Source organism: Microbispora catharanthi (assembly GCF_006334915.2).
In the GTDB taxonomy this organism is placed as follows: Bacteria; Actinomycetota; Actinomycetes; order Streptosporangiales; family Streptosporangiaceae; genus Microbispora; species Microbispora catharanthi.
The window spans coordinates 1-57,671 of the sequence record NZ_VDMA02000005.1 but is presented as its reverse complement, the minus strand read 5'-3'; the positions used below and the strand labels follow the sequence as shown (position 1 = coordinate 57,671).

General features: G+C 69.8%; 50 protein-coding genes and 1 pseudogene. 35 read left to right on the top strand and 16 right to left on the bottom strand.

Annotation, left to right across the window (positions count from 1 at the left end):
• Positions 1-879: 879 nt before the first annotated feature.
• From FH610_RS10805 to FH610_RS10790, 4 genes are all read left to right on the top strand, one after another.
• Positions 880-2,079, top strand: a complete 1,200-nt coding sequence (locus tag FH610_RS10805; RefSeq protein ID WP_205825689.1) for an RNA ligase RtcB family protein — start codon at positions 880-882, stop codon at positions 2,077-2,079.
• The gene (gene prfH, locus FH610_RS10800) at positions 2,076-2,798 is read left to right on the top strand and encodes a peptide chain release factor H (RefSeq protein ID WP_139574192.1); all 723 of its coding nucleotides are present in this window, start codon (positions 2,076-2,078) and stop codon (positions 2,796-2,798) included. Before FH610_RS10805 ends, prfH begins: the two co-directional genes overlap by 4 nt.
• Before the next feature lie 75 nt (positions 2,799-2,873).
• On the top strand, positions 2,874-3,053 hold the full coding sequence (locus FH610_RS10795) for a hypothetical protein (protein ID WP_139574191.1): 180 nt from the start codon (positions 2,874-2,876) through the stop codon (positions 3,051-3,053).
• A gap of 111 nt (positions 3,054-3,164) precedes the next feature.
• Positions 3,165-3,374: a hypothetical protein gene (locus FH610_RS10790; protein ID WP_139574190.1), complete on the top strand. Its 210-nt coding sequence runs from the start codon at positions 3,165-3,167 to the stop codon at positions 3,372-3,374.
• A 273-nt stretch (positions 3,375-3,647) separates the two neighbouring features.
• Here FH610_RS10790 and FH610_RS10785 read toward each other — a convergent pair whose 3' ends face one another.
• Entirely contained in the window at positions 3,648-4,247 is a 600-nt protein-coding gene (locus tag FH610_RS10785; RefSeq protein WP_139574189.1) for a TetR/AcrR family transcriptional regulator, read from the bottom strand.
• Between the two features lie 127 nt (positions 4,248-4,374).
• On the opposite strand from FH610_RS10785, the gene FH610_RS10780 reads away from it, so the two are divergent.
• Both FH610_RS10780 and FH610_RS10775 read left to right on the top strand, forming a co-directional pair.
• On the top strand, positions 4,375-5,124 hold the full coding sequence (locus FH610_RS10780; RefSeq protein WP_139574188.1) for an SDR family NAD(P)-dependent oxidoreductase: 750 nt from the start codon (positions 4,375-4,377) through the stop codon (positions 5,122-5,124).
• A 327-nt stretch (positions 5,125-5,451) separates the two neighbouring features.
• The gene (locus FH610_RS10775; RefSeq protein ID WP_139574187.1) at positions 5,452-6,201 is read left to right on the top strand and encodes an SDR family oxidoreductase; all 750 of its coding nucleotides are present in this window, start codon (positions 5,452-5,454) and stop codon (positions 6,199-6,201) included.
• A gap of 197 nt (positions 6,202-6,398) precedes the next feature.
• Here FH610_RS10775 and FH610_RS10770 read toward each other — a convergent pair whose 3' ends face one another.
• Entirely contained in the window at positions 6,399-7,184 is a 786-nt protein-coding gene (locus FH610_RS10770) for a DUF1963 domain-containing protein (protein WP_139574186.1), read from the bottom strand.
• Between the two features lie 269 nt (positions 7,185-7,453).
• Positions 7,454-7,654: pseudogene (locus FH610_RS10765) on the bottom strand (transposase); the annotation flags it as partial.
• A 222-nt stretch (positions 7,655-7,876) separates the two neighbouring features.
• Here FH610_RS10765 and FH610_RS10760 point away from each other — a divergent pair.
• The 3 genes from FH610_RS10760 to FH610_RS10750 all read left to right on the top strand — a co-directional run bounded on the left by FH610_RS10760 (position 7,877) and on the right by FH610_RS10750 (position 12,938).
• The gene (locus tag FH610_RS10760) at positions 7,877-8,188 is read left to right on the top strand and encodes a site-specific DNA-methyltransferase (protein WP_167538707.1); all 312 of its coding nucleotides are present in this window, start codon (positions 7,877-7,879) and stop codon (positions 8,186-8,188) included.
• Positions 8,189-8,291: 103 nt separating this feature from the next.
• The gene (locus FH610_RS10755) at positions 8,292-11,156 is read left to right on the top strand and encodes a helix-turn-helix transcriptional regulator (protein ID WP_139574184.1); all 2,865 of its coding nucleotides are present in this window, start codon (positions 8,292-8,294) and stop codon (positions 11,154-11,156) included.
• A gap of 105 nt (positions 11,157-11,261) precedes the next feature.
• Positions 11,262-12,938 carry an SGNH/GDSL hydrolase family protein gene (locus FH610_RS10750; protein ID WP_139574183.1) on the top strand — a complete coding sequence of 559 codons (1,677 nt, stop codon included), beginning with the start codon at positions 11,262-11,264 and terminating at the stop codon, positions 12,936-12,938.
• Between the two features lie 326 nt (positions 12,939-13,264).
• On the opposite strand, the gene FH610_RS45145 is transcribed toward FH610_RS10750, so the two are convergent.
• The gene (locus FH610_RS45145; protein WP_161627973.1) at positions 13,265-13,714 is read right to left on the bottom strand and encodes a transposase; all 450 of its coding nucleotides are present in this window, start codon (positions 13,712-13,714) and stop codon (positions 13,265-13,267) included.
• A 517-nt stretch (positions 13,715-14,231) separates the two neighbouring features.
• Between FH610_RS45145 and FH610_RS10740 the strand changes: the two genes are divergently transcribed.
• Together FH610_RS10740 and FH610_RS10735 are read left to right on the top strand one after the other, a co-directional pair.
• Positions 14,232-21,089, top strand: a complete 6,858-nt coding sequence (locus FH610_RS10740; RefSeq protein WP_161627972.1) for a DNRLRE domain-containing protein — start codon at positions 14,232-14,234, stop codon at positions 21,087-21,089.
• Positions 21,090-21,164: 75 nt separating this feature from the next.
• A complete protein-coding gene (locus FH610_RS10735; RefSeq protein ID WP_139574180.1) occupies positions 21,165-21,743 on the top strand; it encodes a hypothetical protein in 579 nt (192 codons plus the stop codon).
• A 373-nt stretch (positions 21,744-22,116) separates the two neighbouring features.
• Here the strand turns inward: FH610_RS10735 and FH610_RS42825 are convergent, their stop codons facing one another.
• From FH610_RS42825 to FH610_RS10720, 4 genes are all read right to left on the bottom strand, one after another.
• Positions 22,117-22,389 (bottom strand): hypothetical protein, encoded by a 273-nt coding sequence (locus FH610_RS42825; RefSeq protein ID WP_161627971.1) that lies wholly within the window; start codon positions 22,387-22,389, stop codon positions 22,117-22,119.
• A 603-nt stretch (positions 22,390-22,992) separates the two neighbouring features.
• Positions 22,993-23,409 (bottom strand): DUF6223 family protein, encoded by a 417-nt coding sequence (locus tag FH610_RS10725; RefSeq protein WP_167538709.1) that lies wholly within the window; start codon positions 23,407-23,409, stop codon positions 22,993-22,995.
• Positions 23,295-23,942 carry a sulfotransferase gene (locus tag FH610_RS43620; protein WP_205825688.1) on the bottom strand — a complete coding sequence of 216 codons (648 nt, stop codon included), beginning with the start codon at positions 23,940-23,942 and terminating at the stop codon, positions 23,295-23,297. Before FH610_RS43620 ends, FH610_RS10725 begins: the two co-directional genes overlap by 115 nt.
• A gap of 35 nt (positions 23,943-23,977) precedes the next feature.
• On the bottom strand, positions 23,978-24,379 hold the full coding sequence (locus tag FH610_RS10720; protein ID WP_139574179.1) for a DUF6223 family protein: 402 nt from the start codon (positions 24,377-24,379) through the stop codon (positions 23,978-23,980).
• A 271-nt stretch (positions 24,380-24,650) separates the two neighbouring features.
• Here FH610_RS10720 and FH610_RS10715 point away from each other — a divergent pair, with 271 nt between their 5' ends.
• The 5 genes from FH610_RS10715 (at position 24,651) to FH610_RS42815 (ending at position 29,780) form a co-directional block, all read left to right on the top strand.
• Entirely contained in the window at positions 24,651-25,907 is a 1,257-nt protein-coding gene (locus FH610_RS10715) for a sensor histidine kinase (RefSeq protein WP_139574178.1), read from the top strand.
• The gene (locus FH610_RS10710) at positions 25,904-26,602 is read left to right on the top strand and encodes a response regulator (protein ID WP_139574177.1); all 699 of its coding nucleotides are present in this window, start codon (positions 25,904-25,906) and stop codon (positions 26,600-26,602) included. The genes FH610_RS10715 and FH610_RS10710 overlap by 4 nt, the downstream gene beginning before the upstream one ends.
• 396 nt (positions 26,603-26,998) lie before the next feature.
• Positions 26,999-27,973: an AraC family transcriptional regulator gene (locus tag FH610_RS10705; protein WP_139574176.1), complete on the top strand. Its 975-nt coding sequence runs from the start codon at positions 26,999-27,001 to the stop codon at positions 27,971-27,973.
• 110 nt (positions 27,974-28,083) lie between these two features.
• A complete protein-coding gene (locus FH610_RS10700; protein WP_161627970.1) occupies positions 28,084-29,307 on the top strand; it encodes a styrene monooxygenase/indole monooxygenase family protein in 1,224 nt (407 codons plus the stop codon).
• Positions 29,304-29,780, top strand: coding sequence for a flavin reductase family protein (locus FH610_RS42815; protein ID WP_161627969.1), 477 nt, complete (start codon positions 29,304-29,306; stop codon positions 29,778-29,780). The genes FH610_RS10700 and FH610_RS42815 overlap by 4 nt, the downstream gene beginning before the upstream one ends.
• A 310-nt stretch (positions 29,781-30,090) precedes the next feature.
• Here FH610_RS42815 and FH610_RS10695 read toward each other — a convergent pair whose 3' ends face one another.
• Entirely contained in the window at positions 30,091-31,035 is a 945-nt protein-coding gene (locus tag FH610_RS10695) for an NADP-dependent oxidoreductase (RefSeq protein ID WP_139574175.1), read from the bottom strand.
• 174 nt (positions 31,036-31,209) lie between these two features.
• A complete protein-coding gene (locus FH610_RS10690) occupies positions 31,210-31,353 on the bottom strand; it encodes a hypothetical protein (protein ID WP_161627968.1) in 144 nt (47 codons plus the stop codon).
• Between the two features lie 187 nt (positions 31,354-31,540).
• Between FH610_RS10690 and FH610_RS10685 the strand changes: the two genes are divergently transcribed.
• Entirely contained in the window at positions 31,541-33,616 is a 2,076-nt protein-coding gene (locus FH610_RS10685) for an ATP-binding protein (protein ID WP_205825687.1), read from the top strand.
• 176 nt (positions 33,617-33,792) lie between these two features.
• Here FH610_RS10685 and FH610_RS10680 read toward each other — a convergent pair whose 3' ends face one another.
• Complete coding sequence (locus FH610_RS10680; protein ID WP_139574174.1) at positions 33,793-35,520, bottom strand: RICIN domain-containing protein; 1,728 nt, start codon at positions 35,518-35,520, stop codon at positions 33,793-33,795.
• A 336-nt stretch (positions 35,521-35,856) separates the two neighbouring features.
• Between FH610_RS10680 and FH610_RS10675 the strand changes: the two genes are divergently transcribed.
• The 9 genes from FH610_RS10675 (at position 35,857) to FH610_RS10635 (ending at position 42,355) form a co-directional block, all read left to right on the top strand.
• Positions 35,857-36,204 carry a substrate-binding domain-containing protein gene (locus FH610_RS10675; RefSeq protein ID WP_338104532.1) on the top strand — a complete coding sequence of 116 codons (348 nt, stop codon included), beginning with the start codon at positions 35,857-35,859 and terminating at the stop codon, positions 36,202-36,204.
• Between the two features lie 184 nt (positions 36,205-36,388).
• Positions 36,389-36,694: a hypothetical protein gene (locus FH610_RS10670; protein ID WP_139574173.1), complete on the top strand. Its 306-nt coding sequence runs from the start codon at positions 36,389-36,391 to the stop codon at positions 36,692-36,694.
• A 26-nt stretch (positions 36,695-36,720) separates the two neighbouring features.
• Entirely contained in the window at positions 36,721-37,458 is a 738-nt protein-coding gene (locus FH610_RS10665; protein ID WP_139574172.1) for a DUF899 domain-containing protein, read from the top strand.
• Between the two features lie 76 nt (positions 37,459-37,534).
• Positions 37,535-37,723, top strand: coding sequence for a hypothetical protein (locus FH610_RS10660; protein WP_139574171.1), 189 nt, complete (start codon positions 37,535-37,537; stop codon positions 37,721-37,723).
• Between the two features lie 11 nt (positions 37,724-37,734).
• Positions 37,735-38,745 carry a sigma-70 family RNA polymerase sigma factor gene (locus FH610_RS10655; protein ID WP_139574170.1) on the top strand — a complete coding sequence of 337 codons (1,011 nt, stop codon included), beginning with the start codon at positions 37,735-37,737 and terminating at the stop codon, positions 38,743-38,745.
• A 235-nt stretch (positions 38,746-38,980) separates the two neighbouring features.
• Entirely contained in the window at positions 38,981-39,244 is a 264-nt protein-coding gene (locus FH610_RS10650) for a metal-sensitive transcriptional regulator (protein ID WP_139574519.1), read from the top strand.
• A 200-nt stretch (positions 39,245-39,444) separates the two neighbouring features.
• The gene (locus tag FH610_RS10645) at positions 39,445-40,785 is read left to right on the top strand and encodes an MBL fold metallo-hydrolase (RefSeq protein ID WP_139574169.1); all 1,341 of its coding nucleotides are present in this window, start codon (positions 39,445-39,447) and stop codon (positions 40,783-40,785) included.
• Between the two features lie 34 nt (positions 40,786-40,819).
• Positions 40,820-41,407, top strand: coding sequence for a rhodanese-like domain-containing protein (locus FH610_RS10640; protein WP_240808887.1), 588 nt, complete (start codon positions 40,820-40,822; stop codon positions 41,405-41,407).
• An 18-nt stretch (positions 41,408-41,425) separates the two neighbouring features.
• A complete protein-coding gene (locus tag FH610_RS10635; RefSeq protein WP_139574168.1) occupies positions 41,426-42,355 on the top strand; it encodes a sulfite exporter TauE/SafE family protein in 930 nt (309 codons plus the stop codon).
• Here the strand turns inward: FH610_RS10635 and FH610_RS10630 are convergent.
• Both FH610_RS10630 and FH610_RS10625 read right to left on the bottom strand, forming a co-directional pair.
• Positions 42,334-44,508 carry a heavy metal translocating P-type ATPase gene (locus tag FH610_RS10630; protein ID WP_240808886.1) on the bottom strand — a complete coding sequence of 725 codons (2,175 nt, stop codon included), beginning with the start codon at positions 44,506-44,508 and terminating at the stop codon, positions 42,334-42,336. The genes FH610_RS10635 and FH610_RS10630 overlap by 22 nt on opposite strands.
• A gap of 356 nt (positions 44,509-44,864) precedes the next feature.
• Positions 44,865-45,443, bottom strand: a complete 579-nt coding sequence (locus FH610_RS10625; RefSeq protein ID WP_205825685.1) for a class I SAM-dependent methyltransferase — start codon at positions 45,441-45,443, stop codon at positions 44,865-44,867.
• Between the two features lie 149 nt (positions 45,444-45,592).
• Here FH610_RS10625 and FH610_RS43615 point away from each other — a divergent pair, with 149 nt between their 5' ends.
• On the top strand, positions 45,593-46,231 hold the full coding sequence (locus FH610_RS43615) for a TetR/AcrR family transcriptional regulator (protein ID WP_205825684.1): 639 nt from the start codon (positions 45,593-45,595) through the stop codon (positions 46,229-46,231).
• A 93-nt stretch (positions 46,232-46,324) separates the two neighbouring features.
• On the opposite strand, the gene FH610_RS10615 is transcribed toward FH610_RS43615, so the two are convergent.
• Entirely contained in the window at positions 46,325-46,690 is a 366-nt protein-coding gene (locus FH610_RS10615; RefSeq protein ID WP_139574165.1) for an ArsR/SmtB family transcription factor, read from the bottom strand.
• 66 nt (positions 46,691-46,756) lie between these two features.
• Between FH610_RS10615 and FH610_RS10610 the strand changes: the two genes are divergently transcribed.
• Positions 46,757-48,751 carry a heavy metal translocating P-type ATPase gene (locus FH610_RS10610; protein ID WP_338104531.1) on the top strand — a complete coding sequence of 665 codons (1,995 nt, stop codon included), beginning with the start codon at positions 46,757-46,759 and terminating at the stop codon, positions 48,749-48,751.
• Positions 48,752-48,887: 136 nt separating this feature from the next.
• Here FH610_RS10610 and FH610_RS10605 read toward each other — a convergent pair whose 3' ends face one another.
• Positions 48,888-50,090, bottom strand: coding sequence for an MFS transporter (locus FH610_RS10605; RefSeq protein ID WP_240808885.1), 1,203 nt, complete (start codon positions 50,088-50,090; stop codon positions 48,888-48,890).
• Positions 50,091-50,545: 455 nt separating this feature from the next.
• On the opposite strand from FH610_RS10605, the gene FH610_RS10600 reads away from it, so the two are divergent.
• The 3 genes from FH610_RS10600 to FH610_RS10590 all read left to right on the top strand — a co-directional run bounded on the left by FH610_RS10600 (position 50,546) and on the right by FH610_RS10590 (position 52,544).
• A complete protein-coding gene (locus FH610_RS10600) occupies positions 50,546-51,439 on the top strand; it encodes a rubrerythrin family protein (protein ID WP_205825683.1) in 894 nt (297 codons plus the stop codon).
• A 55-nt stretch (positions 51,440-51,494) separates the two neighbouring features.
• Positions 51,495-52,052, top strand: a complete 558-nt coding sequence (locus tag FH610_RS10595; RefSeq protein ID WP_139574164.1) for a DoxX family membrane protein — start codon at positions 51,495-51,497, stop codon at positions 52,050-52,052.
• A gap of 261 nt (positions 52,053-52,313) precedes the next feature.
• Positions 52,314-52,544, top strand: coding sequence for a hypothetical protein (locus FH610_RS10590; protein ID WP_139574163.1), 231 nt, complete (start codon positions 52,314-52,316; stop codon positions 52,542-52,544).
• A 61-nt stretch (positions 52,545-52,605) separates the two neighbouring features.
• On the opposite strand, the gene FH610_RS10585 is transcribed toward FH610_RS10590, so the two are convergent.
• Positions 52,606-53,193 (bottom strand): TetR/AcrR family transcriptional regulator, encoded by a 588-nt coding sequence (locus FH610_RS10585; RefSeq protein ID WP_139574162.1) that lies wholly within the window; start codon positions 53,191-53,193, stop codon positions 52,606-52,608.
• A 138-nt stretch (positions 53,194-53,331) separates the two neighbouring features.
• Here FH610_RS10585 and FH610_RS10580 point away from each other — a divergent pair, with 138 nt between their 5' ends.
• The 4 genes from FH610_RS10580 to FH610_RS44360 form a co-directional block, all read left to right on the top strand.
• Positions 53,332-53,979 carry a class I SAM-dependent methyltransferase gene (locus FH610_RS10580; protein WP_139574161.1) on the top strand — a complete coding sequence of 216 codons (648 nt, stop codon included), beginning with the start codon at positions 53,332-53,334 and terminating at the stop codon, positions 53,977-53,979.
• 73 nt (positions 53,980-54,052) lie between these two features.
• Positions 54,053-54,679 carry a DUF2218 domain-containing protein gene (locus tag FH610_RS10575; RefSeq protein ID WP_139574160.1) on the top strand — a complete coding sequence of 209 codons (627 nt, stop codon included), beginning with the start codon at positions 54,053-54,055 and terminating at the stop codon, positions 54,677-54,679.
• A gap of 140 nt (positions 54,680-54,819) precedes the next feature.
• Positions 54,820-57,495: a bifunctional acetaldehyde-CoA/alcohol dehydrogenase gene (gene adhE, locus FH610_RS10570; RefSeq protein ID WP_240808884.1), complete on the top strand. Its 2,676-nt coding sequence runs from the start codon at positions 54,820-54,822 to the stop codon at positions 57,493-57,495.
• A gap of 50 nt (positions 57,496-57,545) precedes the next feature.
• On the top strand, positions 57,546-57,671 hold a 126-nt coding region (locus FH610_RS44360; RefSeq protein WP_139574158.1), incomplete at its 3' end, for a response regulator transcription factor.

Genomic DNA, 57,671 nt, shown 5'->3' with positions numbered 1-57,671 from the left:
GGAGCGCCACTGTACGGTTTTCGACTCTGGGTGGTGCGGGGTAGCCGATCTCAATGACTGGGTACCGCGGGCTGAATAAGGTGGGGACCATCTGGGGACCACACGTCATGCATACGGCTGAACGTCTGACACGTCACCAGACGTCATCCATTCCCATCTGAACGCCGCCGAGCTGCAAGAACGCGTACTCCAGCGTCCTGGGGGTCAAGGGGTCGTGGGTTCAAATCCCGCCGTCCCGACACTGTTCTAGCAGGTCGGAGCCGTGATCACGTGAGAATGATCACGGCTTTTCTGTTTTTCGTTGCTCGTTTGTTGCTCGGACGAGCCGTCAGTTGTCGACACCCCGCTGTCTCCCGTTGCCGCAGGCTGTCGCCCGGTGCCGGGCCTCGAAGCCACTGTCTCGCCAAATGTTCAAACCGTCAGGCTGCAGTGATGAGACTAATGATCTACAAGGTAAAGGCGGACGCCGTGAAGACCATTTCGAGACGTAGCAGGCCTTGTAATAGTGGACGGTAGCCTTGTCGTGGCCCGCGCCCGTGGCCAACTTGATGGACGGGGTGACCAGGAGGATGCAGTCGCCGGTAGTACGTGGCTTATCCAGCTGACAATCCGGAATCTGCTGGGTGCTCAATGACAGTGCACTCATCCGCCATGGCCTCAGCGTGTCGACCACAGCGCACCCCTCACGTCGTTGAGTGAGGGGTGCGTGCAAGCGTGCACGCCCGTACGGCCGAAAATCGCTTGCCTCGCCCGGCGGGCTCAGGAAACGTTGTGTCCATGATGCTCTAACGGACAGCACCCCGCTACTTCGAGATGCCACGGCGCCGACTCGCGCTGTAATGCCGCCCGTCCATAACCTGTTCAGCGAAGAGAGCGTCTTTGTCTCAGCAACACTCCCGGCAGGAGTTTCTGCCGCCGTCCATCCCGGCCGCGGGGTCGGCCACCGTCGCCGTGTTCGCCTCCCCCACCAGTTGGATCGAGTCCGATGCCGTTGCGCAGTGCCACCAGGTGGCCGCCCTCGACGGCATGATGCATGTCGCCGCCATGCCGGATCTGCACCCCGGCAAGGGCGCTCCCATCGGGGCCGCCATGGCGTCGACCAGGCTGTATCCGTTCCTGGTGGGCTCCGACATCGGTTGCGGTATCGCCGTGTTCCCCGTCAAGCTCAAGCGCGCCGTACCCGAGAAGCTCGCCGCCCGGTTCCCCGATCTCGATCGCGCGCTGCATCCTGAGCAGAATGCCGACGACCCGGCCTGGGCCGTTGTGAAGGGCGATATTCCCGCCGGTTACGTCGAGGGCCTCGGGACGGTCGGCCGAGGCAACCACTTCGTCGAGCTGGCGCGCATCGGGACCGTCTTCGAGCCGGGCCACGCGAGCCGTCTCGGACTCGCCGCCGGCGACCTGGTCCTCATCGTCCACAGTGGTTCCCGCGGGCTGGGCGAACGGATCCTGCGAGCCCACACCGCGGTCCACGGCGCGGGCCCCGCCCCTGATCCCGGCGCCTACCTGGCGATGCACGACGACGCCGTACGCTGGGGATCACTCAACCGGCGGCTGCTGGCCGCCCGGGTCGCCCACGCGCTGGGGACCGAGCCCACCGAGCCGATCCTCGACCAGTGCCACAACCTGGTCGAGGTCCGCGACGAGGTCTACCTGCACCGCAAGGGGGCGGCGCCGGGCGACGGCCGCGACGTGCTGATCGCCGGTACGCGAGGCACCCCTTCCTACCTGGTGGTCGGCCACGCCCGGCCGGACGCCAACCATTCCGTGGCGCACGGCGCGGGCCGCAAGATGTCCCGTGCGGACGCTCTGCGCCGGGGGCGGGCCAAGCACACGGTCGAAGAGCTGCGCCGCACACCGATGGGGTCGCTGGTGGTGTGCGGCGACCGCCAGCTCCTCTTCGAGGAGGCACCAACGGCGTACAAGCGCATCGAGCAAGTCATCGCCGACCTCGTCGACCATGACCTGGCCACGCCTGTGGCCACCACCATCCCTCTGGTCACCTACAAGACGCCCGACCTCGGGTCCACACCTCAAGTGGACCACCGGGACCACCGCCGCAAACGAGGCCGGTCGTGAGCGTTCACCTGCTCCTGTCGGCCGGGCGTGGCCCGCAGGAGTGTGCCTGGGCGTTGGCCCAGCTGCTGCACCGGCTGGAAGCCGACGCCACCCGGCAGAACCTGGAGACCCATCGGGCCCAGACTGTCCCCGGTGACCGGGCCCGCACCTACCGATCGGTCCTCATCCGGATCGCAGGAGACGGCGCCGAGGCATTCGCCGCCTCGTGGACCGGAACTCTGTGCTGGCAGGCCCCCAGCCCATATCGGGCCGACACCGGCCGGAAGAACTGGTACGTCATCGCCCAACCATGCCAGGTCGACACCCCGAGCACGACGTTCGCGGAAGCAGACGTCGACGTCGTCGCCTGCCGCACCGGCGGCCCCGGCGGTCAACATCGCAACAAGGCCAGCACGGCGGTACGGGCCACCCACCGCCCCACGGGGACCGTCGTCGTGGTAGACACCGAGCGGCAGTTCAGCCTCAACCGCCGCATAGCCATGCGGCTGCTGCGACAGGCCATCCAGCACGGCGACGAGGCGGCAGAGCGCGCCGCCAGCAGCGCCCGCTGGCGCATCCACGATGACCTCGTACGCGGCAACCCCACCCGCATCGAACGTCCGGAACCGTCGAAGCAGGACCTGGCCCCGCAGAAGCGGACGCGCCGACGACAGCGGCAGTCCACCCGACCACGCCCACCGCGGGAGGAGAGTCTCATCCGACAACATGAGGATCGCTAGGGCAAGAGCGGGCAGTGCCGCCGTCCGGCTGCACCGCTTGCCCGCTGTATGTTCTCGCCCTGGGCCGGCTCGGGCTTGGGTGTCATGCAGGCCGTCACCACCTACGTGCACCACGAGCAGAGCGTCCGCGGCGCGTGTCGCGCGGAGCGCAATGCGCGTCGAACGGTCACCGGCGGCGTCGACGACCTCGACCGCGAGACGACCCGGATGCTGGAGAAAGTGCTCGACCGCCGCGTCCCGTCCCCCGCCGCCTGACCGCTCACCTCGTACGGCCCGCCGACTCTCGTGCGGGCCTTACGAGGTGTTGCGCATCTCAGCGAGACCTCATCGGCAGGATCAGAGATGGCGACTGGTCGGGAGGGCGAAATGAACGACAAGACGGCGGCCCTGCTCGACGACGTCGTCTCTCGGTTGGAGAAGAGCATCGTCGCCCGCGACTGTCCCGCCATCGTCGTCCTGAACGGGGACCGCAGGCCCGCGCTCAGCGACTATGACGATCTGCGCGACGATGCGACGGCCGCCGCCTTTGAAACACGAGCCGCCGCCAAGGCCCACGAGATCGGCGCGATGCGGTAGGTGCTCGCCGTACCGCAGGTGTGGGTGTTCATCCCGCCGAGCACCGTGGCCATGCGAGCGGTCTCTCGAACCATCCCCTGCGCGAAGGCGAGCAGGAAGCATCACCTGGATGAGCTGCGACAGGGACGACGGCGTCGACTGCGGCCGCGTCCCCTACGCCCGGCGCCCCAATGGAGAGCCGATCCTCGGTGATCCGGAGATGTTCACCGCGCGTCCGCCCCCACGACACCATCGGATCAGGGATCGAAATACCTCTCCTGGACAAGATGCTCTTTAAGCGCGAAGGGCGTCGATCAGGGCATCGACGGCGGCAAGCGCGGCGGCCGTGTCGAGTCCTGCGCGGGAGACCAGGGAAAGGCCCTGGACGGTGAACAGCAGTAGCTGCGCCTGGGCCTCGGGGGTGGCGGCCTGGGTGACCTCGCCGCTGGCCTGCGCGCGCCGCAGGGCGTCGGCGACGATCTGAGTGAAGCGGGCGTGCGAGCGGGCTACGATCTCGCCGGCCTCGGCATCCTGCGGAACAAGTTCGGCGGTGGTGTTGCCGATCATGCACCCCTGCGGAACGCCGACGTCGGAGGCATACTCCTGCGCCCGGGCCGGGTTGGCGAGCACCTCACGCAGCGCCGGCAGCACCGGCCCGGCCTCCAGCGCCGTGACGAGCTGGCGCTCGTAGGTGTCCCAGTACAACTGGACCGCCGCTAGGTAGAACTGCCGCTTGTCGCCGAAAGCGCCGTACAGGCTGCCTCGCTCCAGGGCCAGCGCGTCGACGAGGTCCTGAACGGAGGTCGCTTCATAGCCTCGGGACCAGAACAGGAGGAGCGCGCGCTCCAGGGCCTGGCCTTTGTCGAATGCGCGGGGGCGTCCTGTCCGTGCCATATCCCCAGCTTACGACTTTTTGACTGTACGCACAAAAGTCCGTACGGTGATGGTCGAGCGACTTCTTGAACGATCACACAGAAGTCGGCGGCGCGCGAGCGCGCCAACGGACGAGAGGCAGGACCACATGGACTTCGAGGGAAAGACGGCGCTGATCACCGGATCGGGCGCCATCGGCGGGCTCGGGCACGCGACAGCGCGAATCCTCGCCGCCGGAGGGGCTGATGTGATCATCACCGGCACCGACCCGCACCGCGGCGCCCAGGTCGTGGACGACGTGCGGGGGAGCGTGGCCGGCTCCGCCGGCACCGTGCGCTTCATTCCCGCCGACCTGGCCGACCCGCAGGCCGTGCAGCGGCTGGCCGAGGACGCTGGGGCGGTGGACATCCTCGTCAACAACGCGGGCGTCGTCCCGTTCAGCGCGACCGCCGACCAGGACATCGCCGACTACGACGCCGCCTTCGCGGTCAACGTGCGCGCGCCGTTCATCCTTACCGCCCAGCTCGCACCGAAGATGGCCGCCAGCGGGGGCGGCAGCATCGTCAACGTCAGCTCCACCGCGGCCGGCCTGGGCATGCCGCTGATGGCGGTCTACGGTGCCACCAAGGCAGCGATCGAGTCCCTGACCCGCACCTGGGCGGCCGAGTTCGCCGGGTCGAACGTGCGCGTCAACGCCGTGTCGCCCGGCCCGATGACCACCTCCAAGGTGGTGGCGGCCATGGGACCGGACCTCGGCGGCATGGGACTGACGACCGCGCTGAAGCGCACCGCCGACCCGGCCGAGGTCGCCCAGGTAATCGCCTTTATCGCCAGCGACCAGGCAAGCTACGTAACCGGTGCCGTCGTGGCCGCCGACGGAGGCCGGACCGCCATCTAACCCCGGACGCGCCGGCTACCGACACGGCGGAGGCGGTCTGGGCGTTCTCCGATCATCCGTATTTCCACGCCAGGCCTGTCGGGGCCGCACATGGACCCGGCCACCACCACGACACTTATGCCCTCCGGGGACGGGGCCTGGAAGACCACGAAACGTGTCCCGGTCCGCATCCGCATAGACGTGAAGTCCGCCGGCCAGGGCCCCGTCCGCAGTGAGGAAGCCGGCCTCCGGCGGGTGTCCCGTGATGGCGGGGATGGCCCGCCATCGTTGCCAGAACCACCGTTACCAGAACCACGCGCCATGGCGCGAGTGAGGAGACTGAGTTCAATGGGTCGTCTTGAGGGAAAGCACGCACTGATCACGGGCGGGACGAGCGGCATCGGGCTTGAGACCGCCCGCGAGTTCCTCGCCGAGGGGGCGGCTGTCGCGATCACCGGCCGCTCGCGGGAACGGCTGGATGAGGCCGCCCGGCAGCTGGACGGCCCGCTGCTGCCCATCCTCAGCGACGCCGGCGACGCGGCCGGCCAAGCGGCACTCGCGGCGCGACTGCAGGAGGAGTGGCCGCAGCTCGACATCGTGATGAGCAACGCCGCCGACGTCACCCACCTCCCGATCGAGGAATGGACCGAGGAGGCATTCGACAGGCTCGTGGCCACCAATCTCAAGGGGCCGTTTTTCCTGATCAAGGCCTTGCTGCCGCTCTTTTCACGGCAAGCCTCGGTCATCCTCGTCGGCTCTGTCTCCGCTTTCATCGGGCACGAGAACGCGGCAGTCTACGGTGCCGCCAAGGCAGGCCTACTGTCCTTTTCCCGCGGGCTGACCTATGAGCTGAAGGACCGGGGCATCCGGGTCAACGGGCTGAGCCCGGGGCCGACCTTCACGGACACGTTCAAGTCGCTTGGCCCCGAGCGACAGGCGGCCATCTACGACGAACTCCGGCGGACCGTGCCCCTGCATCGCATCGGCACCGCCACCGAGCTGGCGAAGGCAGCTGTCTACCTGGCCTCTGACGAGTCCGCCTACACCGCCGGCACCGTCCTGCGCGTAGACGGCGGCATCGGAGAACTCGCCTACTGATCTCAATGCGTCAGCAGTCCTGATCGCGGATCGGCTTGTTGGTTTGCCCTGTTTGTCCCGCCTGGTTGCGGTGAGGTCTTCGCGTGTCGCTGCGGCTGCGCCGGGGTCGCCGTCGACCGGCGCTCCTCGCTTCTCTGATCAGCCCTTGGACGCCCCATCCCGGAAAGCGCGAGGCTAGGGGTCGGATGCCTCGGCGGTCAGAAGGCGTCGACGTACACGTACAGCCGGTCGAAGCAGAGAGCGGCCAGGTCGGCGCGGCGAATCACCCAGTGGAAGAGGCCCGCCTCCAGCTCCTCGCAGTCGTCTTCACCGCGCCAGGTAGCCAACAGCGTCCAGTCGTCGCCGTCCGCGACCGGCAGCGGCGCTTCGTCCCGGGCCATCGCGACCGGGTCCCAGTTGAAGAGGACAGGTTCACCGCCAAGCTGGAAGCGCCAGTGAGGGCGCCAGCCGACCACGTGCGACCAGGCGGACTCCAGCTCGGCGGCCCGCTGCGACTCCTCGTCGTCGTCCTCCTCGCGCCAGGGCCACGACCACTGGTGGAAGCAGAAGTCCAGCCGCGCCCGGCGGTAGGTGTCCGGACCGCCGTCCGGGTCGACCGGTCGCTCTGCCGACGGCGTCCCGGCCGGTATGTACCGCACGGCGTCAGCGACCACCGCCCCGCTGCCCGGATCGGGGTCGGCGAAGAACAACAGCCGCCCCTCGGTGGGCAGCGGCAGATCCGTCGCCCCGGGCGGCAGGGCCGCGCAGTCGACGGCTGCGACGAACGCCGCCGTCGGCGCGGGGGCGCCCTCCGGCAGCGGCGGGTTCCCGCCGGTCATCGCCACCACCGGGCCGGGGCCATCCTCTGCGAGGTAGACCGCCGGGCGGGCGGTGCGTATGTACGCCTCCACCTCGGCGGCCGGAATCCCACGTGCGGCGGCCTCCACGCGGAAGCGGGCAGCCCTCGCCGCCGGGGTCTCGTCAACGGTTTCCGTGTCGGTCATGGGACGACCTTATGGGCGTCATTCGGTTCATGTGGGCCATCGCGTCGTGTGTGTTCGACGTCATCACCCAGATGCATCAAGGCTGGCAGGGGCAGATCGTGACGAGCTGAGCTTTCAGATGGAGTGCGGCGGGGAGGCACATTCGGAGCTCAGAGAGGTGGGCATTCCGATCCCCTGTTGCAGCGGCGGCTGACATGGTTGGTCTGGAAGCGGTCACGTCCGCGGAGGTGGTGTATAGAGCCTGCCACCGCGTGATCCGTTTGTGCAGGTTAAGCGGTGAGGGCGCCGGGGAGTCGTTCCTGGTTCGGTGCGTCGCCGCAGATCACGCGAAGGCGTGCTTTGGCCAAGACGTCCAGGCCTATGTAGAGGCGGGCTTCGGTCTGTTCGGTGAGTACGGCGCCGGCGAGCCGGATGATGGCAGCGCGGTCGGGGAAGATGCCCACGACGTCGGTGCGACGGCGGATCTCCTTTCTGGCCGTTGGCGTTGGCCGCGGTACATGGACGCCGGAGGTCCATTGGACCGAGGTGTGGCCGCCGATGCTGACCCCCGCCTTGCTCCAGGCGTATTCGGCGAGCCCTGAGCAGTCGAACCCCTTGGTGCCGACGCCGCGCCCGATGCCGTAGCTCGGGAGGCGTGATGAGGGTTCCGTACTGGCGAGACGACCACGCCACCCCTCGGCGACGCTCGTGCGGTGCTCTTCGAGATGCCCGACCGGTCCGTGGACTGCCTGGTGACCAGCCCGCCCTACTACGGGCTGCGCGACCACTGCCCCGAGGAGTGCGGACAGGAGCCGACGCCCGTCGAGTCCGTGGAGAACCTCCGCGCCGCGTTCGCGGAGGCCCGGCGGGTGCCGGCTGACGACGGTACCTGCTGGCCGAACCTCGGCGACGGCTACGCCCGCGGCGTCGACCATGACCAGCGGCAGCCGGTCGTATGGCCTCACTCCCGTCGCAGGGTGCCGCCCAAGAACCTGCTCGGCAACGACATGGTGCCACTGGCCTGAGATCTGTCTGATGTGCCGGAAACAGCGACGTATTCCCAACTGACGATCATCCCAATAGGCTGGGTGTCTGCTGTCTTCACTCACCGGACTCGGGCAGGGCGAGATGGCCAACGGACCGACATACGGCAGGCTGATCGGTCGTGACTCTGAGCTCAGCCTCCTCGCGAGGGCCGTGTCGGGCGCGGCGGACGGAGCGCTACGGGCCGTGGCGGTTCGTGGCGACCCGGGGATGGGGAAGACCCGTTTACTCGCCGAGCTGGCCGAGCTGGCCCGGGCCAGTGGCTTCGCCGTCCATCACGGTCAAGCGACCGAGTTCGAACGTGACGTACCGTTCGGGGTCTTCATCGCGGCGTTCGAACCCCAGCCGGGTGATCCGAGCCGGGACGCGCAGGGTGCGCTGACCGAGTTACTGCTGGACGCCACAGGCCCGTCCGAGGCCCGGCGCGCGGGGCTCGGACGCTACCGGCTCTTCCAACGCGCGCGCCGGCTCATCGAAGACCAGGGGGCCGTCGGCCCGGTCGCCATCGTGCTCGACGACCTGCACTGGGCGGATCAGCCGTCTATGGAGCTGACCGAGTACCTGCTGCGCCGCCCGCCGCGGGCGCCGTTGCTGCTCGCCACCGCGTACCGCGCGGCCCAGGTGCCCGCGGGCATCGCCCGGGCCATGGCCGAACTCGGCGAGGCCGCCGTCCACATCGGTCTCGCCCCGCTGAGCGAGACCGACGTGGCGGCGCTGTTGCCGGAGGCGGACCGCGGCCGGCGACGACTGCTGTATCGCACCACCCAAGGAAACCCGCTCTACCTTCAGGTGCTCGCCGACGCCGGCGTGGAGACGCTGACCGCCCTCGCGGAGGCCGGTGGCACGGCAACCGGCGCACCCGAACGGGCACTGCTCGACGTACTCAGCACCGAGCTGACCGCCCTGACGCCGGATGTCCGGCAGGTGGCCTGTGCGGCGGCGGTGGCCGGAGAACCGATTTCGCTGGACCTCCTCGCGTCCATCACCCAACTGCCAGAGGCCGCCCTCGATCGCGCCATCGACTACCTGATCGGCGTGGGCCTGGTGGTCGAGGCCGACGCCACGTTCCGGTTCCGTCACCCCCTGGCCCGGGCGGCGGCGTACTGGATGTCCGGCGCGGCCTGGCGCTCGCGCGCACACGAACGGGCGGCGGAGTATCTGCGTGGCAACGGCGGCCCGCTGCAACTGCTGGCCCACCACATCGCACGATCGGCGCAGCACGGCGACGTGCAGGCGGTGCGAACGTTGGAGGCGGCGGCCTCGGCGGCACTGGACGCCGCTCCGTCCACCGCCGTCCGGCTGTTGCGGACAGCGATCCGGTTGCTGCCGGATGAGGCGGACCGGGCGTTGTGGCGAGTCCAACTGCAATGGGCACTGGGCCGCGCACTGGGCGTGACCGGCGATCTGGCAGCCAGCCGGCAGATCCTGCAGGAGGTGATGCGGGCGCCGGGGCCGCTGCGGATCGCGGCGGTGAGCTTCTCCTCGATGATCTATCGCCTGCTCGGCGACTACGACGAGGCGAGAGCACTTCTCACCACCGAGCTGACCCGGCCGCACGTACGGGACCGGTCGACCAGCCTGGCCCAGGTCGGGCTGGCCGCGGTCGAGTTGATGGGGCGGGAGCCGGGAAAGGCCCGGCTCGTGGCCGCCGACGCGATCCGGTCCCTGAGGGACGCGGACGACGAGGCGCTGGAATCAGCCGCCCGCACCATCCACGCGCTGGCCAGCCTGCGCGACGGCCACGTGGCACAGAGCCGACGCGAGACCGACCGGGCGGCGTGGCTGACGGACGCCATGACCGACGACGTACTCGCACCGCACCTTGAGTTGATCGCACCGCTGGCCTGGGTCGAGATCCACCTGCGACGTTACGACGACGCCTCGCGACATCTGCGCCGCGGGCTGGACATCGCCTACCGTGCCGGGCGTAGCCACAGCGTGCCGTACCTGCTCATCGCCTTGTCCGCGCTGAACGAGCGGCAGGGACGGCTGTCCGAGGCGATGACCGCCGCCGAGGAGGCCCGCGAGTCGTCCCGGCTGATCCACAGCCGGGAGACCCTGGCCATGTCCAGCATCCTGTTGCTGCGTCCGCTGTTGTGGCGGGACGGGCCGCGGGCCGCCCTGGAGCTGGCCGAACGGATCTCCGGGACCCGGCCCCGGTCCGGCTGGTGGTCCGGGCTGGCGCAGCTCGACCTCGCGCTGGTCTACGCCGAGGCCGGGCAACCGGACCGCGCTCTCGCCATGCTGACCTGGGAGGACCCGGGCGACGAGCCGACCACGACGTGCTGCCTGGCCCTCCAGGCGGTGATCACAGCCGTTGCCGGTGCCCAGTCCGAGGCCGGCCCGCTCGCCGAACAGGCCCTTTCCCGGGCGATGAAGTCGGGTCTGGCTCATCAGCTGGGGTCTGCGCATCGAGCGCAGGCGAAGGTGCTCATGCTCTCCGGGAGATCGAAGGAAGCGGCCGTTCACGCGGCACGGGGCGCCGACCATTTCGCCGCCGCCGGCGCGCCGGTCGAGGAGGGGCTCACGCGGCAACTCGCCGCCGAACTGTATGCCGCTCTGGGTTCGGTCGCGAAGGTCCGCAACGAGATAGGCCGGGCCAAATCCCTGTACGCCGCCACCGGGGCGGCCTGGCTTTCCGCCGCGTTGACCCGCGACGAACGCCGGCTGGCCGCCCGAGCGCCCCGGGGACGGCGCCAACCGGCCGGTCCGCTCTCCGCGCTCACCACCCGGGAACGGCAGATCGCCGACCTCGCGGTGGACGGGCTGACCAACCAGCAGATCGCGGAGCGGCTGTACCTGAGCCCCAAGACGGTGGAGGCTCACCTCTCGCGCATTTTCGCCAAGCTCGGTGTCCAGTCGCGCGTCACGCTCACCCAGCACCTGGCCGCGGACGCGCGGGCCGGGGACGACCGGGCAGCCGCCGGCCCGGACGCCGGATCGATGTAGGGGGTGCGGTAGGGAACCGCCCGATGCTAGCGACGGCCGCCGTGGAGCATGCTGCTGCGGCAAGCCACGCGATCACCGAGAGAGGTTCGCATGTCACCCTCCCGTGTGCCAAGACGTACCCGGGCATACGTCGTACTGACGACGTTGTTCGCCGCCCTGGGGCTGCTCCTGCCGGCCACTGTGGCCAGCGCCGATCCGATACCGCTGCCGAGTCGATCTCCGTTCTCGTTACCGACGTTCTCGCCGCTGCCGTCCGGCGCTCCGTTCCCGACGCGCCCGCCGCTACCGGTCCCGCTACCGTGCCCGCCGACCTGTGTCGACCTGGGACCGGATCCGTACGACGCGGTCGTCTACGGCGACAGCTACACCAGCGGTGAGGGTGCGAGCCACAACCACGCGTACGTGCCGAAGGCCGACGGTAGCGAGGACTGGACCCACAGGTCCGGTCTGGCCCCCTTCTACGTGGCCTGGGCGGCCCTGGAAATGGGCCGCAACCCGCTACGCAGGCTGACCCTCAGGTCGGAGACGATGGAGGCGTTCATCGGACGCGACCGGCTCTTCTTCCATGCTTCGTCCGGCGCATGGATCAAACACCTGGACGAGGCGCAGATGGAGAAGAAGGGCGGAACGGTCGTCCGTAATCCGCCACAGGCCCAGGACGTCCCGACCATGGCCAAGATCGCCTACTTCGGGCTCGGCGGCAACGACGCCGGTTTCGCCGACCTGGTCAGCACCGCGGCCGAGGCGTACCTGAACCCGGCCTCCGGCCGCTTCGGAGTGTTCCTCTGGCAGACCGACCAGGAGCAGTCGGTCGCCCTGGAGGTGGGCCGGCTGCAGTCGCGAATCGACCCCCTGCCGAACAAGGTCGCCCAGGGACTGGAGAGTGTCCGGGAGACCAACCCGGTGGCGGAGATCGTCGTGGCGCTCTACCCGCTGGGGGTCAAGGCGTCGGGCAACACCGGCATCGAGGAGATCACCGGCCACACCATGGACTTGATGTATCCCTTCGCGGCCAAGGTGAACCAGGCCATCCGGGACGGGGTGGCGCAGTTCCAGGCCAGCTATCCGAACACCAAGGTCCACATTTTCGACCCGAACACGGCCGGGCCGAACGGCACCAGCGTGGTCGCGGGACATGAGCTCGGCCAGCCCGACTCGTACTTCCAGGGCCTCGTGCGCCGCCCGGATGTGCTCTTTAGCGGCAAGATCTTCCAGTCGTTCCAGGAGAGCTTCCACCCGAACGAGCTCGGTGCGGTGGCCATCGGCAAGGCGCTCGCGACCTTCCTGGCGGCCAAGATGCCGGCCCTCTTCCCGCAGGGGCCGAACTTCGACCACCTGACCATCAACCCGCAGCCGTTGGCCGGCGCGACGCCGGATGAGATCCAGGCGGTCGGGCAGTGGGCGTACACCAACTCCTCGCAGCTCTGTGAGGAGACCGACATCGACAGCGTGTGCCGCGCCATCACCCCGACCGGCATCGTCCTGTCGACCGACCTCTGGTTCGACCCCAGCAGAGTCCTCCCGTTCCCCGGCGAGCCGGTTCCGGGCGGCCCTGACACAGGTTCACCCGGCGGCGGTGGCGGTGGCGGCGGGTCGACCTGGATCCCGGCCGACTACATTCCCAAGGACCCGTGCGACATCTTCCGGCCGGTCCGCTATGAGTTCTACACGGGGGTGCGGGTTCAAGGCGGACCGCTGCAGACTCCGACGGTCATCGACGGCCTCCTTTGGGCTCCCAAGAAGCCCAAGTGCGTCCCGGGCGTGGGACTGATCTTCGAGTAACCGCCGCCTCATCACAGCCACGCGCCGCCGCCCCGACCGGTTCCGTCGGGGTGGCGGCCGGCACGTCGGCGGCCGCGTCCTCGATGCGGCACAGCCGGCTACGAAGAAAATCGCGCGGCCTGACCACCACACCAACGGTGTCCGTCGAAGCGGAACAAGCTCACCTGGCAATCAGTTCAGCAGCCGCAGTGACGGCGCAAAATGTGATGCGGATCACTTCCGGCGTCACCCTCACTGGCGGTGGACGGTGTTTGAGATCGGCAATGAGTGTGCTGGCGGTTTCGCTGTGTGGCGATCGGGTGGGGACCGGAAGCCGTCCAACCTTGTCAGGACATCCAAAACATGGCCTGCTCGACATAATCACGCTCCCGGAAACTGGCGGCCATCACCGAGAGGGCAACCAATGGCCGGGTTATGTCGGGGATGAGGCGCTTCCGGCCGTTCTTCTTGGCGACGTCACCGCGTATGGTGCCGGCATCGCCGGCATCAAGGAGAGTCTGCGGACGGGCCCTGATGCCTAGTTCGGACAGCAGTGTGGCGATGACCCCTGCCTGCTCCCATCGCTGGAAGTGCCAATAGACCGTCTGCCAGGGCGGCAGGTCCGTGGGCAGGTATCGCCAGGGACAGCCTGATCGCACCAGGTACAGGATCGCATTCACGATCTCACGGCGGGGATGCTTCTCCGGGCGCCCGTCCATGCTGGGTGCCGGCAGCAAGGGTTGGACCTGTTCCCACTGCGCATCGGTGAGGTCGGAGGGGTAACGGCGAGGGGGCACACGCACATTATGGCGACAAATCGGACCAAGGAGAAGATCGTGCCGTCGTCTCCGGGAAGCCGATGACCTTTTCAAACATGCCTGGGAAAACTAACAGGCGGTAGTGACCATGCACCTCATGAGGGTGGTCCCGGGAGGGTCGATCACCCTCTTGAACGGGCCTTTTCCTTTTCTCCTGTCGTCCTGCCGCTTCAGCAGATGATCACACCCGGTTGATCTTGACGCGCGTTTCTATCGTCCGGCTGAATTTCCCTAATTGTGCTTTTTTCAATTCGCTGGAAGTGGAGTGTGCGTGACACCGTCACCCCCGGAAGCTGCTCAATTGGCTGAGCTGCCCAGACGGCCATGTCCGAAACGTCGCGGTATCCCATTGCTACGAACCGCGGTCCTGTTCGTCGCCACGAACATGGTCGTCGGACTGGCCGCCATCCCGTCCCGGGCAGAAGCGCCACTACCGGCCGCGCCTCAGAGTTCCGAAGCCTCGGAGGTCAGGGATAGCAGGCGTGCCGTCGACCGGGTGATCGAAGAGGCCAAGGCCAAGGCCCACAAGTCCGGCAAGAGGGTGGAGATCCCGGACCGCAACTCCGAGACGGTCACGCTGTACGCCAACCCCGACGGCAAGACGCTCCGGATGGAGCTGAACCTGGAGCCGGTCCGGGTCAAGAACGCCGACGGCGACGGCTTCACCCCGATCGACACCACCCTGGTCGAAGCGGACGGCGTCATCAAGCCCAAAGCGACCACGGGTGACCTGACACTGTCGGCCGGTGGTGACACGACGGCGATCAAGAGCAAGGACGCGAAAACCGCCGCACGCGTCGGTGGATCCCGCAAGCTGCCCAAACCGAACCTCAAGGGCAACACCGCGACGTACCCGTCGGCGTACGGCAAGGGCATCGACCTGGTCGTCACCGCCACACCGACCGGGTTCCGGCAGCAGCTCGTCATCCGGGAACGGCCGAACGAACCGGTGACCTTCCGCATTCCGGTGGATCTGCCCAAGGGGCTCTCGTTCGGTAAGGGCGACAAGGGCCAGCCCACGCTGAAGGGCAAGGACGGCAAGCCGTTCCTCGACATCCGGCCGGCGCCGCTGCTGGACGCGGTCGCCGCGGACCCCAGCGGTGACCTGGATGCCGCCAAGGTCGGCAGAGCGGCCGTCACCCTGGACGGTTCGGATCTGGTGTACAGTCCGGACCCGGCCTTCCTGGCCGATCCCGCGACGGCATACCCGGTGACCATGGCCGCCGTCGATGACGACTGGTATGAGTGTGAAATCGACACACCCTCCAGCACATACTGCCCGGACGGGGTGAGCGCGCCGTACGACGGCGAGCCGATGGACACCTTCGTCAACAACGCGGACTACCCCGACAGCTGGTCCAACTTCAACCTCGACCGGATCCTGGTCGGCAAGTCCAACAGCGGCAGTGTGCGCTGGCGCAGCTACATTCAGTTTCCGCTGCCCGCGGACGGCGACCCGTTCTGGGGCTCGACGATCGAGAACGCGGACCTGACGCTGTGGAACCACCTGTCCAGCGACTGTGGTCTCAGTGTCGGGTCGGGCGTCACCGCCCGGCGCGTCACCTCCGACTGGGACGAGCTGAACCTCACGTGGTCCAATCAGCCGTCGGTCACCAGCGTGGGCGCGAACACCGAGTTCGGCGCCTACAACAGCGCCAACTGCAGCGGGGCGTACGCCTACGAGTGGGACCTCATCCACTCGGTCAACGGAATCGTGCAGGCATGGGCGAACGGCGAGCCGAACTACGGCATCCAGCTCACCGCGGGCAACGAGTCCGACACCACGAACTGGCGGCGCTACCGCACCCGGGAGTCCACCTACCCGTACCCGGCGCACGCGCCCAGGCTCAGTGTGGACTTCGAGCCGCCGGCGCCTCCGCGCCAGGAGACGGTCGTCATCGCTGTACCGGAGCCCTTGGACACCGTGCCCTCCGACTACGACGAGGCGGTCGCGATGTCGACCCGTGCGGGGACGACGGTGGAGGAGTTCGCGACGATCGACGTACCCGACGAGGCAGTCGACGGCACGCTCGCCAACCATAACGGGATGGCGGACACGGTCGGCACCGACAAGCTCACCCCGGAGGACCCGAACGCTCCGGAGCCGGACGACACCGGCGACAGCGACGGCGAGGACGTCCTGGCCCCGCGGGTCCTGACCCACGAGCCCGCTGCCGGCGCGACCGAGGTCCCGCTCGACGCGGTGGTGCGGGTGACGTTCACCGAGCCGGTTGGTGGCGTGGAAGTCACCGTGCGGGCCGCCGACAACACGGATGTTCCGGGTTCGCTGGCCTACAACGACGACGACAAGGTCGTGACGTTCACTCCGGCCCAGCCGCTGGCGCCGGGGACCACGTACTCGGCGGAGGTCGCCTTGGCGGCGGACTCCTGGGATAACACGATGGAGCCATACTCGTGGTCCTTCCGGACGGTCGACGAGGCAGCCGGCCGTTGGACGTTCGACGAGGGGGACGGCCGTACGGCTGCCGACTCGTCCGGCAATGATCACGCCGCGAGCCTGAACGACACGGCGGAGTGGATCGCCGGAAAGAGCGGGAACGCGATCTCCAACGTGCCGTCGCAGGCACGCACCGCCGCCTCTGCAACGGCGGTCAAGCAGGGCAAGGCCGTCGAGGTCGCGGACGAGACGACCGCGACCAGCATCACGTATGCCCAGCCCGACGGGAAGACGTTCAAGACCGAGGTGACTACCGGTCCGGTGCGGACCAGGCAGGCCAGCGGCTGGGTGCCGGTCGACACCACTTTGGCCGAGCAGGGTGGCACACTGCGGCCCAAGGCTTTGGCTGAGGGCGCGGTCGTGGAGCTCTCCGCCGGTGGTACGGATCCGTTCGTGCAGATGACGGCCGACGGCAAGTCGTACGCGCTGCGCTGGCCGACTCCGTTGCCGAAGCCAACCGTCAAGGGGAGTGTGGCCACCTACACCGACGCCGCCGGTGCCGGGGCCGACCTGGTGGTGACGGTGTTGCCGACCGGGTTCCGGCATGAGGTGGTGCTGCGGCAGCGGCCGTCGAAGCCGCTGGAGTTGCGGATCGGCGTCGAAGACGAGGGCCTGACCCTGTCCGAGGGCAAGGGCGGCCGACTGCTGCTGAAGGGCAAGGACAAGAAGCTGGTCGTCGCGGGAACCCGGCCGATGGTGTCGGATGGCAGCGCCAGAGGCCTACCGGCCAAGCGAGGCAAGGCCAACGCGGACGTGGTCACCAAAAACGGCCGTGCGGAGCTGGTGCTCAAGCCCGACCAGGCGTTCCTGGCGGACACCGACACCGCCTATCCGGTGCGCGTGGCGTCGGCGGTCACGCTGCCCCTCGCCTCCGACATGGAAGTCACCACCTTCGACACGGCCGATTCACCCGCTTTCCCGGACACCCCCTACGTCATGGCCGGCACCATGAGCGGGTTCATCAAGTCGCGGGTGCACCTGCGGTTCGACACTACGGGCCTGCAGGGCAGCACGGTGACCGGCGCCACGCTGTCGATGAACACCATCGACAGCTACAGCTGCGGCGCCGCGCTCGCCCGAGGTATCCAGGTCGCCCGCCTGACCGGCGCGTGGAACCCGGACAACATCTACTGGGCGAACAAGCCCGCCTTCACCACCGAGGACGCCTCCACCAACTTCAAGGGCGTCACCTCCGACTGCCCCGTCTATCCGGACAGCATGGATTGGAACGTCACCGGCATCGTCCAGGACTGGGCCGCCGGAGCCGCCAACCACGGTCTGGTGCTCAAGTCGCCCGGTGAGGCGGACGTCGACAACTACCGGGTGTTCACCTCCTCCGAAGACACCGACTTCACCCTGCCGCCCAAGCTGACCATCACCACCAGCGGGCCCGCCTCGGCGCCGGCGGTCGGCGCCCTGACAATCACCCCCGCCCAGAGCGTGGACGGCGGCGTGGTGGCCACCTCGCTCACACCGCAGTTGGCCGCCATCGTCAGCGACACCGCCGGCGGCGATCTGACCGGCGCGTTCGAGATCGAGCACGACCCAGCCGCCACCTCCCAGGGCGCCGGCCAGATCTGGGCGGGCAGTTCGGCGGCCGTCGCCTCGGGCGGCCAGGCCACGGTCAGCGTCCCGGCCGGGAAACTGGCCGACGGGTGGAAGGTCCGCTGGCGGGCCCGGGCGGTCAACGCGGGTGCGTCGACCACGTCGGCCTGGTCGGACTGGCAGAGCGCGGCGATCGACGTGCCCAACCCCACGGTCGCCGCCTTCCAGGTCACCCCCTCCCAGGTGGTGGACGGCGGCACCGTGGCCACCAGCCTGACCCCGGCCCTGCGCACCACCGTCACCGACCCGGCCGCACAACCGCTGCGTGCCGAGTTCGAGGTCGAGCACGACCCGGCCGCCCCCGAAGGGCAGGGCACCGGCCAGATCTGGACCGGCGGCCTAGACAACGTCACCTCCGGCACTCAGGCGTCGGTGACCGTGCCCGACGGGAAGCTGGCCGACGGGTGGAAGGTGCGCTGGCGAGCCCGGGCGGTCAACACCGCCACCACGATCGGCTCACCATGGTCGGACTGGCAGAACCTGACCGTGGATGTGCCCGACCCGGTCTCCGAACCCGCCGTGAGCGCGCTGCAGGTCACCCCGTCCCAGCAGGTGGACGGCACCACCGTCACCCCCACCCTCACCCCGGCCCTGCTGGCCCAGATAAGCGACCCCGCCGGTAAACCGCTGCGCGCCGAAGCCGAAGTCGAGCACGACCCCACCGCACCCTCCGGTCAGGGCAGCGGCCAGATCTGGGCCGGCGCCGCCGACAACGTCCCAGCCGGCACCCAGGCGAGCATCGCCGTTCCGGCCGGAACGCTGGCCGACGGGTGGAAGGTGCGCTGGCGGGCGCGCGCTGTCTCGGCCACCGCCGCCTCGGCCTGGTCGGACTGGCAATCCTTCACCGTCGGCCTGCCCAAACCCACCGCCACCGGCCTGACCATCACCCCAGCCACGGTGGTGGACGGCGTGACGGTGACCACCACGGTCACCCCCACGCTGCAGGCCACCCTCACCCACCCGAGCGGCCAGGCCCTGCGCGCCGAAGCCGAGATCGAACACGATCCGGCCGCGACCGGTCAGGGCAGCGGCCAGATCTGGGCAGGCGCCGTGGACGGCGTCGCCTCCGGCACCCAGGCGAGCATCGCCGTCCCGGCGGACACGCTGACCGACGGATGGAAGATCCGCTGGCGCCTGCGTGCGGTCGCCGGCGGCGCGGCCTCGGCCTGGTCGGATTGGCAGCAGGTCACCGTGGACGTCGTCCAGCCGGGCGAGGAGCCTTTGGCCCAGACCACCGGACCGGTGATCCGCACCGACCAGAGCTTCACCGCCGCCGCCTGGCTGCGCTGGAGCGACAAGGACGGCGGCTACACCGTCCTGGAGCAGAAGGGCACTCACCAGGCGCCCTTCCGGCTCGGCAACACCGCCGAGCACGGTCTGGTCTTCACCTTCACCAGCGCCGACGCCACCGACGCGACGGTCGAGGGCGTCCTGTCGGGGGTCGAGCCGCCGATCGATGAGTGGTTCCACGTGGCGGGCACGTATGACGCGGCCACACGGACGGCCACCTTGTATCTGAACGGGACCCAGGCCGGAACCGCCCAGTTGTCCTTCCCCGTCTGGGACGCCCAGGCCCCGCTGCGGATCGGCGCGGCGATGGCAGGGAGCATGGACGAGACCGTGGCCTATCAGCGTCCGCTGTCGGCGGCCGGAGTCGCCGATCTGTTCACGCAGGCCCAGGCGGCCGCGGCTCCGGCAGCGCCGTCCGGCAAGGTGAGCCCGGCCCGTACGTCGTCCGGCATCACGACGAGCGCCTCTTCCACCGCCGCCGCGGATGACGGCAGCTTCTACAGGCGGGTCGACCTGGAGGACTGCCTGGCCCTGGACGACAACTACGACGGGGACACAGCGGACACCTACGTGACCTGGATGAAGGGGGAGTACGCCTTCGGCCAGTCCAGAATTCATGAATCCACCTACAACTACTGCTGGTCGTCCTACCTCTACGTCCTGGAGTTCGCCGAGAATCCGTTCACAGGCGGGATGGTGAGGGCCGCGAAGCGGTCGTTGCTCAAGAAGGCGAAGAAGAAGAACGGGCAACAGGTCGAGGTCGAGGACGACGACGCGTTCCGGTTCCGCGCAACCTGGGTCATGCACACCTACCTCGGTGGCACGGGAGGAAAAGAGTTCTCCGAGGGTCAGCTCTTCGCCCAATCATTCAAGGTGTTCACCCGCTTCGACCAGTTCGCGATCGTCGACGGCGACGGCGACGTGAAGGTGCCGTCGGGTGACCTGAGCGGGATCGAGATCGCATCCCACCCCGGCCATGGGTTGGGCGATTGCCGCTATCAGAGCGGATCGAGAAAGGAGCGGGACGTCTCCGCATGGCATGCCGCCCCCGACGCTGAATTCATGTTCGGATGGCCGGACGGTATCGACAAGAACCGTGCCCACCGGTGCGAGGTCGGCGTCGTCGCCTTCATTCCCGGTGAGGATGTGGGCACGGGCCTGGCCATTCCGCTCTGGAACCGGAAACTCGTCGACTCCCGCTTCATGCTCGAACAGGAGAAGATTCTCCGGCACGGCTCGGGGATTCCAGTCAGCGACTGGGACGGTGCTCCGTACACAGAGCTGGTGCCCGAGGTCCAGTGTGACTGGCAGAAGCTCGGCGGGCCGAAAATCCCCACCCGCATCGGAGGCTGCATCATCCCTTCGGTCCCTCGAGTGTTCGTGATGTCCAAGAGCAAGAACTCGGATTTCGTCGAGGTCATCAATCACATCGAGAAGGCGCTCAAGCAGCGGAACAACGCGGACACCGCCCCACCGAAGCGGCCGGGCCATGACTGGACCAAGCCCGAGCTGCCGCCCGCGAAGACCACTATCGCGCTTCCGGTGAACAAGGTGATCCCCGGGAACTGGGCGGATGTCACCAGCAAGCCACTGACCAAGGTGAACACGACCGACGCAACAATCAACCGGAGGCAGTTCTCCGGACTCCGGTTCACCACGGACGCGGGCACTACCGACGTGAAACGCTGGCCGAACGTTCCCGACGACTTCGTGGTGCCGCCTCGGGAGCTCGCAGGGGTGAACTACTGCAAATACTACTTCTATGACCAGTACGCGGTGACGAGGAGCTGGTATTACGGGGTCCCGAAGGCAGGATGGCTCAATTGCGATGAGTATCCGTTCGCCTCGACCAAGGAAGGTGCCGGCCGGCAGGACGGCAACTACTCCATTCGGGCGGTTTCCAAGGATGACAACATCATCCACGGAAGAGCTCTCAACAGGTTCTATTCCGATTACCGGGTCGTGCCCGGGGAGAAGTTCTGGGTCAAGGTCGTAAGCTAGTCGAGTCTGCGGGGTGGAGGCGATCGCGGGATCGCCTCCACCCCCTGTCGCTGAGAAGGTCAAAGGAGCAGGACGATGGACATGACGCGGGCACTGCCCACGGAGAGTCAGTGGGACCTCCTGGACGAGTACGGCTTGAACGCCTGCTTCGATGCGGCCTGGATCGACACGGAGGACGTGGAGGAAATCGCCGCGCGCTTCCGCGCAGATCCAAGTTCCGGAATTCCTTGTGATCTCGAAACCGCATATCGCCTGGCCGATGATTACGGGCAGGACACTCTGGTGTGGATCGGGACGCACTCGCCGGGCTGGTCTGTCGCGATCACCCTGGGCGGCGCTTTCACAGTGCGGGATGAGGTCAGTGCGGGAGGAAGGCTCATCATCACTTATTGGCATATGGCCGAGCTGGGCGAGATCGACGATGAGGGAATGGTCTATTACCAGGACGGGGAGTTCATGGGCACAGTGGGGGTGGAAGGGTTCCGGGAGTACGTGCACGATCTGGACGCATTCGCTGACTTCCAGGGGGAGGTGGAAAATTACCTCATCCTCGCGGGGCGGGTCACCGGCCGTTTTCTCGACCGGGCCTGGTTCGCGGTGCCGCGTGTCCTTTACCGAATTCCCAAGGGCGCGTGGCCTCGCATTCCCCACTGAGCCCGGTACCGCAGGAGAAAGCCAGGGCGAATCCAAACTCGGAGTTGTTGACGGCTCGGTGTGACTCTGGGCAGATAATCCCATTCCGCTCCCGGTGGCGGTCCGGCGGCATGTGACACAGAAGTTTGCATTATCTATCACACCTGCCCTCAGCGGATTACGTCCGCCCAGCTTGCCGTCAACTGCCGCGCCGCCGACTCGGCTCCATCCTGTGTCACACAGCGACGCGGAGGGGGGTAGCCGTGTCCGTCGTGGCCTTCCCCGGCCCGCCCCTCCCGCCAAGCGATCCCGCCATCGGCTCAACCGGCTCGTCGATCGCGGCCGCCGTCGAGCGCCTCCTGCAGTCCCACCAGGTGGCCGCCACACGCGCCGGCTACGCCCAGACCCTCGCCCGCCTGACCTCCGTGGCCGGGCCGGGGCACCCGGTCGCCACGCTCGCGCCCGAGCAGTACGCCGCGGTGATGAACCAATGGACCACCGCGGCCGCCGCCACCTGTCCGCCCTGGTCTCCTTCACCAACCGGGCGGCGCCAGGACCTCCTCGCGACCAACCCCGCCCGGCGGCTGGAGCGGCGCAAGAGCGCCCGCCGCGGCGACCGCGCCATCCCCGCCGCCCGCTTGGAGAAGCTGTTCACCAACCCCCGCACGCGCTGCGAGACGCCTGCTGTGGCGGCTCCTGTACGACACGGCCGCCCGCGCCGAAAAGATCCTTACCCTCAACGTCGAGGGCCTCGACCTGGAGTTCCGCCACGCCCGGGGCCGACCAGCGCGCTCTCACCTCCGGCCGCCGCGTGCGGGCGTCCGGCGACGTCTGTTCCGTCACCGGGTGGGGCCGCCTGTCCTATCCGCGCGCCGAGTACCTGTTCAAGACCGCCTCGGCCGAGCTCGACCCGCACCACCAAGGGTAGATCTTGCATCAGCTGCGTCATTCGGCACTGCAGCACCTCGCGCAAGCCGGTCGCACCGCGCCCAAGCTCCAGGCCAAGAGCCGACATCAGCACCTGGCCAGCCTCGGCCGCTACGTGCGCCTGGGCAAGAAGACCTCCGCCCGCATCACCGCCGACGCCGACCCCACCCAGCGGCGGACGTCTTCCAGATCAAGCAGTACACCGAGCGGGCTACCAGTGCGCGCGCCAGGCCGTCGGATCGGTGCGCCTGCTACGGCAGACCTCCTGATACGGCACGTCCAGGATCAAGCACGAACCATTCGGGCCGTTGGAGAACGACACGGGCACTGGCCCGGTGCCGGGTCAGGCGGTGCGGCGCGAGCGGGCCAGAGCCAGCCCGCCGAGGATCATGGCGATCGGCCCGACCACCAGGTCCACGTAGCCCCCGACTATTCCGTAGCCGGTGCCGGGACCACCGTCGGCGGCGGCCACGACCAGCCCGCCGATGACCGTGCAGGCCAGCCCCGCCGCCAGTGCCACGATGGCCCCTCTTCTCCCCGTGCCGGTGCCGATACGACCGGCGGAGCGGGCCAGAGCCAGCCCGCCGATGACGACGCCGGCCAGCCCCAGCAGCGCGGCCACCACGGACCAGAGACGCCCGGCGGTCAAGGTGTAAGCATCGACGGGCTGGACCAGAGCGTGCGCGGTTGCCGGTGTGGCGAGCCCCACGATTCCGAGCAGGGCGGCTGCGGCGGTGGCCGGCAAGTGACGGAGGGACATGAGGATCCTTTCGGTTGGATGACGGGCGTCGGCGGCGCGTGCAGCGCGGTGAATCGCCCATGCCGGTCGAGTGCCGGTGTCGAGCGCCTGGGAGGGGTTTCACGGAATCGCATTGACAGGGGGCGAGGACGACCTTCGTGCCCCTCCGCAGAACCGTCCTGTGGAAGGCGTGTGATGCCGTTCAGTCCTGCGTGCCGGAAAATGAAAGCCGAGTCGATGCTGCCATCGGTCAACAGTTGTCGCAGCGCGTGCTGCATGGTCTCGGAGTCGTTGAGGTGCGGGAACGGCTCGCCGGCGGGAGCCTCGACGTCCAGGAACCGGCAGAGCGGCTCCCAGCCCTCGCGGACGTCGAACACCAGGAGGCGATCCGCGGGCAGGCTGTTCTGGACAACGGCCGTGTGACGGTGGAACGCCGCTACCGCGATCTCTTCCGCTGTCCCAGTCCAGCGGCAGGCCGGAGGCGGCGGGCGTCGCACTGCGCACAAGATCACGAGGAGCGGCCGCCGTGCGATGACCGAGGTGTGTACGGTCATCAGGGGCCTCGATCGCGCGCTTGTATTCGCGGCGGTCAGCCGCTCAGTTGCGTGTGGCGTGAGCGGGCCAGAGCCAGCCTGCCGAGGACCGCACCGACCAGCCCGAGCACCAGGGCCATGGCCGCCCCGAACACTCCGTTGCCGGTGCCGAGACCACCGTCGGCGACAGCCAGTTTCACCGCGCCGTTGAGCCCGCCGGTCAGCCCCGCCACCAAGGCCACGATGGCTGCCCTCCTGCCGCCGTTGTCGATACGACGGACGGAGCGCAGCGCCAGCCAGCCGATGACCACGGCGCCCAGCGCCACCAGTGCGGCCGCACTGGCCCAGATTCGCTCAGGGGTTCCGAGGAAAGTATCGACACCCTGGCCCGCACATTCTGCCGGCGTCGTACAGACCGGCGAGGCCGCCTGTGCGGCAAGCACGAACAGGACGGACATTGAGGATCCTCTCGGTCGGATGACGGGCGCCCGCAGCGTGTGCAGGACGGTGACTGGGCCTGTGCCGGCTGAGGCGCCGGTGCAGACCGCCTGGGAGGGATGTCACGGAATCGATCATCGCGCCGTCGAGACGGCCGGGGCCTCCGACGGCGGACGGCAGCGTCTACGCAGTTCTGCGTAGACGACTCGCACCTAGGTACGCTCCCGGCGGTAGGGCGGTCGCGCGTCTGGGCGGAGTGGTCCCGCACACAGGGAACCGTAGGATCGCGGCATGGAACACCGCGTGGTGTCGTTGCGCCTGCCGGTGCCGGCGCAGGACGTGTTGCTCGCGCTGTTCATCACCGTGATGCAGGTTCAGGGCACGATAGTCCGCAATGCCGGCGAGGTGGTACCGCGTCCCCTTACCGACTTGGGAAACCTGGGATATGTCCTGCTGATCGTGAGTGGTGTGGTCGTCGCCGTCCGCCGCCGGTGGCCGGTGCCGGTGTTCGTCACCGCCGCGCTCGCCAGCTTGGTGTACTACGGCCTCGACTTCCCGGACGGTCCCGGCTGGCTCGGGCTCTTCGTCGCCCTGTACACCCTCGCCGCCTACGGGGACGGGCGCCGGTCGCTGCTGATCGCCGGCGTGGGCACCTCGGTGCTCGCCATCGGCTGGCTGGTCGCTGCGGCCGACATCGAGCCACGCGCGGCCATCGGCTGGGTGTTCTTCCGGATCGGCGCGTCGGTCATGAGCGCGGCCCTTGGCGAGTCCGTCCGGTCCCGGCAGGTCATCGCGGCCGAGGCCCAGGAGCGCGCTGAGTTGGCTGAACGGACTCGCGAGGAGGAAGCGCGGGCGCGTGTGGACGCCGAACGGCTCCGGATCGCGCGCGAGGTCCACGACACCGTCGCGCACGCCATAGCGATCATCAACGTCCAGTCCGGTGTCACCGCGCATGTGCTCGACAAACGGCCGGAAGTGGCGCGCGAGGCGCTGCGCGCCATCGAGCAGACCAGTTCCCGGGCGCTGCAGGAGATGCGGGCCGTCCTCGGGGTGCTCCGTCACGACGACGGTGACGACGACGAGGGGCGGGTGCCGTACCCCGGGCTGGGGCAGATCGACGAACTGGCCGCCAAGGCACGCGAGGCGGGACTCGACATCAAGGTCGAAGATGCCTCGCCCGCCGCGCCGTTGCCCAGCGCGGTGGGCAGTGCCGCCTACCGGATCGTTCAGGAATCGATCACCAACGTGGTCCGCCACGTCGGTCCGACTGGGGTGACGGTAGCGCTGAACCCCGGGATCGAGGCCTTGGAGATCCGCGTGACCGATGAGGGCCGCCGGGCCGCCCCCGGTCATGACTCCGCGGATCCGCGCCTACCGGCCCGGCATCCGAGCGGCACCGGAGGCGCGGCCAAGCCCGGCCGCGGCATCGTCGGCATGCGCGAGCGCTGCCGGCTGCTGGGCGGAGAACTCGACGCCGGGCCGCTTCCGGGTGGCGGGTTCGAAGTCAAGGCACGACTGCCCCTCGCGCCGACAGGGCCGCGCTCATGAACGCGGCGGCCGCCTCACCGTCGACCAACGCTCAGATCAAGGTGCTGCTCGCCGATGACGAGGGTCTCGTGCGTTCCGGGTTCAAGGTCCTGCTCGACCTCGAGGACGACATCACGGTGGTGGGGGAAGCCACCAACGGTGCCGAAGCCGTCGAGCGGGCCCGCGCCGCCCGTCCCGACGTCGTCGTCATGGACATCCGCATGCCCAAGCTGGACGGGATTCAAGCCACCGCCCAGATCGCCGAGACGCACGGGTTGGAGCAGGTCCGAGTCCTCATCCTCACCACCTACGACACCGACGAGTACGTCTTCGACGCATTGCAAGCCGGCGCGAGCGGCTTCCTGCTCAAGGACGCCGGGCCGGCCGAGCTCCTGCACGCCATCCGGGTGGTCGCCGCCGGAGACGCGCTGCTCGCGCCGCGGATCACCCGACGCCTCATCGGCCAGTTCACCGCGCTACGAACAGCCGCCCGGGCCGGGGAGGACCGGCTCGCGGTGCTGACCGAGCGCGAGCGCGAAGTGCTGGCCCTGGTGGGGCGGGGACTGAGCAACCACGAGATCGGGGCCGAGTTGTTTCTCAGCCCGGCCACCGCGCGCACCCATGTCAGCCGTGCGATGGCGAAACTGGGTGCGCGCGACCGTGCGCAACTGGTCGTCATCGCATATCAAACAGGACTGGTCAGCCCGGCGATGTAAGGCACGGCCATGTCGCGTTCGCGCAGCGACTCGGGCGTGGCCGTGCCCGACATCGCCCGCACGCTGGTCTGTCGCGGTGCCGACGCGGTCGACCTGCACGAACCGCACCTCGGACAAGATCTTAGGTGGGCACATCACCCGCCTGAACTCCTCCATCGGCAACATCCCGCCGGACGAGTACGAAGCCCCCTACCGCTCAACACCATCTCAGCGAACCCGCTGGAATCAATCCTGACATCTCCATCGAAACCGGGACGGTTCACGGAGAACCGCGAACAAAAACCCTACGCCGCCTGGTCTTAATAGGAATGTCCCGCGGAATCGTCCTTGTGTATGGAACGCCGAGAAGCCTCCCGCGATTATCCGAATGACAGGTCGTCGGAGTGGGGGAGATCGATGGAAGTGCTGCTCGGCAACAGACCCGTCTTCGCCAGCACCGACCTCGACGAAGTCCGTGACGAGGTGGCGAGGGTCTTCTGCCCGCATCGGCTGGACCTGACCGGCGCGGCGTCCCTGCTGTCGGCCCGGTTCAACTCCGTCCGGCTCGGCTCGGTCCGGATCAGCTACCTCGACTACGGGGCCGACGTCCGCATCGAACCCGGCGACCTCGGCACCTTCTTTCTGGTGATGATCCCGCTGGCCGGACGCAGCCTGATCCGCAGCGGGAGCCAGGAGATCGTCTCGACCCCGACGACGGCCGCCCTCCCCTCTCCGACGCAGCATCTCGACATGCGGTGGGCGGCGGGCACCCCCAAGCTGATCGTCAAGTTCGAGCGCACGGCGGTCGAACGCTCGCTGGAGCAGATGCTCGGCGAGCCGCTCGACCGGCCGGTCGTCTTCGACCTGGGCGTGGACCTGACCGCGGGATGGACGCGCGCCTGGCGGGCGATGGCCGACCTGATCGTCCGCGAGGCCGAGCACGACGACGGGCTGACCGCGCAGCCGCTGGCCGTCGCCCACCTGGAGAACGCGCTGCTCACCTCCCTGCTCACGATGCAGCCGTCCAACTACCAGGACCGGCTGACGGCGCCTCGGCCGCCCGTGCTTCCCAAGGTGGTGCGCCGGGCGCTGGAGTTCATCGAGCAGCACGCCCACCTCCCGATCAGCACCGAGGACGTCGCGCGGGCCGTGGCGGTCAGCGGCCGCTCGCTCCAGGAGGGCTTCCGCGTCCACGTGGGCCGCACGCCGATGGCGCAGCTCAGGGAGGTACGGCTGACCAAGGTGCACGAGGAGCTCGCCGCCGGGGATCCGGCCCGCTACACCGTCACGAGCGTCGCCGCCCGCTGGGGCTTCCTCCACCAGGGCCGGTTCGCCGCGCTCTATCGCCAGAAGTACGGCCGGCACCCGTCGGAGACCCTGAGACGCGGCTGAGGCGGATCCCGCGCCAGATGGACGGAATCCGCGCTGAGCGGATGGATCACCGGGCCGCTTCGGCCGTAGTTTCGCTGAAACCGCAACTTTCAGCGAAAGGAAACACCCTCATGCGCAGAATCCTCGTCGTCGGTGCCGGTCAGGCGGGTCTGCACCTGGCCATCGGCCTGCTGCAGAACGGCTACGACGTCACCGTGGTCTCCAATCGCACCCCGGAATCGATTCGCGACGGCCGGGTGATGTCGGGCCAGTGCATGTTCGGCACCGCCCGGACACACGAGCGCGCGCTCGGCCTGGACTGGTGGGCGGACGTCTGCCCGCCCATCGAGGGCATCGAGTTATCCGTCCCGAGCCCCGCGGGTGGCAAGGCTCTCGGCTGGGCGGCCCGGCTGAAGGCTCCCGCCCTCTCGGTCGACCAGCGGGTGAAGATGCCGGCCTGGCTGGACGAGGTCGAACGGCTCGGCGGCAAGCTCGTCATCCACGACGCCACTCCGGAGGATCTGGAGACCTACGCGGCCCAGCACGACCTGACCCTGGTCGCCGCGGGGAAGGGGGAGATCGCCTCGCTGTTCGAGCGGGACGCGGCGCGCTCGACATACAGCACCCCGCAGCGGGCGCTGGCGGTCACTTACGTCAACGGTCTCACCCCCCGGCCCGAGCACTCCGCGGTCAGCTTCAACCTGCTGCCCGGCGTCGGCGAGTACTTCGTCTTCCCCGCTCTGACGCACAGCGGCCCGTGCGAGATCATGGTGTTCGAGGGTGTGCCGGGCGGGCCGATGGACTGCTGGGGCGATGTGCGCGGCCCCGCCGAGCACCTGGCGTGCAGCCGCCGGATCCTGGAGAGCTTCTTCCCCTGGGAGGCGGAACGCTGCTCCGGGATCGAGCTCACCGACGCCAACGGGGTGCTGACCGGGCGCTTCAGCCCCACCGTGCGCCACCCGGTCGCCGTCCTGCCGTCGGGCGCACCGGTGCTCGGGGTCGCCGACGTGGTGGTGCTCAACGACCCGATCACCGGGCAGGGCAGCAACAACGCCGCCAAGTGCGCCGCCACCTACCTCCAGGCCATCCTGGAGCGCGGCGAGCAGCCGTTCGACGCGGCCTGGATGCGGCAGACCTTCGATCGCTTCTGGGCGCAGGCCCAGCACGTCACCCGCTGGACCAACGCGCTGCTGGCCCCGGCCGAACCGCACCACCTGGCACTTCTGGGCGCCGCCGGCCAGGTGCCGGAGATCGCCTCCCGCTTCGTCAACGGCTTCGACGACCCCACCGACTACGCCGAATGGTTCATGGACGCCGACAAGGCACAGGCCTACCTCGACCGGGTCGCGTCATGAGATCGCTGCGCGAGGCGTTGGGGCAGTTCGCCACCGGGGTCGCGGTGATCACCACCGCGACCGCGAGCGGGGAGCGGGCAGGGGTGACGGTGAACTCCTTCAGCTCGGTCTCGCTCGATCCGCCGCTGGTGCTGTGGTGCCTGTCGGACCGCGCTCCCAGCGCGCCCGTCTTCCTGCGCGCGGGGCGTTTCGCGGTCAACATCCTGGCCGCCGGCCAGGACGAGCTGTCGCGTCGGTTCGCGACGCCGGCGCCGGACAAGTTCGCCGGAGTGGACGTGCTCGCCACCCCCACCGGGCTGCCCATGCTCGCCGGAACCCTGGCCACCTTCTCCTGCCGTACGGTGACCGTCCACGCCGGCGGCGATCACCACATCTTCGTCGGCGAGGTGGAGCACCACCAACGGTCGGGAGGGGAGCCGCTGCTCTTCCACTCCGGCCGCTATCGCGAGTTCGCCTCCTCCCCGGGGCGGTGAGGAGCGGACGGGCCCCTTCCGTCTCCCGGGGGAGCCCGGCACCCCGGCGGTCTGGAGCATCGGCCTGTTTCTCGCTGCTTGGTCGTACCGCGCCCGTACAGCCTGATGGCAGACGCTCACGGCGGCGTGCCCGAGGGGAGGCCCGGGCCCGCCGTCGTGAGGTCGGCGGACGAGAGGCCGTCGACAGATGACGGCGGCAGCGTTATCGCGGGACTCACCCGTGTGGAAGGGCAAGGCCGATCCCGGCATCAGCGGGGGAGCACCTGCCGCAGAAAGTGGGCTGGTGCCGGACCTGGTGTCGAGGAGGGCGTCAGGCGGCGGGCGGAAGGACGATGACCTTGCCGGACAGTGCGCCCGTGGCGGCCTGGGCGTGGACTGCCGGCAGCTCGGCCAGCGGCACCCGCAGGGCGACGTCGACCCGCAGCTCGCCGCGGTCGACCAGCGCCACCAGCCGCGACAGCTGTTCGGCGTCGCTGCGGACGAAGACGTCGACGCCGCGCACGCCGCGCTCTTCGTCGCCGGGCGCGGGCATCCACACCGTCGTGTTCACGACGACACCGCCCGGACGGACCAGGGCGACCAGCGCGGCCAGCTGCGCGGGGTCGACCGGCGCGAGGTTGAGCACGACGTCGACCGGCTCAGAAACCGCCGCGGTCACCTCGGTGATGGTGTGGTCGATGATCTCATCAGCGCCCGCCGTCTTGACGCGCTCACTGCTGCGCGGGCCGGCCGTGGCGATCACGTGGGCATCGGCCCTCTTGGCCAGCTGCACGGCGTAGCCGCCGACCGCTCCGCCCGCGCCGTTGATCAGCACGCGTTGCCCGGCCGTCAGTTCGCCGTGGTCGAAGAGCGCCTGCCACGCGGTGAGGCCCACCAACGGCAGCGCGGCGGCGTCGGGCAGCGGGATGCTCTTGGGCGTCGGCGTCAGGATCTCGGCCGGCGCGAGGACGTACTCCGCGGCCGCGCCACTCCCCACCATCGGCAGGAAGCCGACAACCTCGTCACCGACCTCGATGCCGTCCACGCCCTCGCCCAGCGCATCGACCGTGCCGGCGACGTCGATGCCGGGGGTGTGTGGCAGCACCACCGGGATGGGGCCGCGCATGTAGCCCCCGCGAATGTTGCCGTCGACGGGGTTGAACGACGTCGCGGCGACGCGGATCCGGACCTCCCCGGCACCGGGGACGGGCTGCTCCACGTCCTCGTAGCGCAGGACGTCGGGGTCGCCGTACTCGTGGAAACGCACTGCCTTCATTTCGGGTCTCACTTTCGTTGGCGTCGAACTTCGCCTCCTCGACCCTTTTTCCACCGGTTGTGAGCGACCGGCAGACGGACTCCGCGATCCGGTCCGCGAGCAGGCGGGTGGGGCATGGGTCGCAGGCGCCGGCGCTGATGACGACCAGGGACACGGGGCTCCACGCGGAGGGACTCATCCTGGCACCGCGGTCGAGTAGTTCCTCGTCGAGGCCGACTCGTCCTCCGCCTGCTGGAGCCCGACGTAGGCTGAAGACGTCTCCGCCGATCCACTCGAGCTGCTGCTGGTCCTCGCGCTGAGCGAGGTGGGGATGCTCATGGTCGGTCCTCGAGGTCCGTGGGCGGCGGCGCCGTCCTCCTGCCTTCGACCCTGCGCCGTACCGCTGCCCGGTCTCCACGTCCTGCGGTGCTCACTCGCGCCCAGCGGTGCCCACACCGAGGCGCTCGCATGGTTTACCGGTCGGGTCCTCGGCCCGGGAAGATGGCATCGACGAGAGGAGCGCGGAGTGGGTGCGACGGGACTGGCGGGCCGGTTGGCCGCAGCACGAGCCGGCGCGCTGGTGGGCAGGGAGCCGGAGCGGGCGGTGCTCGACCGGATGCTGTCGGGAGCGGCGGACGCTCCGCTCGTGGCGTACCTCCATGGCCCCGGCGGCATCGGCAAGTCCTCGCTGTTGCGCTACGCCGCCCGGCAGGCGGAGCTCGCCGGCCGCCGCGTGGTGCACATCGACGCGCGATTCCTCGACGCGGATCCGCGTCGCCTCGAGGAGGCTGCCGCCCTGGCGTGCGCCGAGCCCGGCGCGGTGCTCCTCATCGACACCTTCGAGCGCTGCCAGCCGCTCGAGCCGTGGCTGCGCGACACCTTCCTGCTTCGGCTCGCAGAGGGTGCGCTCGTCGTGCTTGCGAGCAGGGTCGCCCCCGATGCCGAGTGGTCGCTGGATCCCGGCTGGGCGCAGCTCTTCGCCGACCTGGTCCTGCGGCCGCTCGACGCCGCCCAGTCCGACGCCCTGCTCGCTGCGCGTGGTGTCACCGCTGAGCAGCGCGGCGCCATCGTCGCCTTCGCCGGGGGCAGCCCACTCGTCCTCTCGCTCGCCGCCTCCGTGCCCGTCGCGGCGCCGGGCGCGAGCGCACCATGGAAGCCCACCGGCGACGTACTGACGACTCTGGTCGAGCGGCTGGTGGGCGACCTGCCCAGCACCGCTCACCGGCGCGCCCTCGAGGTCGTCGCGCAGGCCTACGTCACGCGCGAGTCGCTGTTGCGCGCGGTGCTGGGTGATGAGGACACCGCGACGGTGTTCCCCTGGCTGCGTCAGCTGCCCTACGTCGAGGCCACCCCTGAAGGGCTGCATCCTCACGACGCGGTGCGGGCCACGCTCGAGGCCGACCTGCGCTGGCGGGACCCCGAGCGCTACGACGACGTACGCGTACGCGTCTCGGTCGCGTGTCTGCAAGCGGTGCGCTCCGCCTCCGAGGACGATGCGCTGGTGCGCGTCGCGGAGTGGATGTTCCTCTTCCGCGACCAGGACGGCCCGAACGACCTGTACGACTGGCGGGCGCACCCCCATGTCGAGGACACCCCCCTCCAGCCCGGCGACGTGCCTGACGTCCTGCGTATGGCGGAGGAGGCGGAGGGTCCGGCGTCCGCGACTGTGGTCGCGCACTGGCTGAACCGCCAGCCGCGGGCCTTCCGCGTCTACCGCTACGCGGGCTCCTCCGCGCCCGTTGCGTTCATGGCCATCCTGCGACTGGAGGCACCGCTGCCCGAGGACCGGTCCGCGGATCCGGTGATCGCGGCGCTCTGGGATCACGTGGAGGCGGCCGCTCCCTTGGGACAGGGCGAGCACCTGGCCATCCGCCGTTTCGCGGTGCAGCCCGGCTGGCACCAGCGGCCCTCGCCCCCCATGGACCTGATCAGCCGGCGCACCATCGCGGACGAGATGAGGACCCGCGGACGCGCGATAACCTTCACCGTCTTCGAGGACGCCCAGCGGTGGAGGCGCTACCTCGCCGATGCCGGGCTGTACGAGGTCGCAGCGGTGGACGTCGGAGGGCGGGAGCAGCACGTCTTCGGCAGGGACTGGCGGCGGGAACCGGTGGAGCAGTGGGTGGAGCACAGGGCTCGCGCACTGGCCGCGCCCGTGGCCGCGCTGGCCGGAGTTCCGTCCGCCGGTGGCTCGGCTGACGAGTTCGGCGACGACCTGCCGCGCGCCGCGTTCGAGGAGGGCGTGGTGGAAGCGCTGCGCACGTGGCGCGCTCCCCGGGAGTTCGCGACCAGCGTCCTGTTGCACTCGCACCTCGTGCGGCAGGGTTCGGCCGACCCCGTTGCGGACCTGCGCAGCGCGATCACGACCGCCCTCGACGCGCTGCAGGTCGATCCTGCAGGCGTCAAGGCCCACGAGGCTCTCACCGCCACGTACATCGCGGCTTCCCGCACCCACAAGGCGGCCGCCCGACGGCTGGGGGTGCCCTACGGCACCTACCGGCGCCACCTCGCCCTGGCCAAGGAGCGGCTCATCGAGCAACTGCTGCGCCATACGGCCACGGTGTCCGTGCCGTCCACGCCGTGCTCGTCACCGGAGGGGTGAGGCACTGCCGTCGCAGGTCCGGGATCGGGCCCCGCTCGCCCAGGGGCAGGGGGGGCTCGATCCCGGACCACTCGTCATCAGTGGGTCACCCCACGCCACGACGAGGTGATCTACCGGCGTCGACGGCTCCGACGGAGCTGAACGCGCAACCGCGTGATCTCAGCTTCGTACGGGTTCTATCGGGCCGTGAGAGTCCAGAGGTGGTCGGCGGTGCCGTTGTCTTCCCACTGGAGGACCTGGGCGCCGGAGGACTTGCTCATGCCGTTGACGCCGAGCAGCAGACCGCTGTTGTAGTTGCGGATCTTGTAGTGGCCGTTCCCGTCCGAGATGAACGACCACAGGTGGTCGGCGGTGCCGCTGTCGCCCCAGATCAGGGCGGTCCCGCCGTTGCTGGTGCTCATGTTGGTGATGCCGAGGACCAGCCCGCTGGCCCTGTTCACGATCTTGTAGAGGCCGGAGCCGCTGTCGACGAGGGTCCAGGTCTGGGTGTTCCCGGATGAGGGAGTGGCCTGGTCGACCAGGGTGCCCTGGGCGGTGCCGGAGTTCTGCGTGTCCAGGGCGAGGCCGCTGTTCACGTTCTTGATCTGGTAGGTGCCGGCCAGCGTGCCCGGGTTGCCGCCGCCGCTGCCCGGGGTGACGACCAGGTGGTAGCCGTGGGTGGAGTTCATCGCCGAGACGGGCACGGTGATGGAGCCGTTGCTCACGGTGTAGTTCGACTCGCTCAGCGTGGAGGGCCCGGAGACGGCCACCGTACGGCCGGGGGAGGGGGTGTACTCCAGCTTCACGTGGGCGGTGCCGCCGAAGGAGCCGAGCCCGTTGATCACCACGGCGCTGTCGCCGGAGCCGCCTCCGAAGATGACGCTGAGCTGGTTGCCCGCGCTGTTCATCGCCGCGGCGCCGTCGATGCCGGTCTGCGCGGGCGGGGTGGTCGTCACCATGTTGCCGCTCATGTCGGCGTACCACTTGTAGAGCCAGTAGGCGCCGTTGGGCGAGCCGCCCCGGCCGGTGAGCAGGTCGCCGAGCGTGCCGGACTGATTCCAGAACGCCAGTTCGGCGTCGTGGACGCCCAGCCGCTCGAACTTGGCGATGTAACTGACGAGGGCGCCGGGGATGCCGACCTCGGATGGCGAGGCGTACTCCTCGATGGCGATCGGGCGCGGGCTGATGCCGTACTTCTTCTCGAGGTTGACGACCGTGGCGACGTCACCGGCGATCTTCGAGGCCCTGGTCAGCTCGTGCCAGGCGATGATGTCGGGGACGGTGTTGGTCGCGACCGCGTTCCTCAGGAAGTTGTCCATGTCGCTGATGTTGTCCGAGAAGCTCGGCCCCTGGATCGGGGTCGTCGGGTCCTTGGCCCGCACCTCACGGTAGGTCCTGGTCCAGAAGTCCTCGTACGTGCCGTTGGACGAGTTCCAGGTGTTGTCCGACTCGTTCCACAGCTCGTAGGCGGCCAGGTTGGTGATGCCCGACGCCTTGGTTTGCGCGATCTGCTGGTCGACCAGGCTGAACCAGTTGCTCCAGCTGAACTGGTAGGGCCAGCCCGCGTAGACGTCGGACAGCCGGTTCACGACCTTCGCGCCTGCCCTGGCAGCCTTCGGGGCGACGGTCAGGATGTCACCCGTCGGCTGCTGCTTGCCGCCCTGAGGCTTCTGGACGAAGGTGTTCGGCTTGATGGCCTGGGCCAGGCTGTCCGACGGCGTCGTCGCGTCCGCCAGGCCGTACAGCGAGCCGGTGGCCACGTGTGTCACCGGACGGAAGGGCTGGTTCGCGCTGACCACCAGGGTGGTCGAGGCACTCGCGGCCGCGTGGGCGGGAGCGGCGGCGAGGGTCGCGCCGGCTGCGGTGAGTGCGAGCGAGGTGAGCAGGGCAGCGGCCTGCCCGGCTCTGGGTCTGGTCGTCTTCACTGCGTCTCTCCTGAGGAGTGGTTGGGGGGTGGTGGTGCCGAGCGGACCGCGGGGGTCGTCGGCCGGGGGCCGCGTCCACGGGCACCGGCGGCCGGGTAGCCATGGCCTCGGTCCTCGACCGCGCCGGTCGCGGAGGGAGCGGAAGACTCGCTGGACATGGGATTCCCCAGATCGGTGCTGTGCGGCGGTCACGACGACGCAGCGCACACAAGCCGGGTTTGGCAACTGTGCGCAAAGGTTTTCCGAGCCGGAAACGTACGGTGAACTTGTCTGGCCGTCAAGACCGTTAGCCAGGCGAGTTTTCTTCCGCACACGATTGCCCAATTAAGGAAAGCGGTGGGGCCACAGCCGCAGTGGAGGTGGAGAGCAAAGGATTGCGTGTGCCGGAGCCGGGCCGTACGATCATCAAAGGCAAGGGCCACGCCTCTCTTCGGCCGGTCACCGGCAGGCCCCACATCGGCGACTGGAGCGGGGGCGGCGCGTCGCGGAGGTGGTGCCGCGGTACGGCCGGACGTCGATGCCTTCTTCTGCGGCGACGACCAGATCGCCCGCGGCGTCACCGGCACGCTTCGCGGACGCGGCATCTCGGTCCCCGAGCAGGTCGCCGTCGTGGGCTACGACAACCGGGACACCATGACCCTCGCCGCCCGTCCCCGCTCACCACGAGCGACAGACTGCGCCTGAGGCCGCACCGGTGCCCGATGCCCATTCGACGGGTGACGGGCCGCACGCCGAGGCCGACGGATCGACATCATTCGCGTCCGGCCGATGAATTTCTTCGACGCGGCGCCTCTGTACCTGTAGACGACCGGAGAACGGCGCGGCCGCTTTCCGGTGTGACTTCAGGCGGATGAGGAGTGTCGTCCAGATGAGCGAGACAGTCGTGGTGCGTTACGAGACACGCGCCGACTCGGCGGCGGAGAACCAGCGGCTGGTGGAGCGCGTGTTCCGGGAGCTGAACGAGACGGCCCCGGAGGGGCTGCGCTACGGGGCGTTCCGCCTGGCCGACGGGGTCGGATTCGTGCACGTCGCCCTGATCGAGGGGGACGACAACCCGCTCCGGCGGTCGGCGGCGTTCGCCGAGTTCCAGCACGGCGCGGCCGGTCGCATGGCCGTCCCGCCGGTCAGTGCCGGCGCCACGCTGGTCGGCTCCTACCGCCTGTTCCGGTCATGAAACATTCAGAGCAGAAGGAGAAGACGATGACTCTCCCACGGACGGCGTCACGCGACGAGTGGATGGCGGCGCGGCTGAAGCTGCTGGAGCAGGAGAAGGACGCCATGCGGGCGCAGGACGCCGTCACCGCGCGGCGTCAGGAGCTGCCGATGGTCAGGATGGACAAGGACTACGTCTTCGAGGGCCCGGCCGGCACGGCCCGCCTGGTCGACCTGTTCGAGGGCCGCCGTCAGCTCCTCGTGTATCACTTCATGTGGAACGAGGACTGGGAGGACGGCTGCCCGAGCTGCTCGTTCGCGGTCGACAACGTGGGCCGACTGGAGCACCTGCACGCCAGTGACACGACGCTCGCGCTCGTTTCCCGCGTACCCCTGGCCAAGATCGAAAGGTGGAAGGCGCGGATGGGGTGGACCATCCCGTGGTACTCCTCGGCCGGGAGCGACTTCAACTACGACTTCCACGTCACGAACGACGAGGCCGTCGCGCGGGTGGAGTACAACTACAAGGACAAGGCGACCCTGGAGCGGGAGGGCCTGGGGTACGCGGTACACGGCGACGCCCAGGGGATCAGCGTCTTCGTCCGCGACGAGGACAGCGTCTTCCACACCTACTCGACGTACGGCCGGGGCGCGGAGGTCATGCTGAGCACCTACCACTACCTCGACCTGACCCCCCTGGGCCGGCGGCGCTACGTCAACGAGTTCCCCTACCACGACACGTACGAGGGCGGGGCGGACCACTCCCACCACGCCCATCATCACTGAGCAGACGCCGACGGCATCGTGGGTGACGCCTCGCCAGGGGGCGTCACCCGTCCGTCTCGAACACGGGAGTCCCGCAATGATCGAGTCCCTGACACTCAGGTGGATGCTCATCCTCGTGCTCGCGGGCACGGCGGCGTGGTTCCTGATCCGTGGAGTGCGACCCGGCTCAGGTGGGGCGGCGCCGGGCGCCGCGGAAAGGATCTCCGATGTGGCGCACGCTCTCATGGCCGCGGCGATGGCCACGATGTTCTGGCCGATGGGATGAGTGAAGGGACGATGACGCGGACGGCGACCACGGAGGCCGGCACGCCCGACGAGGAGTTCGTCCGGCGGAGCGAGCCCTTCCGGCGCGAACTGCTGGCGTACTGCTACCGCATGCTCGGGTCGATTCACGACGCCGAGGACGTGCTCCAGGAGATCTACCTGCAGGCGTGGCGCGGCTACGCCCGCTTCGAAGGGCGCTCCTCGATGCGCACCTGGCTGTACCGAATCGCGACCCGGGCGTGCCTCAAGGCGCTGGAGGGCAACGGCCGGCGCCCGCTGCCGTCCGGCCTGGGCAGCCCGAGCGATCACCCGGACGAGCCGCCGCGCCACGGGTCGGTGGAGGTGCCGTGGCTGCAGCCCGCCCCCGACGCGCTGTTCGGCTCGGCCCCGGCCGATCCGGCCGCCATCGTCGAGACGAGGCAGACCATGCGGCTGGGGTTCATCGCGGCGTTGCAGCACCTGTCCGGCCGGCAGCGGGCGGTGCTGATCCTGCGCGACGCGCTGGCCTGGCGGGCGAGTGAGGTCGCCGGCCTGCTCGGCACCACGACCGCCGCGGTCAACAGCGCGTTGCAGCGCGCCCGGGCCCAGCTCAGCCAGATCGCCCCCACCCAGGACGGGATCGCGGAACCGGCCGACCCGGCCCGGCGGGCGTTGCTCGACCGGTACGCCGCGGCGTTCGAGAGCGCCGACGTCGGCGTGTTGGCGGGGGTGCTGACCGACGACGCGGTCTGGGAGATGCCGCCGATCCCCACATGGTTCGCGGGGAGGGAGACGGTCCTGCGGTTCCTCAGGGCCAGGGTCCTTGCCGCAGGCGAGCAGCGGATGGTCCCGACAAGCGTGAACGGGCAGCCCGCGTTCGGGTCCTACTCGCGCGACGGCGACGGCGTGTATCGCGCGCACGCCCTCCAGGTCCTCACCGTCACCGCCGCCGGTGTCGCCCGGGTCGTCGCGTTCCTCGACGCGGGCCTGTTCGGGTTGTGCGGACTGCCGCCGACCCTCGACGGCGCCGCCCCCCGGGGGTGATTCAGCCACCAGCGCCTGCTCACCGCGATCGGGCATATCCCGCCGACCGGACACGGGACCGACTCCTACGCTCAGTGGCTGGAGCCGGCCCGTAGGGTCGCCACCCGACCCGGAGCGCTTCAGCCCGTGGTGAGCTTGGCGGACAGCCTCGAGCGCGCCTGGCCGTGACGCTCCTGCGCCGAAGCTCACCGACTTGCTCGAAGAGTACCCCCGGGGGTATAAACGAGGCGTGCAGATGAACGAGGCGATGGTCGGCGATGCGGTGACGCGGCTGCGGCGAGCACACGGTCAGCTCGCGGGGGTGATCGCGATGATCGAGGCCGGCGAGGATTGCGCCAAGGTGCTGACCCAGCTGGCCGCGGTCTCCAAGGCGCTCGATCGGGCCGGGTTCAAACTGGTCGCCAGCGGACTGCGGCATTGTCAGGCTGCACAGGAGCGGGGCGAGGAGGCTCCGATGAGTATGGCCGAGCTGGAGAAGCTGTTTCTGGCCCTGGCATAGGCGGCCCTTCCGGGAAGGTTCGCCTTTTCATGTCCCCCTGATACCCCCCGGGGTATGTAAGGTGCTACCGATCTCACTCGACCGCCTGGCGGGGCGGACCGCGAAGTGTCGTGCGACCGTCCCGCCCACGTCGTCTGACCTCGGTCTCTTTTTTTGCTCGTCATATACCCCCCGGGGTATCTAGAAGAGAGGTGTTCCTTGTGGAGATCGTGTCCTTCCGCACTTCGGGTCTCGGTGACCAGACCTACCTGCTGACTCACGAGGGCAAGGGGGTGCTCGTCGACCCCCAGCGCGACATCGACCGGTTCCTGCGGGCGGCGGCCGAGCGTGACGTGGAGCTGCGTCTCGTCGTGGAGACCCACCTGCACAACGACTACGTGTCGGGTGGCGAGCAGGCGGCTCTGCGCACCGGAGCCGAGCTGGTCCTGCCCGCCGCCGCCGCGCCCGCCTACCCTCACACCCCGGCCTTCCACCTGGAGGACATCGAGGGCGGGGACGGCCTGTCCCTACGACCGATCCACACCCCGGGGCACACCCCCGAGCACACCAGCTACCTGGTGCTCATCGAGGGCGAGCCGGTCGCGGTGTTCTCCGGCGGCAGCCTCCTGGTGGCCTCGGCGGGCCGGCCCGACCTGCTCGGCACGGCCCGGGCCCGGACCCTCGCCCGGCTGCAGCACCGCTCGCTGCGCCGGCTGGCGGCGCTGCCCCCCGAGGTCGGGCTGTTCCCGACGCACGGCGAGGGGTCGTTCTGCTCCGCGAGCGGCGCGGGCCGCTACACCTCGACGATCGGCGAGGAGATCAGGTCCAACCCCCTGCTCGCGGTCGAGGATGCCGAACATCTGGCCGACGAACTGCTCGCCGCGCCCATGCGGATCCCGGCCTTCTACCAGTACATGGGCCCCGCCAACACGCTCGGCGTGCCGCCGATGCCCTCGACCGCGGCACCCGAGCTGGCCATCGGCGACCTGCCCCAGGACGCCCGGGTGGTCGACGTCCGCCCGCGCGAGAGGCAGGCGGACGGCTTCCTGCCCGGCTCGATCGGCATCGAACTCGGCGACGACTTCGGCAGCTGGGCCGGGTGGCTGCTGCCGTACCGGTCCCCGATCGTGCTGGTGGCAGAGCCCGGCCAGGACGCGGCCGAGGCGGTGACCCAGCTCGCACGAATCGGGATCGACACCGTACGCGGCGTCGTGCGCGACCTCGGCCCGGCCGCGACCGCGACGTTCGAACGGCTGGACCTTGTGACCTTCACCGTGCGAGCGGCCCAGCCCGGCGCCCAGGTGCTGGACGTGCGCATGCCGAACGAGCGCACGGTCGCACACCTGGAAGGAGCCGCCGAACGATTCCTCGCCGATCTGGTGACCGAGGGCGTGCCCGCCGAGTTGGACCGCGACCATCCAGTGCTCGTGGCCTGCGGATCGGGCCGGCGCGCGGCCATCGCCGCCACCCTGCTCATCCGCGAGGGATACATCCCGGCGGTGCTCGACGGTGCGGGCGTGCCCGACGTGGCCGCCGAACTGCGGGCCCGCCGCGCCGCCTGACCATCCCACCTGCGACGAAAACGAGAAGGAAGCCGTGAACACCGAATCCCCGAACATCGACACCGCGACGGCCCGCGCGCTGATCGCTTCCAACCCGGACGTGCTGGTCGTGGACGTGCGGACTCCCGCCGAGTTCGAGACCGCGCACATCAGCGGCGCGATCAACCTGCCGCTCGACCAGGTCGACGCCCACCTGCGGCGGATCGTCGACGACGCCGGCGGCACGATGCTGCTCATCTGCCAGTCCGGCGGCCGGGCTACCCAGGCGCACAAGAAGCTCTGCGACGCGGGACTGCCCGACGCGGTTGTGCTCACCGGCGGGATGAACGCATGGATCGCCTCCGGCGCCCCCGTCGTGCGCGGCAAGCAGCGGTGGAGCCTGGAGCGCCAGGTCCGGCTGGTCGCGGGCGGTATCGTGCTGGCGTCCATCGTGGCCGACCTGTGGCTGCCGGGAATGCGCTTCGCCGGCGCCTTCGTCGGCGCGGGCCTGGTCTTCGCCGGGCTGACCGACACCTGCGCCATGGGCATGCTGCTCGCCCGCCTGCCGTACAACCGCGGCGAGGGCGCCGACGTGGACGCCGCGCTCGCCTGTATCCGCCGCCCCGGCCGCAGCGCGGCCTGACGGATCCGAGGCGACGACATGACCGCTCTCACCCTCGCCGGCGCCGTCGTCGTCGGCCTGACCCTGGGCCTGTTCGGCGGCGGAGGATCGATCCTGACCGTCCCCCTGCTCGTCTACGTCGCGGGCGTCCCGGCGAAGGCCGCGATCGCCATGTCCCTGTTCGTGGTCGGCGTGACCAGCGTGGTCAGCGCCGCGGGCCACGCCCGTGCCGGCCGCATCCGGTGGAAGACCGGACTGGTCTTCGGTCTGGCCGGGATGGCCGGCGCGTACGGCGGGGGCCTGCTCGGGCCGCGTCTGCCCGCGGTGGCGCTGCTGGCGGGGTTCGCGCTGATGATGGTGGCCACCGCTGTGGCCATGATCCGTGGCCGCGGGACGCCCGAGGCCGCCCCGGCCCACAAGGAGCTGCCGATCCTCCACGTCGTCGTCGAAGGCGTCGTCGTCGGCCTGGTCACCGGGCTGGTCGGGGCCGGCGGCGGGTTCCTCGTCGTCCCCGCGCTCGTGCTGCTGGGCGGCATGCCGATGGGCACGGCCGTCGCCACCTCCCTGGTGGTGATCGCGATGAAGTCGTTCGCCGGGCTGGCCGGTTATCTGCAGACCGTCCCGGTCGACTGGTCGATCGCCCTGCCCGTCACGGCGGCCGCGGTCGCCGGCGGTCTCGCCGGAGGATGGCTCGCGGGGCGCGTCCACGCCGACCGCCTGCGCACGGGATTCGGCTGGTTCGTCCTCGTGACGGGCGGTTTCGTGCTCATCCAGCAGGCCCCGCCCGCGCTGTTCCACACCGCCTGGGGCATCGCCGCGCTGCTGGCCGGCGCCGCGGCCGTCACAGCGGCGATCGCCTGCCTGCTCCTGCGCAAGGGGCGTCACCGCGACGGGTCAGCCCCGCCGTCTTTCTACGGGTACGGCTTGACGCCTCGCGCCGCCGACGGTCACGGGGCGAGGGAGAAGTAGTTCTCCTCTTCCTGGACGAAATGCAGCCGCAGCACCGAGTGCAGCCCGTACAGGCAGGCTCGTAGATCCTCCAGTTGCTCGGGCCGCAACCGGCCGGCGGTGTCGGCGACCTTCACGTGCGTGGCGATCCGGCGGGCCAGGCGATCGATCTCGCTGTGGGCCCGGCTCATGGTCGCGGTCGCCTCTCCTCCGCCCAGGGGGGCGGCCAGGGCCGGGTAGAGCTCATGCTCCTCGGCGTACTCGTGCGGCAGCAGCCGCTCGGTCAGCAACCGGTCGACCTCCCGGACGGCGCCCAGCACGCGCGGCCCGTGCTCGACGGCCAGCAGGCTCGCGGCATCGCGTACGGCGTCCAGCACGTCGGCGAGATCGTCATGCTCGGCGGCGAAGCGGCGGATCAGGTCCTCGGTGGCCGGCTCCAGCACCGGCCGGGCGCCGCGCCGGGGCAGCACGGCACGCAACGCGTTGACGATGACCACCACGTCGATCGCCTCCTGCAGCAGCGCCCCGGCCGCGGGCGGCAGCCGGCCCAGCAGCGCGACCACCATGGCCGCCAGCGACATGGCCATGCCGCCCGCGGCCGACTGCACGGCGATACGCCGGGTGCGCACCGCGATCTCCATGGCGTCGGCGAGCCGGTCCACCCGGTCGGTGACCAGCACCACGTCGGCGGCCTCGGAGGAGGCGGTGGACCCGCGCGCTCCCATCGCCACGCCGACGTCGGCCGCCGACAGCGCCGGGGCGTCGTTGACGCCGTCGCCGACCATGACCGTCACCGCCCGCGAGGTTTCCGCTCTGACCGCGGCGACCTTGTCCGCGGGCAACTGCTCGGCCCGCACCTCGTCCAGCCCGACCACCGCGGCCACCTCCCGGGCGGGCTCGGCGCGATCGCCCGTCAGCATCAGCAGGCGGCCGATTCCCGCCGAGCGCAGCCGCCGCAGCGTACGGGGAGCGTCGTGGCGCAACGGGTCCAGCAGCAAGATCGCACCACTCAACGCGTCGTCGACGGTGAGCCAGGCGACGGCGGCGCCGTCCAAGGCGGCCCGGTTGTCAGCCGCGCGAGCCCAGCCGGGACGGGCCTCGAGCGGTGTCACGGTCTTGCCCACGCGCACGCGCTGCCCGTCCACGACGCCGGCCGCTCCGCGGCCGGGCTCCTCGGTCACCTCCCGCGGCGCCGACAGCGCCAAGCCGCGGGCCCGCGCTTCCCCGACGATCGCCTCAGCCAGCACGTGAGCGGACATCTGGTCGAGTGACGCCGCGAGCCGCAGCACCTCCGACGGTGTCCGGCCGGGAGCGGCGGCGACCTGCAGAACCCGCGGGCGGCCCGTAGTCAACGTGCCTGTTTTGTCCAGCAGCAGAGTGCGAGCCCGCCCCAGCCGCTCCAGCGCCCCACCGTCCCGCACGATGACGCCCTGGCGCGCCGCCCGCGACAACCCCGACACGATCGCGACCGGAGCGGCCAGCAGCAGCGGGCACGGGGTCGCCACCACCAAGACCGCCACCGCCCGCACCGCAGAACCGCTGATCAACCACGCCGCCCCGGCGACTGCCAGCGACAGCGGCAGGAACCAGGCGGCGTACCGCTCGGCCAGCCGCACCACCGGCGCCCGCTGCGCGCCCGCCTGCTCGGCCAGCCGGACGATCTGCGCGTACGTGCTGTCCTCGGCGGTAGCCGTCGCCTCGATGTCGACCGCACCGCCGGCGTTGACCACCCCGCTGCGGACCGCCTCGCCGACACCGCGTTCGATCAGGGTGGACTCCCCGGTCAGCGCGGCCTCATCCAGCATCGCCGGCCCGGTGCGCACCCGGCCGTCCACCGGCACCACCTCGCCCGGGCCGACCACCACCACGTCTCCCGCCCGCACCTCCGCCAAGGCGACGACGACCACCTCATCGCCGCTTCGGCGGCGAGCAGAGCGCGGCGCACGCTCCAGCAGCGCGCGCAGGTCACGCGATGCCCGACGCTCCGCCGCGGCGTCCAGCGCCCGCCCGGTGGCCAGCATCACCGCGATCAAAGCCCCCGCCAGGTATTCCCCGACCGCCAGGGTCCCGGCCAGCGCCAGCGCCGCGATCACATCGACGCCCGCCCGCCCCTTCCGCAACGCGGCGACCACCCACACCACCGCGGGCACGACGGCCACCGCGGTCCCCGCCATCCAGAATCCATCCGCGACAGCCGTTGCCCCGGCCAACCAGGCCACACCTCCGCCGACCAGCGCGCCACCGGTCGCTGCCAGGAACACCGGCTCACGCCACCGATCACCCACGGCGCCAAGAGAGCGCAGCATGTCGCGCCTCCACAATGACGAGACGATGAGAGTGCTGCCCTCTATACGACCGTCCTGCCCTGACGACCGATAGAGCCGAACGACCCCAATCGTCACTGCCGGCCCGTCAGCCGTGGAGAAGGGCGATCGCCTGTCCGACGACCCGGCGTTGGTTTGCCCAGGCCAGGAGCCGTGCTCAGTGCTTCGGCGGACGATCTGCCCGACAGGTGAAACAGCGGGGTGTTTCAGGAGCGGGTTTCGAGCGGACGGACGGCGTTGACGTAGTACAGCACCGGCCCCACGGTGCCTGTGCTCTCGATGCGGAGACCGGCACCGGGGACCAGATCGGCGAGCAGTTCCGGCATGGTGGGCCGCATCGCGGGACCGGCCAGTATCCCGACGAGGCGGGCGGCGAGGGGGTTGACCGGCGGGCGGAACTCGGCGATCAGCAGTCGCCCACCCGGTCGCAGGACGCGGAAGATCTCCCTCATGGCGGTGCCGCGGGCGGAGACGGGCATGTGGTGAACGGCGAAGCTGGAGACGACGATGTCGAACGAGGCGTCGGGGAAGGGCAGCGCCTGCCCCTCGCCCACCTGATAGGAGCAGTTGTCAGGTGAGCGACGACGGGCGTGCTCGATCATCGGAAGTGACGGGTCAACGCCGGTCACCCCCCCTTCGGGGCCCACGAGAGGAGCCAACATCCGGGTCAGGTAGCCGGTGCCGCAGCCGACGTCCAGGATCTGATGGCGCGGCCCCGCGCCGGACAACGCGGCCAGGCGGGTGAAAACGCTGCGACGGCGCCCGGCGAAACCGAGCTCGGCCAAAACCTCATAACCCCGCGGATAATTGATGGCGCCACCACCGTCACTGTGTTTCGAGTGACTATGCAGCAACTTTCCCCTGCTCATAGGGCTTCTCCTTCTTGTTTCGGAACAATGTGTTCGGTTATAAATGATCGATTCGCCGGCACGGCATGGTCAACAAGCAAATTCGTCGGGCTGTGCCGTACTGGACAGAGGTGGAGGACGTGTTCGGAAACTCGCGGAGGGGGAGCTCCGATCGCCGGGTGCGGCGCACTCGGAAGGCCGTTCAGCAGGCATTGGTGGAGCTGATTCTGGAGAAGGGCTATGAGGCGGTGACCGTCACTGATCTCATCAACCGCGCCAACGTCGGCCGCTCGACCTTCTACGCGCACTTCACCGACAAACAGGATGTGCTGTTCAGCAACCTCGACGAGCTCTCCAGCCTTCTCCGTCTCGCTCCCGCGTCCAGGCCGGGCCCGCTGTTCGCCTTCAGCCTGCCGATGTTCGAGCACCTTCATGAGCAGCGCCGGCTGGCGCGAGCGCTGCTCGGGCGGCGCGGGGGCAGCGCCGTGATGGCGCGCGGAGAGCAAATCCTGGCCACGATCGTACGTGACGAGTTGCTGGCGGCGTTCCCTCCGCGAAGCACACCACCGGACTCGCTCGACCTGATGGTCACCTGCGTCGTCGGGGCGTTCATGGCGCTGCTGCGCAAGTGGGTCGACGGTGAGTTGACCGCCACACCGGCCGAGATGGACGCGGCGTTTCGCGCTGTGGTGACACCGGGTGTGGAGATCGCCTTCAGGCGGTGAGCCAAAGCGGGGGCGATGGACCCGCGTCGACGGGCGAGGGCGGGAAGACGGTGAGGAGCCGAGGCGGACCGCCGGTCGCCACGCTCGCGAGCGTCAGGAGGCGGCGCTTACGGTCGGTGCAGCGGCGGAGTCCTGGTCGCCGCGGTCGATGTGGTCGGCGTGGAACAGCCCTTCGGCCAGTAGACGGCGCACGTGCTCGTCGGCTGCGCTGTAGTAGACGAAGGTCCCCTCACGCCGGCCCTTGACCAGCCCGGCCAGACGCAGTTTGGCCAGGTGCTGGCTGACCGCGGTCGGGGCGGAGCCGGCGAGCTCGGCCAGGCAGGCCACCGACGACTCGCCCTGCAGCAACGCCCACAAGATCTTGATGCGCGTGGGGTCGGACAGCAGCCGGAACGACTCGGCGGCCAGGTGCACCTGTTCCTCGTTCGGCATCTCGAAGTCGGGCAGCGAGGTGTGCATGCCGCCAGCATAGCCCCGAACCCCACTATTTGCGTACCTGCATGAGTGCGCATATAGGCTGGCAGGGTGACGACAGACCTGACAACGCGCCCCGGTCCCCGGGCCGTGGCCGCACCCAGCCGTACGCAGGCCTGGTGGCGGTCCGGGGCCGGATCACTGCCCGAGGTGCGCTGGGCGATCGCCGCGACCGTCCTGTTCGCCGCCGGCGGCGTCTGCCAGCTGGCCGGGGCCCCCTCCTGGCTGTGGTGGGGGCTGTATCTGACCTGCTATGCCACAGGTGGGTGGGAGCCGGGGCTGGCCGGGCTGCGGGCGCTGCGTGAGCGGACGCTGGACGTCGACCTGCTCATGGTCGCCGCGGCGATCGGCGCCGCCGTGATCGGGCAGGTTTTCGACGGCGCGCTGCTGATCGTCATCTTCGCCACCTCAGGGGCGCTGGAGGCGGTGGCGACCAAGCGCACCGCCGACTCGGTGCGCACCCTGCTGAACCTCGCCCCCGACACGGCGACCCGGCTGGATCCGGCTGGGCAGGAGGAGGTCGTCGAGACGGCCGATCTGGCCGTCGGCGACCTCATCGTGGTCAGGCCAGGGGAGCGCATCGGCGCCGACGGCCAGGTGCTCGACGGGGCCGGCGACGTCGACCAGGCATCCATCACCGGGGAGAGCCTCCCGGTGGACAAGCAGGCCGGTGATGAGGTGTTCGCGGGCACCGTCAACGGCGCCGGGGTACTACGGGTACGGGTGGGGCGCCCGGCCGGTGAGACGGTGATCGCCCGGATCGTGGCCATGGTCGAGCAGGCCAGCGCCACCAAGGCACGCACGCAGCTGTTCATCGAGAAGGCCGAGCAGCGCTACTCGGTGGTCATGGTCGCCGCCACCCTCGCGCTGTTCGCGATCCCCCTCGCGCTGGGGCAGGACCTTCAGGGCAGCCTGCTGCGGGCGATGACCTTCATGATCGTCGCCTCGCCGTGCGCGGTGGTGCTGGCCACCATGCCGCCGCTGCTGGCCGCCATCGCCACCGCCGGCCGCCACGGCGTGCTCGTCAAGTCCGCCGTGGTCATGGAACAACTCGCCGGCGTCACCCAGGTGGCCTTCGATAAGACCGGCACCCTCACCGAGGGCCGCCCCCACCTGACCCACATCCGCGCCCTGCCCCGCACCGGTCTGAGCGAAGGCACGCTGCTCACGCTCGCCGCCGCGGCCGAGGACGGCTCGGAACACCCACTCGGCCGGGCCGTCGTCGCCGCCGCCCGCGACAAGGGCCTGCACCTACCTGCGGCCACCGGGTTCGTGGCGGTGCCCGGACGGGGCGTGCGCGCCCATGTCGGTGGTCACCTGGTGCAGATCGGCAGCCCCGCCCACCTGCTCCCCGAGGGACACGCCGTTGCCGGCTCGGCCACCGCCTTGGTGGCCGAGCTCGAAGACAGCGGGCACACCGCCGTGGTGATGCTGCTGGACGGCCGCCCGGCCGCGGTACTGGCCCTGGCCGACCGCATCCGGCCCGGCGCACCAGACGCCGTGGCCCGCCTGACCGCCCTCACCCACGCCGCGCCGGTGCTGCTGACCGGCGACAACCCCCGCGCCGCCGCCCACCTGGCCGCCCAGACCGCAATCACCGACGTCCGCGCCGGCCTGCTTCCCGAGCACAAGGCCGACGCCGTACGCGACCTGCAACAGCAGGGGGCACAGGTGGCGCTGATCGGCGACGGCGTCAACGACGCCCCCGCCCTGGCCACCGCACACACCGGCATCGCGATGGGCCACACCGGTGCCGACCTGACCCTGGAGGCCGCCGACGTGGTCATCACCCGCGACGAGCTCTCCGCCGTCCCCACTGTGATCGCCCTCGCCCGCCGCGCCCGCCGCCTGGTCATCGCCAACCTCGCCATCGCCGCCACCTTCATCGCCGTACTGGTGGCCTGGGACCTGCTCGGCGACCTGCCGCTGCCGCTCGGCGTCGCCGGACACGAAGGCTCCACCGTCATCGTCGGCCTCAACGGTCTGCGCCTGCTACGAGGCACCGCCTGGCGACGGGCCGCCGCCGGGACCATCAGGCGCCGATGAGCTCCGGCAGCAGGTGCAGGTCGTGAGCGGCTTCGGGCCGCCCACCGGCTTCGAGGCACCGGCTACACCGCCTACCTCCTCCACCCGCACCCATGCAGCCCCCGGTTCCCTGAGCATGAGCACAAGCACGATTCGTCTACTGCGCCGTAGCAGTACCGCGGCGCGACGCGAGACGGATGAGCACCGAGCCGATGACCAGCAGGAGGGCGAGTGCGGCGTAGCCGTAAGCGAGGGTGGCGAGGGTGGCGACGGCACCGACCAGCAGCGGGCCGCCCGCGTCGCCGAGTTCGCGCCCCAGTTCGGCGGCGCCCATGGTCTGGCCGAGCCGTTCGACGGGGGTGGCGGCGGCCAGGGCGGCGAAGCCGAGTGGAGTGATCAGACCGGTTCCTGCACCGATCAACGCGGCGGCACACAGCACACCGGCCAGGCCCGGCAGCAGCGCGCATCCCAGGCCCGCTGCCGTAAGCAGCAGTCCTGCCGTGATGCCGCCACGCGAGGTGATGCGCCCGGCGTCCAGTGCACGCCCGGCCCGGGGCTGGACGAGGGCGGCGCAGCCGGCGAGCACCGACACCGCGGCGCCGGTGGCCACCGTGCCCAGCCCGGCCGCCGCGCCGGAAACGGGAAGGAAGCCGACCCCTGCCGACAGCGCGGCCGTCGCCGCGGCCAGCGCCGCCGTCGGGGCCAGGAAGGCCGGATCGACCAGCCGGCGGACCAGGCCCAGCACCGTCTGCCGGGCCTTGGGCAGTGGGGGCACGGCCGGCACCGTGAGCGCTCCCCACACGGCGACCGCCGCGCCCAGCACAGCCAGCACACCGAACAGCGCCCGCAGCCCTCCCGCCCACACCAGTGCCCCGCCAAGCAGGGGGCCGAGGGTGTAGCCGATGGACTTGTAGAAGCCGTAGGAGCCGAACGCCCGGCCGTGCCCGGTCGCCGGGTTCAGCCGGGCGACCAGCGCGGAGGCCGCGGGGGAGAACGCGGACGCGGCAGCGCCCTGACCCAGGCGGGCCGCCCACAACCAGGCAGGGCTGCCCGCCAGGACGTACACCGCCGATGCGACGGCGAAGGCGGCCAGCCCGCCGAGCAGCACCGGACGGGCGCCGACCCGGTCCGCGAGCGTGCCGAACAACGGCTTGAGCAGCACCTCGGCTCCGTCGTACAGGGCCAGCAGGCCCCCGAGCACCATCAACGAGGTGACCGCGTCTTCGGAGAAGCCCCCAAGGTTGGCGGCGATGCCGTGAGCCCCGAACGCGGTGGTGAACCCCGCCGCATACAGGGGCCACATCAGCCGCCGCGGTGCGGCCTGCGCAATCTTCGCTGAGGTCTGCTCCGCCGAGGTCATAGGGCCTCCTGCCTTGTCCGGTGCAGGGCGGTGAACACGCGCTCCGCGCAATACTCGCAGGCATCGGCACACACCATGAGGCTGGTCCCGCGGTTGATGGCGATGTCCGTCGCTTTGACCTGGAACAGGCCGAAGTGGCCGGCGATGTAGAGCTTCCGTCCGCCGTGCGCGGGCGATCCCCCCGGGCGGAGGCCCCGCCGGAGGCGTTGCCACTTTGCCCAATCCCGCCCTAGCCCAATGTGCTTCGGGAGGTTCGGCTGGCGCATTGGGGTACCACGGTCAGAGAACCCGTCAATTCGTCGGAACTTCGGCGGCTGGGCAAGAAACCACTCTGCTTGTGCCGCACCGCACGCCCATCGGGGGGTCGCATGAGAACCCGAGGTCTCGTCTGCTGGAGATCCTGTCTCACGACCGCGGGGACGGTCGCCCTTCTCTCTGCGGGAGCCGGGAGCGCGATGGCCGCGTCCGCTCCTCATTCGGACGATGTAGACCCGTCCACCCGTACCAACGTCACCAACTCCATGAAGGGCGAGGCGTTGGCGAACGTGACCTACCGCGCGTACGCGAAGCAGGCCGACAAGGAGAACCTGCCCGACGTCGCCGCGCTGTACCGGCGCACCGCGCACACGGAACTGCGTGAACACCTCACCGAGCAGGCGAAGCTGATCGGCCAGGTCGGCGACAACGCGGCGAACCTACGCGACAGCACCAGCGGTGAGTCCTACGAGGCGACGACGATGTACAAGAAGTTCGCCGAGCAGGCCAAGGCGGACGGCGACCAGGAGGCCGCCAGGCTCTTCTCAGAAGTCGGCCAGGACGAGGCGAAGCACCGGGAGAAGTTCCTCCAGGCGCAGAAGGCCATCACCGATCCGTCGTCAGGGGCGACGATCCCGACCGACGTGCGGGCCAAGCCGGTGGAAATCCAGGCCGGTGCGCCCAAGGTGTCCTCCTCCCGGACGCTGGAGAACCTGCGGACGGCGATGAAGGGCGAGGCCTTCGCCTATGCCAAATACACGCTGTACGGAGACAAGGCGCGGGAGACCGGGCAACCGAGACTGGCCCGGCTGTTCCATCGAACGGCCGCCGTCGAGCGCACCGAGCACTTCGCCGAGCACGCGAATCTCGCCGGCGCGGTGCGCGACACCGGGACCAACCTGTGCGCGACGATCAAGGGGGAGACCTACGAGGGTACGCAGATGTATCCCGATTACGCCCGCCAGGCCTCGGCGGCCGGTGACACCGAGGCGGCGGATGTGCTCAACGGCACCGCGAAAGACGAGCTGAAGCACGCGAAGGCCTTCTCCGGTCAAGTGTCCAAGCTCGGCAAGCAGTGCCCCACGTCGAGCTGACACTCCCCGCTGTGGAGGCGGGACTCCTCGGTAACACTCCTCAGGGGCGGTGGTGATGGCCGGTTCTGCACACAGGGGCGGCGCCGCGGCCGGCCACGTCGCCGAGCACGGTGCGGGTGGTGCGGCCACTCGTCCGAGCGACTACATCTGGGCGCTGGCCCGGATCTCGATCGGCTGGGTGTTTCTCTGGGCGTTCCTGGACAAGACCTTCGGCTGGGGGTTCGGCACTCCCGCCGACCGTGCCTGGGTCGGGGGAGCGAGCCCGACGACGGGGTACCTCAAGGGCACAGCGAGGAAGCCCCTGGGTGCGGTGTTCTCTCCCCTGGCCGGGCACGCGTGGGCGGACTGGCTGTTCATGCTCGGCCTGCTGGGCATCGGCGTGGCGCTGATCCTGGGGGTCGGATTACGCCTGGCGGCGGTGTTGGGCGGGTTGCTGCTGCTTCTCATGTGGGCGGCCGAGCTGCCGCCCGAGCACAACCCGTTCATGGACTATCGCCTCGTCTACGCACTCGTCATAGTGGGACTGGCCCTGGTGAACGCCGGGGACACCCTCGGATTCGGCAGGTGGTGGGGGAACACGGCGCTGGTCCGGCGCTACCCGTTCCTCAGATGAGAGGCCGCGCAGCGGCTGACCCGATCCAATTGCGGCGGTGATCCCAGTTCTCACCTTCTCGCGCCTGGGATTCGAGACTCGGGTGGGCGACAGGGACCCTGGCGTTCGAGCGAGGACATCGCGAGAGGCTCGGCCGTTCGGTTATAGAGATCTTCTACTCGGTGTGGATTTATCTCCCGTGGGCGCCGTTGAGGCCGTCCGGGGGAGAAAACTCCACCTGCCCGTGGCAATTCGTGATCATGACCAGATAGTGCTTACACCGTGAACACGCTCCCCGAATCCCATGTCCACCCTGGTTGGCGGATCCTGCGGAGTGATACCGGACGGCTCTGGGCGACCCGCGAGCGCGCGTTCGACCGTGCGGCCGAGATGGCAGGCGCCTTCCGCACTGTCGATGCCGACGACCTCGGGCGGCTGCGAGCGCGGATCGAGCAGCAGGAACGCATCGCGCACGCGGTCGGGTCGCGGAGCGTCGGCACCGCTCCGAAGTGAGGCCCGCCCGCCTACGCCACGAGAGCACTCGCCGTTTCCGCCGCCCGGCTGTCCCGACGGATCACGGCCGAGGAGCCTGCGTGTCCAGTCCGGCCAGGGTGACGGCGACCAGGCGGTGGACCGCGTCGTGGCTGTCGACCGTGCCGGCCGCGGTGAGGGCGTGCAGGCAGTAACCGGCCAGTTCCCCGGCGGCCACGTCGTCACGAACGTCCCCGTCCTGGGCGGCCTCGGCGATCAGGTTCTCCACGAACTCCTGTAACCGCCGCCGTGCGCGGTCGACGTGTTCGCTGCGATGCAGCAGTGCGGCGAGCTCACCGCCATGGTGGCGCGCCGAGTGGTGCTGGATCTCCGCGAAGGTCCGCAGCGCGGCCCGCAGGCGTACGACGGCCGGCTCGGCCGGCTCGGCCGCCGCGGTGAGCCGGTCGAGATGTGCGGCGATCTGGCGTTCGTGCCACGCGGTGAGGACGGCCTGGGCGTCGGGGAAGTACTTGTACAGCGTCGCGCGCCCGACGCCGGCGCGTTCGGCGATCTGCGACATCGTCAGCGAGACCAGCCCGCGCTCAGCCACCAGCGCCGCCATGGCGTTCAAGGCGGCATCCCGAACCGCTGCGCGATGCGCGTCGATCGTCTCGGTCCACAGCTTGGGCACGTCCAGATCATACAGGCTGTCCTCTTGCGCGACACCCTGCATCTGTCGTAGACACTCTGTATCGATAAATTCGATCCCGCCACGACCTCCCCGACACCCGCGGGCGGTCATCTCGGAGCGAAAGAACGGATACCCGCCATGCGCAACGCGACCACCGGCCGGCAGCACGACGCCGCCGGCGCCACACCCGACCTGGACACCGAGCACCCGAACTGGGAAGAGATCTACGCTCGTGGGCCGCGATGGGACATCGGCCGCCCCCAGCCGGCGTTCCTCGCTCTCGCCGCGTCCGGCGCCATCTCCGGCCGAGTCCTCGACGTCGGCTGCGGGACCGGCGAACACGTGCTGATGTGCGCGGACATCGGCCTCGACGCCACCGGCGTCGACATCGCCGGCGCCGCGATCGACGCCGCGGAACGCAAGGCACGCGAGCGGGGTCTGAACGCCCGGTTCCTCCGTCACGATGTCAGGCGGCTGGCCGAGCTCGGGGAGTCCTTCGACACCGTGCTGGACAGCGGGCTGCTGGTCCACGTCATCGACGACGAACAGGACCGCCTCACCTACCTACAGGGGCTGCGGGCGGTGGTGCCGTCCGGTGGCCGCTACTTCGTCCTGTGCTTCCGCGGCCCGCAGAGCGACTCGGGACCGCGGCACCTGGTGCGCGAGGACGTCACCGCCTGCTTCACCGAAGACTGGCGCGTGGACTCGATCGAGGAGACCACCCTCGACAGCCTCAGCGACGAGGACGGCATCCCGGCGTGGCTCATCGCCCTTACCCGGACCTGATCCTCGCCCGTTGCGGCACCTCCCACGCGATCAGCCGGATTCCTCCACGACAGACGAGCGAGAAAGTTCCCCGATGCCAACCTTGCACGCTCAGATTCAGACCGAACGGGCCGGGCGCTACCTCGCCCAGTTCTGCAGGCACGCGGCCGCCATGGGCGGCGGCCACACCGCCCGGCTACACCCGCACGGACCGGCGGCCCGCCGCGAGGTGCGGGTGGCCGCAGAGTGGTCGGACACCAGCGGAACCGTCACCTTCACACGATGGGGCGAATGTACGCTGACCGCCGACGCAGACACCCTCACGGTGCGCATCGACGCACGCGACGAGGAGGGCCTGACTCAGATACGCGACATCGTCACCCGCGACTTCGAGCGGTTCAGCCGACGGGACCCATTGACGGTGACCTGGCTGCGGCAGGAAACCCCGGGCGCCCTCTTCCGGCACACCGGCGCAGTGACATCGAAGTCGCGGCGAGGGCTTTTACGGTCTGGCCGCCAGACTGTGGTCCTGGCGCTGGCCGTGGCCCTGCTCATCGGTCTGCACGTCGGCGTGGCCGGCACGGTCATAGCGGAATCACGCTGGACCGCTGCCGCCGTCGACATCGCCGTAGCGCTTATCGTGCTGAAAATCGCGCTGATCACGTGGGCTCGCCTCCGAGTCCGCCACCGCAAGGCTGCCGGCACCTCCGAGGAGACGTGAGGCGGCTACGGCCCGGTAGTCGCCGTCCTTGGTGAGAGAGGGACCGGGCCCGGCCGACGACCGCAGAATCGATGACCTTGGTCCTGGGGGGTGGGGCCCTTGCGCAGCGGTGCGGGCGCGCCGGCATCAGAAGGATGAAGGTGACAAGCAGGCCGACCGAGCCCCACGAGGTGATCCAGATGACCGACTCCCCGACCGGAGCCGCCCTGCCCGCCGACGTGCACGCAGCGATCGACACGCTGGTGACCGGCGCGCTGAAGGCACTGACGGAGTACGAGTCCTTCACCCAGGAGCAGGTCGACCACATCGTCAAGAAGGCGTCCGTCGCCGCGCTGGACCGGCACGCCGCGCTCGCCCGCCTGGCGGTCGGGGAGACCGGCCGCGGCCTGTTCGAGGACAAGGCGGTCAAGAACATCTTCGCCTGCGAGCACGTGACCCACAGCATGGCCGACCTCAAGACGGTCGGCGTGGTGTCCCGCGACGAGATCAACGGCATCGTCGAGATCGCCGATCCCGTCGGGGTGGTCTGCGGTGTCACGCCGGTCACCAACCCCACCTCGACCACGATCTTCAAGGCCCTGCTGGCGTTGAAGACCCGCAATCCCATCGTGTTCGCGTTCCACCCCGCGGCCCAGCGCTGCAGCGCCGAGGCCGCCAGGGTCGTCCGCGACGCCGCCGTCGCCGCCGGCGCGCCCGAGCACTGCGTCCAGTGGATCGAGGAACCCTCGCTGGAGGCGACCGGCGCGCTGATGCGGCACGAGGGCGTGTCGGTCATCCTCGCCACCGGCGGTAACGCCATGGTGAGAGCCGCGTACTCGGCGGGCAAGCCGGCGCTGGGCGTGGGGGCGGGCAACGTCCCCGCCTACATCGAGCGGACGGCCAAGCTGCGCCGGGCCGTGCACGACGTCGTGCTGTCCAAGACGTTCGACAACGGCATGATCTGCGCCTCCGAGCAGGCCGTCATCCTCGACGAGGAGATCTACGACGCCGCGCTGGGCGAGTTCGCCCGGCTGCACGCCCATGTCGCCACGCCGGAGGAGAAGGCGAAGCTGGAGGAGTTCGTGTTCGGGGTGACGGCACACGGCGCCTCCTGCGCCGAGGCCAGGCTCAATCCCGACGTCGTCGGGCGGACTCCGCACTGGATCGCCGAGCAGGCCGGGTTCGCCGTGCCGGCGGACACCTCCCTGATCCTCGTCCCGGTGGACGAGGTCGGCCCGAACGAGCCGCTGACCAGGGAGAAGCTGTGCCCGGTGCTCGCCGTGCTGCGGGCCCGCACCCGGGAGGAGGGCATGGTCCTCGCCGAGCGCATGGTCGAGTTCGACGGCCTCGGGCACAGCGCCGTCATCCACACCGAGGACGCCGCCCTCGCCGAGACGTACGGCACGCGGGTGAAGGCCGTACGGGTGATCTGGAACGCGCCCGCCTCCCAGGGTGGCATCGGCGACATGTACAACGCGTTCCTGCCCTCGCTGACCCTGGGCTGCGGCAGCTACGGGCACAACTCGGTGTCGAACAACGTCTCGGCCGTCAACCTGATCAACGTCAAGCGGATCGGGCGGCGCAACAACAACCTGCAGTGGTTCAAGGTCCCGCCGAAGATCTACTTCGAGCCGAACGCGATCCGCTACCTGGCGGACATGCCGGACGTGCACCGCGTCACGATCGTCACCGACGCCGTGATGACCCGGCTGGGGTATGTCGACCGGGTCGTCGACGTGCTGCGGCGGCGCGGCGAGCGGGTTGCCCTGCAGATCATCGACGACGTGGAGCCCGAGCCGAGCGTGGCGACCGTCGACAAGGGCGCCGACCTCATGCGCGCCTTCCGGCCCGACGTCATCGTCGCCCTCGGCGGCGGCTCGGTGATGGACGCGGCCAAGGTCATGTGGCTGCGCTACGAGCACCCCGAAGTCGTCTTCGCGGACATGAAGGAGAAGTTCTTCGACGTCCGCAAGCGCGCCTTCCGCTTCCCGGCCCTGGGCGAGCGCGCCCGCCTCGTGTGCGTGCCGACCACCTCGGGCACGGGCGCGGAGGTCACGCCGTTCGCCGTGATCACCGACACCGTGACGGGCAAGAAGTATCCGCTGGCCGACTACGCGCTGACCCCGAGCGTCGCGATCGTGGACCCGGTCCTCGCCGCCGACCTGCCCCGGGTGGTCACCGCCGACAGCGGCTTCGACGCCCTCACCCACGCCATCGAGTCGTACGTGTCGGTGTACGCCAACGACTTCACCGACGGCCCTGCCCTGCACGCCATCAGGATCATCTTCCGGTATCTGGAGCGCGCGGTCACCCGCGGCGCCGCCGACCCGGAGGCCAGGGAGAAGATGCACAACGCCGGCACGATCGCCGGCATGGCCTTCGGCAACGCCTTCCTCGGGATCGTGCACGCCATGTCCCACACGCTCGGCGCCACCTTCCACGTGGCCCACGGGCGCACGAACGCCATCCTGCTGCCGCACGTGATCCGCTACAACGGCACCGTCCCGTCGAAGCTGTCCGGCTGGCCCAAGTATGAGGACTACCGCGCCCCCGAGCGGTTCCAGGAGATCGCCCAGATGCTGGGCCTGCCCGCGGCCACGCCGGCCGACGGGGTCGAATCGCTCGCCGCGGCCGTCGAGCGTCTGCGCGACGCGGTCGGGATCGAGCGGTCCTTCCAGGACATCGGCGTCGACGAGAAGGCGTTCGTCGACGCACTCCCACAGCAGGCGCTCAACGCGTACGAGGACCAGTGCGCGCCGGCCAATCCCCGGATGCCGATGCTGGAGGACATGCAGGCGCTGATGCGGGCCGCCTACTACGGGCGTTCCTCGGAGTAGCCGTCCGTCTCCGGTGTGTGCGTACACCGCGAGGGTTTACCTTATGAGGCATGATTCGGGTGTTCCTGGTGGACGACCACGAGGTCGTGCGGCGTGGTGTGGCGGCGTTGCTGGACGCCGAGGACGACATCGAGGTCGTCGGCGAGGCGGGGACGGCCGAGTCGGCCGTGGCCCGC

Coding starts and splice junctions, on each gene's coding strand:
- FH610_RS10790 (WP_139574190.1), top strand. CDS start 3,165: ATGAACGACAAGACGGCGGCCCTGCTCGACGACGTCGTCTCTCGGTTG.
- FH610_RS10785 (WP_139574189.1), bottom strand. CDS start 4,247: ATGGCACGGACAGGACGCCCCCGCGCATTCGACAAAGGCCAGGCCCTG.
- FH610_RS10780 (WP_139574188.1), top strand. CDS start 4,375: ATGGACTTCGAGGGAAAGACGGCGCTGATCACCGGATCGGGCGCCATC.
- FH610_RS10775 (WP_139574187.1), top strand. CDS start 5,452: ATGGGTCGTCTTGAGGGAAAGCACGCACTGATCACGGGCGGGACGAGC.
- FH610_RS10770 (WP_139574186.1), bottom strand. CDS start 7,184: ATGACCGACACGGAAACCGTTGACGAGACCCCGGCGGCGAGGGCTGCC.
- FH610_RS10755 (WP_139574184.1), top strand. CDS start 8,292: ATGGCCAACGGACCGACATACGGCAGGCTGATCGGTCGTGACTCTGAG.
- FH610_RS10735 (WP_139574180.1), top strand. CDS start 21,165: ATGGACATGACGCGGGCACTGCCCACGGAGAGTCAGTGGGACCTCCTG.
- FH610_RS10725 (WP_167538709.1), bottom strand. CDS start 23,409: ATGTCCCTCCGTCACTTGCCGGCCACCGCCGCAGCCGCCCTGCTCGGA.
- FH610_RS43620 (WP_205825688.1), bottom strand. CDS start 23,942: ATGACCGTACACACCTCGGTCATCGCACGGCGGCCGCTCCTCGTGATC.
- FH610_RS10720 (WP_139574179.1), bottom strand. CDS start 24,379: ATGTCCGTCCTGTTCGTGCTTGCCGCACAGGCGGCCTCGCCGGTCTGT.
- FH610_RS10715 (WP_139574178.1), top strand. CDS start 24,651: ATGGAACACCGCGTGGTGTCGTTGCGCCTGCCGGTGCCGGCGCAGGAC.
- FH610_RS10710 (WP_139574177.1), top strand. CDS start 25,904: ATGAACGCGGCGGCCGCCTCACCGTCGACCAACGCTCAGATCAAGGTG.
- FH610_RS10705 (WP_139574176.1), top strand. CDS start 26,999: ATGGAAGTGCTGCTCGGCAACAGACCCGTCTTCGCCAGCACCGACCTC.
- FH610_RS10700 (WP_161627970.1), top strand. CDS start 28,084: ATGCGCAGAATCCTCGTCGTCGGTGCCGGTCAGGCGGGTCTGCACCTG.
- FH610_RS42815 (WP_161627969.1), top strand. CDS start 29,304: ATGAGATCGCTGCGCGAGGCGTTGGGGCAGTTCGCCACCGGGGTCGCG.
- FH610_RS10695 (WP_139574175.1), bottom strand. CDS start 31,035: ATGAAGGCAGTGCGTTTCCACGAGTACGGCGACCCCGACGTCCTGCGC.
- FH610_RS10690 (WP_161627968.1), bottom strand. CDS start 31,353: ATGAGCATCCCCACCTCGCTCAGCGCGAGGACCAGCAGCAGCTCGAGT.
- FH610_RS10670 (WP_139574173.1), top strand. CDS start 36,389: ATGAGCGAGACAGTCGTGGTGCGTTACGAGACACGCGCCGACTCGGCG.
- FH610_RS10665 (WP_139574172.1), top strand. CDS start 36,721: ATGACTCTCCCACGGACGGCGTCACGCGACGAGTGGATGGCGGCGCGG.
- FH610_RS10660 (WP_139574171.1), top strand. CDS start 37,535: ATGATCGAGTCCCTGACACTCAGGTGGATGCTCATCCTCGTGCTCGCG.
- FH610_RS10655 (WP_139574170.1), top strand. CDS start 37,735: ATGACGCGGACGGCGACCACGGAGGCCGGCACGCCCGACGAGGAGTTC.
- FH610_RS10650 (WP_139574519.1), top strand. CDS start 38,981: ATGAACGAGGCGATGGTCGGCGATGCGGTGACGCGGCTGCGGCGAGCA.
- FH610_RS10635 (WP_139574168.1), top strand. CDS start 41,426: ATGACCGCTCTCACCCTCGCCGGCGCCGTCGTCGTCGGCCTGACCCTG.
- FH610_RS10630 (WP_240808886.1), bottom strand. CDS start 44,508: ATGGCGGGGACCGCGGTGGCCGTCGTGCCCGCGGTGGTGTGGGTGGTC.
- FH610_RS43615 (WP_205825684.1), top strand. CDS start 45,593: ATGGTCAACAAGCAAATTCGTCGGGCTGTGCCGTACTGGACAGAGGTG.
- FH610_RS10615 (WP_139574165.1), bottom strand. CDS start 46,690: ATGCACACCTCGCTGCCCGACTTCGAGATGCCGAACGAGGAACAGGTG.
- FH610_RS10605 (WP_240808885.1), bottom strand. CDS start 50,090: ATGACCTCGGCGGAGCAGACCTCAGCGAAGATTGCGCAGGCCGCACCG.
- FH610_RS10600 (WP_205825683.1), top strand. CDS start 50,546: ATGGCCGCGTCCGCTCCTCATTCGGACGATGTAGACCCGTCCACCCGT.
- FH610_RS10595 (WP_139574164.1), top strand. CDS start 51,495: ATGGCCGGTTCTGCACACAGGGGCGGCGCCGCGGCCGGCCACGTCGCC.
- FH610_RS10580 (WP_139574161.1), top strand. CDS start 53,332: ATGCGCAACGCGACCACCGGCCGGCAGCACGACGCCGCCGGCGCCACA.
- FH610_RS10575 (WP_139574160.1), top strand. CDS start 54,053: ATGCCAACCTTGCACGCTCAGATTCAGACCGAACGGGCCGGGCGCTAC.